A 56,784-nucleotide genomic window follows, 5' to 3' on the forward strand; every position below is an offset into this window, starting at 1 on the left:
CAGGGAAACGGCGACGGCGGCACCGATTCCGGACCGGACGCGATCTTCGCCTTCCAGTACGCGTACTACGTGACGCGTTCCGCCGAACAGGCGCGCGCCGTGGTCGCGCCGAATGCCTCGGTTCCGACGGTGGACGCCATCCAGCACGGCATCGACAGCATTCCCGCGGGCACCACGCACTGCGTCGCGATCTCACCGGGAGCCTTCGCGGGCCAGTACCGCGTGGTGATCACCGAGAACCGGCCGGGCCGCGACCCGATGACCTACAACGCCCAGCTGGTCAGCGTGGCGCGGACGGGCGACCGCACCCTGATCACGGGCATCGCCGCCGCGGGCTGAGCCGAAGTACCCCTCGCCCCTGCCTGAACCGCGACAACTCCCGCCGCACTGCGGCGATCTCACCGCGGGCCGAACCGCGGCACCCTCGCCGCGGGCCGAATTCTGGCGATCTCGCCGCGGCTCTACTCGACCGCGGCGCGTCGAACCTCGCTCAGCCGCGCAGCTTCTCGGCCGCCGCGACCACGTGCCGCATGAGCAGCGCGGTGGTCACCGGGCCGACGCCGCCGGGGACGGGGCTGAGTCCGGCGGCCTTGCCGCGCACCGAGTCCGCGTCCACGTCGCCCACGATGCCGCCGTCGGGCGCCTCGTTGGTGCCCACATCGATGACGATCGCGCCCTCGCGCACGTGCTTGCCGGTGACCAGCCCGGCCCGGCCCGCGGCGGCGACCACCACGTCGGCGGTCGCGGTCACGGCCGCGAGGTCGGCCGTGCGCGAATGGCAGACGGTGACGGTGGCGTCCTCGGCGAGCAGCAGTTGCGCGAGCGGCTTGCCGACGATGTTCGAGCGACCGACCACCGCCACCAGCTTGCCGCGCAGCGGGATCTCGTGGTGCTTCAGCAGTTCCACCACGGCCTCGGAGGTGGCGGGCACGAAACCGTCCAGACCCGCGGCGAGCAGGCCGAGCGAGAGCGGGCTGACACCGTCGACATCCTTGTCGGCGGAGATCGCCGAGCTCACATCGTCCAGTGAGACACCGGCGGGCAGCGGGGTCTGCAACATGATTGCGTCGTAGGAGGTGTCGGCGCTGCGCGCGGTGAGCTCCTCGCGAATCCGCTCCGCGGTGGCGTCGGCGCCCAGATCGATACGCTCACAGGCGATTCCGAGCCGCTCGGCGGCCTTGCGCAGCGAGTTGACATACCAGGCGCTGGCCGGATCGTCGTTGGCAACGACCAGGGCGAGCCGCGGGGCGTGCATGCCAGCGGCGAGCGCGGCGGTGCGCTCCTTGGTGTCGGCGTTGATGGCGGCGGCGAGTTCCTTGCCGGTCAGCGAAAGGGTGTCCACGGGGTGACAGCTTAGTGGGCGCGGCCGCACGCATTCCGTCAGCAACCCGCGCACGGCCGAGTCGAGCTCGGACGGCGGCCGGGTCACGCGAATCGACCGGGCGATTCGGCCACGCAATTACCGGGCTCGGCCGGGGTCCGGTCGTATCGTGGGGACTGCTCTGCCAACGGCCAACTGCCAGCTGACGTACCGAAAACCCGTTTCACGCGCGGAAAGGTGTCGACTGTAGTGAAGATCTCGAGGCATTGGAGAATCCTGGTCGCGACGTCGTTCGCGGCCTTCACCCTCACCGGCCTGGCGGGCGCGCCCGCCCAGGCGTCCCCCGAAACCGACGCTCTTTACAACTCCGCCCAGCGCCACTTCGTCGACGGCAACGAAGGCGCGGGCCTCGCGGATCTGCGGGCGCTGCTCGGCGCCGATCCCGGTGACACCGAAGCACTTTCGCTGAAGGCGATCTGGTCGCACTACGCCAACGATCTGCCCGCCCTGGCCGACGCCATGGCGCGGCTACAGATCGCCGATCCCGAGCTGGCCGCGGGCACCGGCCACGTGCTGCACGCGATCGGCGCCGCGGTCGGCACGCTGCCGAATCCGCTGCCCGCGCTGATCGGCCCGCAGACCGGGATCGTCGTGCTCGGCTACGGTCTGCTGCCCGACGGCGCGCTGCGCCCCGAACTGGTGAACCGGTTGACCGCGGCGTGGATCCAGGCCGTCGCGTCGCCGTTCTCGCCGATCGTAGTGACCGGAGGCAACCCGCAGAACGGGATCACCGAGGCCGAGGCCATGCGCAACTGGCTTGTCGAGCGCGGCATCCCGGCCTCGCGGGTGCACGTGGAGAACCGCGCGTCCTCGACGGTGCAGAACGCGCTGTACGGCACCCAGCTGCTGCGCGCGGTCGGCGCCACCAGCGCGGTCGTGGTGACCTCCCCCAACCACATTCGCCGCGCGGTCGCGGACTTCATCGTCGCGGGCACCCACGTCGTCGGCGCGATGACGTCGCTCGAGCAGCTGGTCTCCCAGCTTCCCCCGCCCGCCCGCCACGCCCAGCGCGGCATCTACCTCGACGCCACCCGCACCTTCCAGCTGGCCACCTCCCGCTAGGCCACGCGCGTCCCCGCGGCCCGATCGAGACGTCCTCGGTCGGGCCGCAGCGCGTCCGTCGCTGCCCCGCGCGGCGCGTTCATCGCTTCCCCACCCGCGCCGGTCTCCGCCCGCAGCGTGGCGACCCGCACCGCTGCGCATCAGCGGGGGGCGCGGTGCGGCGGGTTGCCGGACTGATGGTCGCCGAATATCCGTTGGCCGCGGCGGGGACCGCTGGTGCAGGATGTCCCGGTGTCTGGAGTGGAGGTCGCCGAGGTGGCGGCGCGGTTGCGGGCGGCGGGGTGCGTGTTCGCCGAGGACGAGGCGCGGCTGCTGATCGATGCCGCGGCCGAGGACGGCGGTGATCTGAACGCTCTTGTGGCGGAACGGGTTTCCGGGACGCCGCTGGAGTATCTGCTGGGCTGGGCGGAGTTCCGCGGGTTACGGATCGCGGTCGGGCCGGGGGTGTTCGTGCCGCGGCAGCGCACGGTCTTCCTGGTCGAGGAGGCACTCGGGCTCGTGGGTGCGCTCGAGTCGACGCCCGTGGTGGTCGACCTGTGCTGCGGCTCCGGCGCCCTGGGTGCCGCGTTGGCGACCGCGCTGCGCGCCGAAGGGCGGACCGTCGAACTCTCGGCCGCCGATATCGAACCCGCCGCCGTCGAGTGCGCGCGCCGCAATCTCGGCCCGCTCGGCGCGGCCGTCTACCAGGGCGACCTGTTCGCCCCGCTCCCGGACGACCTGCGCGGCCGGGTCGACGTCCTGCTCGCCAACACCCCGTACGTGCCCTCGGATCACATCGCGGACATGCCCCCGGAAGCGCGCGACCACGAGCCGCGCACGGCCCTCGACGGCGGCGCCGACGGTCTGGACGTCTTCCGCCGCGTCGTGGCCGACGCCCCCGAATGGCTGGCACCCGGCGGGCACCTGCTCGTCGAGTCGAGCCCGGAGCAGGCGGTCGTCGCCGCGAAGATCCTGACCGATCGCGGCCTCCTCGCCCGCGTCGCGGAGTCCGAGGAGCACTACGCCACCGTGGTCATCGGCACTCGTCCCTGAGCGCCAGGCTCGGCGCAAGCGCGCAAGACCGCGCGTCACTCCTGGCACGAGCGCGCAAGACCTCGCGTCACTCCTGGCATGACACGAAGGCCCGCGCGTCACCCCCGGCACGACACGAAGGCCCGCGCGTCACCCCCGGCACGACACGAACGCCGCGCGTCACCCCCGGCACGACACGAACGCCGCGCGTCCCCCTGGAACGCGCGGTCGTTCAATCGTCCTCGCCTACTTCTTACGCCCGGTGAATTCGTCCATCGAGTGGTAGACGCCGACGGTGTCGAGGAACAAGTCGCGCAGTTTGAGCGGCAGGATGCCGGACAGCGCCCGGTTGAGTCGGGAGGTCCACGGCAGCACGACCAGCGCGTTGCCCTGCTTCATCTCCTTCCAGGAGGTGTCGACGACCGCGTCCTGCTCGAGGATCGGGGTGAGCCAGAAACCCTTGGCGCCGTCGAACATTCCGGTGTCGATGTAGGTCGGGCACACGGTGGTGACCTTGACGTGGTCGTGGCCCGCCTGCTCGAGCTCCAGGCGCACCGAGTCGGACCAGCCGAGGGCCGCCCACTTGGACGCGGCGTAGACGGACATGCGCGGATTGGCCACCAGACCGGCGGACGAGGCGATGTTCAGCACCCGCGCCTGGCCGGTTCCGCGCACCATGGCTGGCAGGAATTCGAGGGTGATGTACATCGGCGCCAGCGAGTTGATCGCCATCGTCTTGTCGATGTCGGCGCGGTTCTCGGTCTCCCAGAAGTAGGTGTTGCCGCGCACGATACCCGCGTTGTTCACCAGGATGTCGATGTCGCCGACCGTTTCGCGGACCGCGGTGGCAGTCTCGGCGATGGCGTCCCGGTCCGACACGTCGACCACGTAGTGGTGGATCTCCGAACCACGGCCCGCGAGTTCCGCCGCGGTGCCCTTCAGCGCGACCTCGTTGATGTCCCACAGCACCACCGCGGCGGCGCCTTCGCGCACCGCGCGCTCGGCGAACAACTTGCCGAGCCCCATGGCGGCACCCGTGACCAGGACCTTCTTGCCCGCGACCGTGTCCAGCTTCATCCGTTCCCTATCCCTGCGTTCGTTTCCGGCGACGCCACATGCGACGACGACTGCTTCTCGGTGCCGCTCGCTTCCGACCCGGCGCCTCCTGACCCGCGCTACTTCTGGCGCAGCGTCTTCATGACGTTGAAGTAGAGCGTCATGGTCTTGGCCCACAGCTCCTCCGACATCCCCGGCAGCGGCGCGATCGGCAGCACGCGCTGCACCGCGATGGTCTGGGTGTCGATGTACTTGAGCAGGCCCTCGGGACCGTGCCGCCGTCCGGTGCCGGAGATGCCGAGTCCGCCGGACGGCGCGTCGGCGCTGCCCCAGGCGGCGATGAAGCCCTCGTTGACGTTCACCGATCCGGCGTCGATGCGGGCGGCCACCGCGCGGCCGCGCGCCGCGTCCTTGGTCCACACGCTGGCGTTGAGGCCGTAGGCGGTGTCGTTGGCCGCCTCGATGGCCTCCTCGTCGCTGCCGACGCGGTAGACCGAGACCACCGGGCCGAAGGTCTCCTCGCGGTAGACCGTCATGCCGGGCCGCACGCCGGCGAGCACGGTCGGCTCGTAGAAGAACGGGCCGAGATCGGGTCGCGCGCGACCGCCCGCGAGCACTGTCGCGCCCTTGGCCACCGCGTCGTCGACGTGCGCGCGGACGGTGTCCAGCTGACGCTGGAAGGTCAACGATCCCATGTCGCTGTCGTAGTTCAGCTCCGCGCCAAGCTCGATCGAGCGCACGTTGGCGACGAATTCGGTGACGAACCGGTCGTAGACCGCCTCGTGCACGTAGATGCGTTCCATGGATTCGCACAGCTGTCCCGCCGAGGAGAAGCAGGCGCGGACGGCGACCTTGGCGGCGCGGGAGACGTCGGCGTCGGCCAGCACCAGCAGCGGGTTCTTGCCGCCGAGTTCCAACGAGTAGCCGATCAGCCGCTCGCCCGCCTGCTGCGCGATGGTGCGGCCGGTGGCGCTGGAGCCGGTGTAGTCGACGTAGTCGGCGCGCGCGATGACCTCGCCGCCGATCACCGAGCCGCGGCCCAGCACCGCCTGCCACAGGCCGCGCGGCAGTCCGGCGCGCACGGCGGCGTCGATGGCCCACAGCGCGGTCAGTGCCGTCTGGTTGTCGGGCCGCGCGACAACGGCGTTGCCCGCGACGAGGGCGGGCAGCGCGTCGGAGGCGGCCAGGGCGAGCGGGTAGTTCCACGGCGAGATCACCGCGACGACGCCCTTGGGACGGTTCCGGACGTCGACCTGGGTGAGGACGGGCAGCACGCCGCGCGGCTTGCGGGTCGCCAGCAGCTTCTCGGCGACCGAGGCGTAGTACCTGGCGTTCACCGCGACGTCGCCGACCTCGTCGAAGGCGTGCGCGCGGGACTTGCCGGTCTCGGTCTGCACGATGTCGAGGATCGCGTCCTGCTCGGCGAGCACGATGTCGTGGAAGCGGCGCAGCACGGCGGCCCGCTCGCGCACCGGACGCGCGGCCCATTCGCGCTGCGCGATCCGCGCGGTGGCGAAGGCGCGCTCGATGTCGTCGGTGGAGGACTGCGGCAGCTCGGTGACGAACCGCCCGGTCGCGGGCGCGAAGACCTCGACCGCGGGGGCGCCGCCCGCGACGGCGTGCTCGAGCAGCGGCCGCACCAGGTCGGCGGGCAGTGCGGCCGGGTCGGCCAGCTTCGGGGCGGTCGTCATTGTCGGCCCTCTCGTGGGACGGAGTCGGATGCGCGCGTCAAGAGCATTTACTGAACAGTGGTGTTAGATTAATCCTTGTGACGTGTCCCGTGTCAAGCTCTCCGTTGTGCAGCACAGACATGCCCGACATCCGGTTGTGAGGCCTCACCGTGCCGACTGACGCGCCGACCCGCCGTGGCCGCCCGCCGCAGACCAGGGAGCAAGCCGAGGAGGTCAAGGCCAGGATCGTGCTCGCGACCGCGGAAGTGTTCACCCGCAACGGCTCTCGCGGTCTGAGCGTCGCGCAGATCATCGAGCAGGCCGGATTGGCGCGGCCGACGTTCTACCGGTACTTCGGCAACGCCGCCGAACCGCTGCACGTCTTGCTGACCGCGTCCAACGAGGGCCTGGTCGGCGGGATCCGCGCCGCTCTCACCGGCACCGACGAGCCCGTCGAACTCGGCATCCGGCTCATCGACGCCTACCTGGACTGGGCCCGGGGCCACGGCGCCATGCTGCGCCCGCTGTTCGCCGAACTCCACGATCCGGCCTCGCCGGTCTCCGCCTATCGCGAGCACGCCCTCGACGACATCCGCGCGACCGTCCGCGAGACGTTCACCGAGCTGGGCAGGCCGGTACCCGCACCGCTCGATCTGGACGCCGCGCTGCACGTCTGCGAATACGTCGTCTATCGCATCTCCTCGGGCACCGCGCCGGGCGCCGAACCGGACGCGGAGACGGTCGACGCGGCGCGGCTCACCATGATCCGTGTCCTGCTGACCACCCTCGGCACCCGCGCCGACATCGAGTACGCACTCGACATCCCGAACCTCTTCCCCGAAGCGCCGACGCCTCCCTGAAACCAGAATTCGACCCCGCCGAGGCCGATTCGGGCATGAGAGGATCGAGGGATGGTCGCCGATTCCGACGAATCCTTCGCCCGAATGCGCAACTGGCGTGGCCTGGCCCCCGCCGAGCGAATCGCCACGCGCAGAACACAACTCGTCGAGGCCGCCACCGAGCTGATGGCCACCGTCGGCGCCTCGGAGATCTCGATGCGGGGGGTGTGCAGACAGGCCGGGCTGACCGAGCGCTACTTCTACGAGAGCTTTCCGAACCTGGACGCGCTGCTCACCACCGTGCTGGAGACCGTGGTCGTCGGGGCCCGCGACCACCTGCTCGACGCGCTGACCGAGGCGCCGATCGAGCGCGAGGCGATGTTCCGCCACGTCGTCGCGGCCTTCACCGACTATCTGACCGAAGATCGGCGCCGCGGCCGGATCATGTTCGTGGAATCGCAGGCCACCCCGGTGCTCACCCAGCGCGGCGACGAACTCGTCGAACTGTTCACCGCGCCCATCGCCATGACCATCGGCGCGGGCGACTACCGCGAACCAGGGCCGGACCACCTCGACAGCGTGCTCAACGCGAACGCGATCTTCGGCGCGCTCGCCTACCTGTACCGGCCGTGGCTGGACGGCACGATCGACGTCCCGCGCGAACGGTTCGACGAGCACGCCGCCCGCCTGCTCACCGCCATCGCGCCGGTCAGGTCTTCGGACGCCTGATCGGCACGGTCCGCCGCGGTCCACGCACGGCTGGAGCGAACGCGGCGGTGCGCACGTCGAGCACAGCCGACGCCGTCCCCACGTGACCGAGGGATGCGGACGTAAGCCCTAGTCCGCGAGCACCGGGTCCCGTCGCTCAGCGCGTTCGAATCGCATGGCGCCATCGGTGATCGCGCCGTGGCGCAACGTGATCAGGTCGCGCACGTAGTTCATGCGCAGCGCCCACGGCGCGCGATCGCCCTGCATCGGGAACATGGTCGCGGCGCGCAGGACGTAGCCGGGCATGAAGTTGGTGAACAGCGGCGCCTTGCCGACCGAGGGATCGCGCACCGGCATGCAGCGGGCGTAACCGTGCGCGTCCATGTGGCGCAGCAGCCGAACCACGTACTCGCTGACCAGATCCGCCTTGAGGGTCCACGACGCGTTGGTGTAGCCGATCACGAAGGCGAAGTTCGGCACCTCCGACAGCATCATCGCCTTGTAGGCCAGATGATCGGCCATCGAGACCGGCGTACCGTCCACCACGAGCTCCATGCCACCGAAGGCGAGCAGGTTCAAACCCGTTGCGGTGACGACGATGTCGGCGTCGAGGTGCTTCCCGGAGGTCAACGCGAGCCCGCGCTCGGTGAAGGTCTCGATGCGATCGGTGACGATGTCGAGCCGCCCCTTGCGGATCGCGCGGAAGAAGTCGCCGTTGGGCGCGAGACACAGGCGCTGATCCCACGGGTTGTACTTCGGCGTGAAGTGGGTGTCGATGTCGAAGCCCGGGGGAAGCCAGCGCTGCTGCCACTGCTTGATCCGCGCCCGCATCCGATCCGGGTAGCGCTGGCTCAGCTGGTAGATCGCGGTCGCGATGGCCACGTACTTCGCGCGCGCCACCGCGTAGGCCGCCTTGGCGGGCAACCACTTTCGCGCCTGGTGGGCAAGATCGTCGCGTTCCGGCGCGGAGATGATGTAGCTGGGCGAGCGCTGCAGCATGGTGACGTGCGCGCCCTGCTCGGTCAGCGCGGGGCCGAGCGTCACCGCGGTGGCGCCGCTGCCGATGAGCACGACGTGCTTGCCCGCCACGTCCAGCTCGTCCGGCCAGTGCTGCGGATGAATGATCGGACCGGCGAAGCGCTCGGTGCCCGCGAAGTCCGGCGAGTAGCCCTCGTCGTAGCGGTAGTAACCCGAGCAGCACCACAGGAAATCGGTGGTCAGCGTGACCACTTCGCCGGTGTCGGTGCGTTCGGCGCGCACGGTCCACCGATTGTCGGCCGAGGACCACTCGGCGCGCACGACGCGGTGGTGGTAGCGGATGTGTTCGTCGATGCCGTACTCGCGCGCGGTGTCACGCAGATAGTCCAGAATCGTGTGGCCGTCGGCGATCGCCTTCTCTTCCAACCAGGGACGGAAACGGTAGCCGAGGGTGTACATGTCCGAGTCGGAGCGAATTCCGGGATAGCGGAACAGATCCCAGGTGCCGCCGAGGGCCGCGCGGCTCTCCAGGACGGCGAACCGGCGCCCGGGAAACGCCTGCCGCACGTGATACGCCGCACCGATACCGGACAGCCCGGCCCCGACGATGAGTACATCGACGTGCTCGGTCTCGGTCGTCATCACACAGCTCCTCCGGTCTCCTGCGGACGGGTGCGGCGCCGCATCCGCGATACCTCGAGGGTAGTCGGCGCCACCCGGCGCATCGGTCGCCGGTTCCTCCCGCACAACCGCGGGCACCACCGAGTGAAGTCACTCACACGGGGCCGCGCACCGCCCGCGCACCGACCCGTCCAGCTATTCCGAACCATGGTTAGCGAATTGTTCGCCGTCACAACGGACCCGCGCCGTGCCGCCGCTCGGCCCGCTCGCGCGGCATGCCCGGAAAACTGGTGTCAGAACGGCGCAGCGCCGCCTACCGGCCACCATAGCGAGCTGCCATAGCCGGGCGATGACCAGTTAGTGACACTGCACGAAACAGGTACTTCGAACGGCCAACTGTCCCAGAAGGATTCCCGTTTTCGGGCCTATCCATTTCTAGTTACTCTCCGGTAGTGTTCCGACGCACCGACGATCAGAGAAGATCCGGAACCGTATCTGTCAACGATTCCCAGGAGCTCACGTGTCGAATTCTCGCTTCGAATCCATCGGCGCATATATGCCCTCGAAAGTCGTCACCACCGAGGAGCTGATCGCGCGGCTGAAAGTGCCGCCGTCGTTCGATCTCGAGCGAATCACAGGAATCAAGGAACGCCGGGTGCACGATACGCGTCCGGAAAGTTACGAGGATTCCTTCGCGCTCGCCATCAAGGCCGCCGAGGACTGTCTGTCCAGGTCACGGTATGCCCCCGCCGATCTCGACGTGATCATCTCCAGTTCGATCACCCGCAGCAAGCACGGCACCCGGATGTACATGGAGCCGTCTTTCGCCTCCTCGATCGCCAAGCACGTCGGCGCTCGAAAGGCGATCACTTTCGATATTTCCAACGCGTGCGCCGGAATGCTCTCCGGCACCTACATCCTGGATCGGATGATCCGCGCGGGCATCGTCCGAAACGGCATGGTGGTCAGCGGTGAGGCAATTACGCCGATCTCCGAAACCGCGGTCGAAGAGATTTCCGAAAAATACGATCTCCAGTTCGCCTCGCTGTCGGTCGGCGACTCAGGATGCGCGCTCGTGCTGGACGAGGCGGTCGACGACGCCGACAAGATCCACTACATCGAGATGATGACGGCCTCGGAGCACTCACACCTGTGCCTCGGCATGCCAAGCGGCCGGACCCCGGGCGTCGCGCTCTACACCGACAACCGCAAGATGCACAACGAGGCCCGGTTCATGCTCTGGCCGAACACCCAGGGCAGCTACCTGGAGAAGCAGGGCAGGACCTTCGCCGACGAGCAGTTCGACTACATCATCCACCACCAGTTCGGCGCCGCGGCGGTCCCGTACGCCAACGCCATCGCCGCGCGCGAGCTCGGCACGCCGATGCCGCCAGACCTCAATGTCATCCACAAGTACGGAAATACCTCCACCACTTCGCATTTCATCGTGCTGCACGATCAGCTCAGCGATCAGAACATCCCGGCGGGATCGAAATTGCTGATAATTCCTGCCGCATCGGGCGTCGTGACCGGCTTCCTGTCCACCACCATTTCCTCCCTGAAGGTCTGAGGTATCGACATGGGCGTGCGTATCAAGTCCACCGGAGTCAGCCGGACGGGCGACACCCACAGCATCATCGCGCACAGCGGTCGGGCCGCGCGGCGCGCGATGGAGCGGGCGGGCATCCGGCCCGAGCAGGTCGGCGTGCTGATCAACGCGGGCGTGCACCGCGATTCGAACATCGTGGAGCCGGCGGTGTCCGCGCTGATCCAGAAGTCGGCAGGCATCGGCCTGGAGTACGAGAAGGACGATCCGACCTCGTTCTCCTTCGATCTGATGAACGGCGCGGTCGGCGTGCTCAACGCCGTGCAGGTGGCCACCTCGATCCTGGAGACCGGCAGCGCCGAGCATGTGCTCATCGTCTCCGGCGACACCCACCCGTCGCTGACCCGCGCGGTAGCCGACGACGAATTCCCTTACGCCACAGCGGGTGCCGCGCTGTTGCTGGAGCGCACCGACGAGCCAGAGGGCTTCGGCCGCGTGCACACCGCGACCGCCGAGGGGACCCCGGCCGTCGAGGCCTACGTCGACACCGCCACCATGGGCACCGTCGGCCGCGGCCTGATGACCGTCGAGCGCGAGCCCGGCTTCGAGGATCGCCTGCTCGAGGTCGCGCTGGAGACCGCGCGCGCGGCGCTCGCCGAGGCCGGTGACGCCGACCTGTCGGGCACGGTGCTCATCGCCTCCACGCCGAGCGCGGAATTCCCGCTGCGGCTTGCGGATTCGCTCGGCATCGCCCGTGACTCGGTGCGGGTGCCCGACCTGTCCTACGGCGACCCGCACACCGCCGCGCTTCCGCTGGCCTACGACCGCGCCGTGGCGCAGGAGACGCTCGGCTCGCACACGCGGGTGCTGTTCGTCGCGGCGGGTGCGGGTCCGTCGGCGGCGGCGGTGCTGTACCAGCTGCCCGTCCTCGTCGGGGCCCCCGCGTGACCGAAGGGACCTACTGGCAGGCCATCGATCGGTTCCGTGCGTTCGCGCGCACGGAGCCGGACCGCCAAGCGGTGATCTACCCCGAGGGGAAGAATCCCGATGGCCTGCCGGCCTATCGGCACATCGGCTATCGCGAACTCGACGAATGGTCGGACGCGATCGCCGAGCGACTCATCGCCTCGGGCGTCGGCACCGGCACTCGCACCATCGTGCTCGTGCTGCCGAGCCCCGAGCTCTACGCGATCATGTTCGCGCTGTTGAAGATCGGCGCCGCGCCCGTGGTCATCGACCCGGGCATGGGTGTGCGCAAGATGCTGCGCTGCCTGCGCGCGGTGGACGCCGAGGCGTTCATCGGCATCCCGCAGGCGCACGCGCTGCGCGTCCTGTTCCGCCACAGCTTCCGCAGCGTGCGCACCGCGGTCACCGTCGGCAAGCAGTGGTTCTGGCGCGGCGAGAGGTTGGCGGACTGGGGCCGCCGTCCGCGGGGTCCGCTGCCGCAGCGCACGCCTGCCGACCCGGAGAGCCTGCTGCTCATCGCCTTCACCACCGGAAGTACCGGCCCGGCCAAGGCGGTTCAGCTCACCCACGGCAACCTCGCCGCGATGGTGGAGCAGGTGGACACCGCGCGCGACCACGTCCCGCCGGACACCTCGCTGATCACGCTGCCGCTGGTCGGCGTGCTCGATCTGCTGCTCGGTGCGCGCTGCGTGCTGCCGCCGCTCATTCCAAGCAAGGTCGGTTCGACCGATCCGGCGCACGTGGTCGACGCCATCGCCACCTTCGGGGTGCGGACCATGTTCGCCTCGCCCGCGGTGCTGATTCCGCTGCTGCGCCACCTGGAGCAGCACCCGACGGCGCTGCCCACCCTCGGCAGCATCTACTCCGGCGGCGCTCCGGTGCCGGACTGGTGCATCGCCGGTCTGCGCGAGGTGCTCGCCGAGGACGTGCGGATCTTCGCGGGCTACGGCTCCACCGAGGCGCTGCCGATGTCCACCATCGAATCACGGGAACTGCTCGGCGGTTTGGTGACCAGAGCGCACCAAGGCGACGGCACCTGCATCGGGCGGCCGTCGGACCGGGTCGAGGCACGCGTGGTGGCCATCACCGACGCGCCGATCCCCACGTGGGCGCACGCCGAGAAACTGGCGGGCGAGCTCGAGAACACCGGTGGCGTAGGCGAACTCGTCGTGGCGGGCCCGAACGTCAGCACCAAGTACTACTGGCCCGAGGAGGCGAACCGGCAGGGCAAGATCGTCGACGGCGCACGGATCTGGCACCGCACCGGCGACCTGGCCTGGATCGACGAACACGGCCGGATCTGGTTCTGCGGGCGCAAGAGTCAGCGGGTGGTCACCGCCGACGGACCGATGTTCACCGTGCAGGTCGAGCAGATATTCAACACGGTGCCCGGCGTGGCACGCACGGCGCTGGTCGGCGTCGGTGCACGCGGTGCGCAGCGTCCGGTGCTGTGCGTCGAGCTGAAGCCGGGCGCGGACCGCACCGCCGTCGAGCTGAAATTGCGGACCCACGCCACCGAATTCGAACTCACCAAGCCGATTTCCGATGTGCTGGTGCATCCGAAGTTCCCGGTGGACATTCGGCACAACGCCAAGATCGGCCGCGAACAGCTCGCGGTGTGGGCGGCCAAGCAGCTGAAAGCCGAGGCGCGGCGATGAGAACGACCGCGCTGCGGGCGATTCCGATCCTCGGCTGGCTCTACCTGGCGGCCGGTCTTGTCGCGGCGCGCACCGGACAGGCGCCGCGCAACCGGTGGCTGCGGGCCGCGTGGTGGATCGACGCGTTTCTCAGCGTGGTGGTGCACGCGGCGCAGATTCCGGTCGCGCTGCGCGCCACCCGCGGCACCGGCCATTCCCCGTGGAAGACCGCGGTGCTGACCCAGATCTTCGGCCTGACCTGGTACGGCGCGAGCCTGGGCGCAGGGGCGGGCGACGAACTACCCAGCGATCATCGAGAGGACGAGCGATGAAGATTCTCGTGACCGGGGCCTCGGGCTTCCTCGGCGGCGCACTCGTGCGGCGGCTGGTGGCCGACGGAGCGCACGACGTACGAATCCTGGTGCGGCGCACCAGCAATCTGAACGATCTCGGCGACGCGCGAGACCGTGTGGAGATCGTCTACGGCGATCTCACCGACGCGCCGTCGCTGGTCGAGGCGACCGGCGGCATCGACGCGGTCGTGCACAGCGCGGCGCGCGTCGACGAACGCGGCACCCGCGAGCAGTTCTGGGAGGAGAACGTCCGCGCCACCCAGCGGCTGCTCGACGCCGCCAAGCGCGGCGGGGCGTCGCGGTTCGTGTTCATCTCCAGCCCCAGCGCGATGATGGACTACCACGGCGGCGACCTGCTCGACGTCGACGAGTCGCTCCCCTACCCGCGCCGGTACCTGAATCTCTACTCCGAGACCAAGGCCGCGGCCGAACGCGCCGTACTCGCCGCGAACGCACCGGGTTTCACCACCTGCGCGCTGCGACCCAGGGCGATCTGGGGCGCGGGCGACCGGTCGGGCCCGATCGTGCGGCTGCTCGGCCGCACCGCCGAAGGCAAGCTGCCCGATCTGTCGTTCGGGCGCGAGGTGTACGCCTCGCTGTGCCACGTCGACAACATCGTCGAGGCCGTCGTGCTGGCGCTGGCCACCGAGAACGTCGGCGGCAAGCCGTATTTCATCGCCGACGCCGAGAAGACGAACGTGTGGCAGTTCCTCGGGCAGGTCGCCACCGAGCTCGGCTACCAGCCGCCGACGAGACAGCCGAACCGCCGGGTGCTCGACGCGGTGGTCGCCGTGCTCGAGGCCGTCTGGAGGATTCCCGCGGTGTCCACTCGCTGGTCGCCGCCGCTGTCCCGCTACGCGGTGGCGCTGATGACGCGCTCGGCGACCTACGACACCGGCGCGGCCACCCGCGATTTCGGCTACCGCCCGATCGTGGATCGGGCGACGGGGCTGGCGAGCTTCCTCGCCTGGCTCGACACTCAGGGGGGCGTCCGCGAACTGACAAGACACCTGCGCTGACCCCGCGATCCCGGAGGCAATCATGAGCAGCGACACCACCTTTCGCCGTCCCATCACCCCGACCGAGCGGCTGTACTTCGCCACGAGGGAACTGGCTCCGCCGTTCCTGATGCAGCTGGCGGTGCACGGACAGGGCACGCTGGACCCCGCCGACCTGCAGCGCGCGGTCGACGTGGCCTCGGCGGCCAACCCCGGCTCCCGGCTGGTCCGAGACGGGGCCGACTGGGTGGACACCGGCGTCGCGGCGACGGTGCGGGTCGTCGAGGGCCACTCGCTGACCTACCCCGGGCTGGAGAACGACCCCGTCCTCAACAGCCCGATCGGTCCGACGCCCGACCGCACCTGCGAGGTCCTGCTGCTCACCGCGGATCCGGTCACCATCGTCTTCCGCGTCTTCCACGGCGTGATGGACGGCATGGGCATGCGCATGTGGGTGGACGACGTGTTCCGCGCGCTGCGCGGCGTCGAGCCGTTCGGTGCGCCCGACCCGGTCGCGGACGCGGAGCTGGTCGCGCGCGTCGGCGCCCCCGGCAAGCCCTCGGTCCTGCTGCCGATCTATCCCTCCGCGGCCGGGCGTGGCAAACAGGATCCGGCGGAGTCGCCTTGGTTGCTGCGGCACCGCACGGTCGCGGCGACCGGCCGGGGCATCGTCGCGCGGGTCGCCGCCGTGCTGGCCGACGCCGCACAGGCCAAGTCGCGCTTCATGATTCCGGTCGACCTGCGCAGGCACGACCCCGCGCTGCGGTCCACCGCCAACCTGGCGCTTCCGCTGTTCCTCGACGTCGCCCCCGGTGATACCTGGGAATCGGTGAACGACCAGCTGCGCGCGGGTCTGAAGGAGAACCGCGAACTCAACCAGATGGACAACGGCGGGCTCACCGCGTTCCCGCCCGCGGTGGTGCGGGCCGTACTGCGCGCGGGCAACTGGGTCGGCGCGCGGCTCGGCAGGAACCTGGTGTCCGCCACCGTGTCCCACATGGGCGTCTTCGATCTGCCCGAGATGGCGGTGCCCGGTTTCACCCCGGTGAGCATCCGGGTGCTTCCGCAGCACAGCGGGATGATGCCGCTGCTGTTCGGCATCGTGGAATCGGCGGGGCGGCTGGAGATCACGGTGTCGTGCCGCAACGGCGAGGGGGTCGAGGCGCGGCTCGAGGCGCTGCTGGATCGCATCGCGTCCACGTTGGAACGCGAGCTCGCCGCGTCCCCCACACGCTGACCCCGGCATTCCCGGTACAACCACTGCGGCACAGGAGTTTCCGATGATCGATCCGGCCACCTCGGGGGACGACCGTTCGGCGGGTCCGCGATGATCGCGTGGGCTCGGTTCGTGATGGCGCGGCCGCGCACGGTGCTCGGCGTCGCGGTGCTCGTCATGGGCTTGTGCGGGCTGTTCGGTGCGGGGGCCGCCGAGCAGCTCAGCGCGGGCGGGTTCATCGATCCGAACAGTGAGTCGGCGCTGGTCGACCGGCTCGTCACCGAGCACTTCGGCCCGCAGAATCCCGACGTGGTGGCGATCTACACCGCACCGGAGGGTCAGACGCTTGCCGATATCGGGCCGCGGGTGCGCGCGGCGATCGCCGCCATCGATCCCGCGCTGCTGGCGCGGCCGGTCGAAAGCTATTGGAACAGCGTCCCGCCGCGCACCACTTTCCTGCGCTCGCCCGACGAGCGGCAGGCGCTCGCGGTGGTGTTCACCGCGGGCGACGACACCGAGCGCGTCGCCGCCTATCCGAAACTCGAAGCGGCGCTGCGCGTTCCCGGCATCGACACCGAACTGTCCGGCTACAGCGCGGTGTCCACCGGGATCACCGCACAGTCGCAGCGGGATCTGCTGGTGGCGGAATCGATCTCGCTGCCGGTGACGCTGCTGGTGCTGGTGCTGGTGTTCGGCGGGGTCGCGGCGGCCTCGCTGCCCGTCGTGGTCGGCATGCTCGCGGTCGCCGGTGCGATGGGCGCGATCCGGGTGCTGAGCGAAATGACCGAGGTGAGCACCTTCGCGGTCAACATCGCCTCGCTGCTCGGGCTCGGTATGGCGATCGACTACGGGTTGTTCCTGGTCAACCGATTCCGCGAGGAGATGGCCGACGGGCGTGACGTGCCGAGAGCGATCGAACGCACCTGCGCGACCGCCGGCCGCACCGTCGCGTTCTCCGCGCTGCTGCTGATCTGCGCCTTCGCGGGGACCTTCGTCTTCCCGCAGGCGGTGTTGCGCTCCTTGGGTTTCGGCGCCATCGCGGCCGTCGCGCTGGCCGCCGCGCTCTCGCTGACCGTGCTGCCCGCGATGCTCATGCTGTTCGGCCCCCGCATCGGTCGCGCGCGGACATCCGAACGCACCGAACGGTTCTGGGGTCGTGTCGTCGGGGTCGTGCTGCGCAGACCCGGCGTTGTCACGATCGCGGTGGGCGCGGTATTGCTCGCACTGGCCGCGCCGCTCAGCGGCATCCGGCTCGGCGACATCGATCACCGGGCGCTGCCCGACGGCCACCCGATGCGCGAGACGGTCGAACGACTCACCGCCGACTTCCCCGCCGCGAGCAGCGGTGTCACCGCGGTGCTGCGCGGGGTGGACGGCTCGGTGCCCAACGCGGCCGCGGTCGACGAGACGCTGCGCTCGCTCGGCGAGGTGCCCGGGGTGCGCTCGGTGCTGCAAGTGGGGCGGGCCGAGGATTTCGTCGTGCTGCACGTCTTCCTGACCGCCACCGACCGCAGCGAGGCAGCCACGGCCGCGGTGCTCGACATCCGCGCCATGGAACCACCGCCGGACACCGTGATTCGGGTCGGCGGCGACACCGCGGCCACCCGCGACAGCGTCGACTCCATCGTGGCGCGGATGCCGCTGATGGTGCTCGCCATGGTGTTGGCGACCATGGGCCTGTTGCTCGCCGCCTTCCGCTCGATCATGTTGCCGCTCAAAGCCGTCGGTATGGCGTTCCTCAGTCTCGCGGCGACCTTCGGCGTGCTCACCTGGATCTTTGCCGACGGCCACCTCGCCGGTCCGCTCGGCGTCAGCGTCGGACCGATCGCCGCGGGCATGCTGGTGCTGATCATCGCGGTGGTCTTCGGACTGTCCACCGACTACGAGGTGTTCCTGCTCTCGCGGATGGTCGAGGCGCACAACGCGGGCGCGGACACCGCCGAGGCGGTGCGCGTCGGCACGATCAAGACCGCGCGCGTCATCACGGCGGCCGCCGTGCTGCTCGTCCTCGTCACCGGCGCGTTCACGCTCTCGCCGCTGACGCCGATGCGGTTCCTCGGTCTCGGCATGATCATCGCCCTCGTCATCGACGCGACCTTGGTGCGGATGCTGCTCGTTCCCGCGCTCGTGCAGCTGATGGGCGAGGCCAACTGGTGGGTACCGGGTGCGAAGCGTCCGCGCCGCCACGTCGCCACCGTGCTGGAGAAGACCGAGGCGCCCGCGACCACGTCCATCTGAGCGCGAGCTTTCGACACCTGATCATCGACCGTCCCGCGCGGTATCGTCGCGGGAGGTGGCCCCGGCCCACCGCGGCTTTCTCGAAGTCAGGCGGACGAGAGGAGACGGTCCCATGGCGAGTCCTGCGGTCCTGGTGGGCGTGGACGGTTCCGCGGGGTCGACGGCGGCGGTCATCTGGGCGGCGCAGACGGCCGCGCGGCATCGTGCGCCGGTGCACCTGCTGCACATCGTCGACGTGGTCGCCGACTACGGTCCCGGCGCGGCGGAACCGCTCACCGCGGTCGATTACGCGCGGCTCACCGAGCACGGTCGCGCGCTGCTCGACGCCGCCGCGAGGGAGGCGGAGAAGGCGGCCGCGGAATTCGGTGGTGTCGAGCTGCGGGCCGAGCTGATGCAGGCGGTGACCACGCCGAGCCTGCTCGAGCGCACCGAAGGCGCACGGATGGTCGTCGTCGGCACCAGGTCGCGCGGGACCTTGCGGCGGGCGCTGCTCGGTTCGGTCAGCTCGGCGCTGGCCCGGCGCGCGCACTGCCCGGTCGCGGTCGTGCGCGAGGGCATCGAGTTCTCACCCGAGGTGCGGGCACGGCCGGTGATCGTCGGCGTGGACGGCACCGAGGTGAGCGAGCCCGCGATCGGCATCGCGCTTGCCGAGGCGGCGGCGCGGCAGGTCGACCTCGTCGCGTTGCACGTCTGGACCGGGGTCGAGCTGCCGGAACGCTACGGAGTCGACCCGGACGCGACCGCCGCCGACTTGCACTACGTGCTGGCCGAGAGCCTGGCGGGTTGGCAGGAGCGCTTTCCCGGCGTTCGCATCCACCGGGAGGTGGTCAAGGACCGACCGGAACGGGTGCTGCGCGAACGTTCCGAGGGGGCGCAGTTGCTCGTGGTCGGAACGCGGGGACGCGGCGGGTTCGCCAGTATGGTGTTCGGCTCGACCAGCCAGTCGCTGGTGCTCTCCGCGAACTGCCCGCTGATCATCGCCCACTGACGCGTTGTTTCGGACTCACCGAGGCGAATCCGTGTTTCGATGGAACCGGTTCCGGTGCCCGCGCGTCTGAATCATCGACGGAACCAGTGGAAGGGGCGACCGCTATGGCCGTGGCAAGCCCGTTCGGGGCATTCATCGAGAACGCCGAAGCCGGCGCGCTACAGGTGCGTCTGGAACCGCAGGTCTTCCTCGACCTGGACCGCGCCTGCCGGGAACTGGTCGACGCGCTGACGGCCGCGCGGCACGACGCACGGGCGCTCGGCGAACTCGGCGGCTGGGGGCTCGGCGAGGACGATCCGCGGCTCTGGTCGGCGATCGAGCTGGTGAAGCTGTTCCGGGAGAAAGCTTTCGGCGGACCGGGCAGCGCCTACGACACGCTCGGCGAATACATCGCGGTGGTCGGTGAGATCCAGACGTTGTTCGGCGTCATCCGCGAGACCTTCGAGCGCACCGACGCGGAGTTCGCCGCGCGCATCCGGGAGCTCACCGGATAGGGACGCCAGCCCGGCCAACGGGTGCCCGCCGCCTCCGCTGGGATCCGACGGCAAGCCCCTGCCTCCGCCGCTGGGTCCCGACGGTACGCCGCGGCCGCCGCCGCTCGATGCCGAGGGCAAGCCGTGCCCGCCGCCGGTTGGTCCCGACGGCAAGCCGCTCCCGTCGCACGGACACCACTGATTCCATCGCGCTCAGGCTGAATTCGGTGCCGAGGTCGTTCTCGCCTCGGCACCGCTTCTCACGCCGCGGCGACGGTGAACCTGGCGCCGCCGTGCGCGGGGCGCTCCGCCTCGTCCAGCAGCGCGACGGCGAAATCCTCCATGGAGATTCGGGAGACGCCGTTCGCATCGCTGAGCAGTTCGTCGCCGCCGAGGCGGTATTCGCCGGTCCGCGCGCCGGGGAGCAGCTCCGCGGGCGGGCTCAGATACGTCCAGTTCACGGTCGACGCCGCGCGGCACACGGCGAGCTGCTCCTCGCACGCCTGCGCGATCGGGCGCAATTCCGCTGGGAAATCGGGCATCTCGTGCAAGGTCATCCCGTCGGCGCCGGGAACGATCAATGTCGCCGCGCCGCCGACCACCAACAGTCGCGCCCCGGTCCGCGCCACGCCCGCGAGGATCGCCGCCGTAACCTCCGGCAGCTCGGCTTCCCGGCCGGGCGCGGGGCGGGTGGCGGTGATCACCAGATCCTGTCCCGCGCTGAGGGATTCGACATCGTCCACGTTGGCGGCGTCACCCGTGCGGACCTCGACTTCAGCGGGCAGATTTGTCGCCCGTTCCGGGTTGCGCACCACCGCCGTCACCTCGTGGCCGCGGGCGAGCGCCTCGGCAACGACCCGGCGGCCCACTTCGCCCGCCGCTCCGAACACCGTGATCCGCATCGTCAGAACCTCCTCGTCGCAAGAATCTCTTAGCTCTAAGTAATTTATCTCAACGCTAAACTATTTCGCCACTCGGCCGGGCGATCCTGCTCGAAGAGTCAGCCGCCTCCCGTAAAAACAAGGCGGGCACCGGATTTCGGTGCCCGCCTCGGTTTGTCAGGACTACTGCGCGGTGGTCTGCCGCTTGGGCAGCTTCCAGCCGGGACGCGGGAAGTGGCACGTGTACCCGTCCGGGTAGCGCTCCAGGTAGTCCTGGTGCTCCGGCTCCGCCTCCCAGAACTCGCTCGCCCGCGTCACCTCGGTGACGACCTTGCCCGGCCACAGCCCGGAGTCGTCGACATCGAGGATGGTCTCCAGCGCCGTCCGCTTCTGACCCTCGTCCAGATAGAAGATGGCCGACCGGTAGCTGGTGCCGATGTCGTTGCCCTGCCGATCCTTCGTCGTCGGATCGTGGATCTGGAAGAAGAACTCCAGCAGCGCCCGATAGTCGGTCCGCTCCGGGTCGTAGACGATCTCCACCGCCTCCGCGTGTCCGGGATGATTGCGGTACGTGGGGTGATCATTGCGCCCACCGGTGTAGCCGACCCGCGTCGACAGCACCCCCGGCTGCTTGCGAATCAGATCCTGCATGCCCCAGAAGCATCCGCCGGCCAGAATCGCCTTCCGCGTGTCGGTCACGCAACCTCCTCAGCAGGTCGTACTTCCCGAAAGCCATTATCGGCCCCACGTACAACCTACGTCGCCGCCCGAAAAGTCCCGCCTCGTCGGCCGCAACGCCCGGGCTCTGCGATCAGGCCATTTGCGAACCCACCGCGCCGCCGATGAGCCCACCGACCGCGGCGGCGGGGATACCGAGCGCGGCCGCACCGACCGCGGCGCCGACCGCGCCACCCGCGGCCGTCCCTACGCCGCAGGCCGCGAATCCGACACCGGCGCCGATCAGCCCGCCGCCGACACCGCCGACCACCGCCGCGGGGACGCCGGCGATCGCCGCGCCGACCAGCGCGCCGCCCGCGATGTTGCCCGCCCGGCGCGCGTCGACGCCGAAGCCCTGCGACGCCGCCGCCACCTGGGCCTCGAACTCCGCGACACCGTGGTTCACTCCGGCGAGCACGTCGGCGGGCACCTCGTGCGGAACCGGTGTGCTGAACGAGCCGACCTTCAGCGTGGGCGCGGGCGCGACCTCGGGCGCCTGCGGCGCTTCCGGCTCGACCGCCGCGCTCTGCGGAACCGGCTCGGGCTCCTCGACCGGGTCGGCATACTCGAGTCCGGGATCGGTCTCCGGCTCGGGGGACGGCTGCTCCGGCGCGGGCGGCACGACCGGTTGGACCGGTTCGGTGGTGACACCGGGCTGGATGGGCGTCCCCGGCGCGACCGCGGGTTGCACCGGCTGCTCGGATTCGGTGATTCCCGGCGAGGTCGGCGCACCGGTCGGGTCGGCGGTCGCAGTCCCGGCGCAGACCACGGCTAGCGCGATCGGCACAACGCCGACCATCGGTCGGACCGCATTGCGCGCGCCGGAGTTCTGTACCCGTCGATGCCGACCTGCCACGGCAAATACTCCCACTGCTCGAGATGAACCACTCGGAGAGCGCTGTTCGCTACCGCGATCGAACGCTGTTCCCGGGCAGTAAGTTACAGCACAATCGCCCCGGCCGACATCCCACCGGAAAGACACTTGGTACCCGACCCCAAACGCCTGGTAGAAGCGTCGATGCCATCCCCAGGCAGTCGAACCTCGCCGCCGACGACGTAGGGCTGGTCTAGGGTGGGGTGCGCGGCGAGGCCCGCACAGTCAGTGATGCGTGAACAGCGGTACGTTCCGTGGTTTTTCTCCACCGAATCGAAAGGCGCTGCATGGCAAGGAACTTGACGCAACTCGAACTTCTGATGGAACTCGAACCGGTGGTCGCGGCCAATATCGACCGGCATCTGGCGACGGCCAAGGAATGGTGTCCGCACGACTACGTCCCGTGGGACGAGGGCCGCAACTTCGCGGCCATGGGCGGCGAGGATTGGGATCCCGGGCAGTCACGGCTCTCGGAGGTCGCCAAGGTCGCGATGATCACGAACCTGCTCACCGAAGACAATCTGCCCTCCTACCACCGCGTGATCTCCGAGAACTTCGCGCGCGACGGCGCGTGGGGCACCTGGATCGGCCGCTGGACCGCCGAGGAGAACCGGCACGCCATCGCCATGCGCGACTACCTCGTCTGCACCCGCGCCGTCGATCCCGTCGCCTTGGAGAACGACCGGATGGTGCATCTGACCCGCGGTGTGCACACGCCGCCGGGCTTCGGCGGTGTGTGCGATCAGATCGCGTACGTGACGTTCCAGGAGTTGGCCACCCGGGTGAGCCACCGCACCACCGGACAAGTCTGCGACGACCCCGTTGCCGACCGGATGTTGCAGCGCATCGCGGCCGACGAGAACTTGCACATGATGTTCTACCGCAACGTCGCCGGTGCCGCGTTCGACATCGATCCGGACCAGGCCATCGAATCGGTGACGATGGTCGTGAAGAACTTCGCCATGCCGGGCGCAGGGATGCCGAACTGGCGGCGCAACGGTGTGTTGATGGTCAAGCACGGGATCTACGATCTGCGCCAGCACCTGGACGAGGTCGTGATGCCGGTCCTGCGCGTCTGGAAAGTCTTCAAGCGCGAGGACTTCACCGCACGTGGTGAACGCAGCCGCGAAGAACTCGGCGAGTACCTCGACAAACTCGCCCGCGATGTCGTCCGTTTCGAAGAACAACGCGAGCGCATTCTCGCTCGCGAAGCGGCGCGGGTCGGCTGAACAGCGGAGCGCGCCAACGGGTTTCGCCTCAGCGGGTCGTCCGCGCGATCCGGGCGAGGACCGCGTCGAGCGCGAGATCCATCGCGTAGTCGTACTCCGCCTGGCTGTCGAACCGCGCGAGGTACGGGGCGGCCTCGGCGACGGCGGGAAGTCCCGACTGCTCGAGTGCGGCCCGGCGCGCGGCGATCCCCGCCGCGTCGTCGGTGCCGTAGGTCGGGCCCGCGTTCACTTCACGCAGCAAGGTTCCGATGAGCGCGGCGAGCACGGTCCGCAGCATGTGGACGGCTTCCTCGGGGTGGCAGCCCGCGGCGCGCAGTATCGCCAAGACGGATTGGATCGGCGCCAGGCCCTCGAACGAGGCGAGTTGCCGGGTGAGCACCAGGGCGGCGGCTTCCGGGTGCAGTAGGGCGCGGTCTCGGCACGCGTCGGCGATCGCGCGCAAATCCGCTCGGTGGTCACCGGTGCGGGCGGGCAGCTCGATCGAACCCAGGAGGCGCTCGGCGACCGCGTCGAGCAGTCCGTCCTTGCCGTCGACGACGGCCTCATACACTGCGAGGGTGATGGAGAGCAGCGAACGCCCGTGGGGCGCTTACCGGGTACTTTCCGACGAGACGACGTTCAAGGTCAAGACGATCACCGTCCGGCCGGGCCACCGGCTGAGCTATCAGCGCCACTCCCGGCGCGCCGAGCACTGGTTCGTGGTGGCCGGTGAGGGTGTCGTGACCATCGACGGCCAGGATCGCCCGGTTCGCGCAGGCGACAGCGTCGACATTCCGGTGGAGACGGCACACCGCGTCGCCGCCGAGGGGCGCGAGGATCTCGTCTTCGTCGAGGTCCAGACCGGCACCTACTTCGGCGAGGACGACATCGTCCGGCTGGACGACGACTACGGTCGCGAGAGCTGATCTCCCGAAGCACCCGGAGGGGCGGAGCGAAACTAGTCGCCGGTGGTGTCGAAGGCGTCGAGAATTTCCTCGGCGGCCAGCGCGGCGGTCAGCGTGCCGTCGCGCACCTGCTTTTCCACTTGGGCGCGAATGGCTTTCACATTCGGGTTGTCGGCCAACCTGCGCAGCAACTGGTCGTGCACCATGGTCCAGGTCCAGTCGACCTGCTGGCGGCGGCGCTTCTCGTCGAACTCGCCCGCGTCGGTGAGCACCCGCCGGTGCTTCAGCACGGTGTCCCAGAACTTGTCCAGGCCGAGGCCTTCCAGACCGCTCATGGTGAGCACCGGCGGCCGCCACAGCGCGTCGTGCGGGTGGATGAGGCGCAGCGCCCCGGCCAGCTCGCGCGCGGCCGCCTTGGCCTCCACCTCGTGCTTGCCGTCGGCTTTGTTCACCGCGACGAGGTCGGCGAGCTCGAGCACGCCTTTCTTGATGCCCTGCAACTGATCTCCGGTGCGGGCCAGGGTCAGGAAGCAGAACACGTCGACCATGTTGGCGACCGTCACCTCGGACTGTCCGACGCCGACGGTCTCCACCAGGATCACGTCGTAACCCGCCGCTTCCAGCAGCACGATGGTCTCGCGGGTCGCCTTGGCCACGCCGCCGAGCGTGCCCGCCGTGGGCGAGGGTCGGATATAGGCGTCGCGCTCCACCGAGAGTCGCGCCATCCGCGTCTTGTCGCCGAGGATGGAACCGCCGGTGCGGGTCGAGGACGGGTCGACGGCGAGCACCGCGACCCGATGCCCCTTGCCGATCAGGTACATCCCGAGCGCGTCGATGAACGTCGACTTGCCGACGCCGGGAACGCCGGTGATCCCCACCCGATTCGACAGCACCGCACTCGCCGAACCCTGCGCCTCCGGCGTCAGCTTCAGCAGCAGCTGCTGAGCCAGCGCCCGGTGGTCGGCCCTTGTCGACTCGACGAGGGTGATGGCCCGCGCCAGGGCGGCCCGCTCGTTGTTGCGGACCGCCGTGGCGAGTGCGTCGACATCGATGGTGCGGCGCGCCGCTCCCCCACCCGGAGAACCTGCGTCACTCATTCGGCGGCGGACTCCGTAGCGCCGCTGCCGATTTCGTGACCGAGTTCGGCCGCGAGCTTCTTCAGCAGATCGATCGCCGCGTCGGCGATGACGGTGCCGGGCGGGAAGATCGCGGCGGCGCCTGCCTGGTAGAGCTCGTCGAAGTCACCGGGCGGGATGACACCGCCGACGATGACCATGATGTCGGGTCGTCCGACATCGGCCAGCGCCTGCCGCAGGGCGGGCACCAGCGTGAGGTGGCCTGCCGCCAGCGAGGACACACCGACGACGTGCACGTCGTTGTCGGCCGCCTGCTGCGCCACCTCCTCGGGGGTCTGGAACAGCGGGCCCACGTCGACGTCGAAGCCGAGGTCGGCGAAGGCGGTGGCGATCACCTTCTGTCCTCGGTCGTGCCCGTCCTGACCCATCTTGGCGACGAGGATGCGCGGCCGACGACCTTCGGCCTCGGCGAATTCCTCGACGAGTTCGCTAGCCGTGGTGATGTTGGTGACCTTCCCTGCCTCGTCGCGGTAGACGCCGGAGAGGGTGCGGATCTCGGCCTGGTGGCGGCCGTACACCTTCTCCAGCGCGTCGGAGATCTCGCCGACGGTGGCCTTGGCGCGCGCGGCATCGATGGCGAGCGCCAGCAGGTTGTTCTCCATGCCGCCTTCGGAAGACGCTGCGGCGCGGGTCAATTCGTTCAGCGCCCGCTCGACCGCGTCGGGGTCGCGGTCGGCGCGCAGCTGCCGCAGCTTCTCGATCTGCTCGGCGCGGACCCGCGAGTTCTCGACCTTGAGGACCTCGACCTCGTGGTCCTCCTCCACCTGGTACTTGTTGACGCCGATCACCGGCTGCTGGCCGGTGTCGATGCGCGCCTGGGTGCGGGCCGCGGCCTCCTCGATGCGCAGCTTCGGGATGCCCTCCGAAATCGCCTGCGCCATACCGCCGTGCGCCTCCACCTCGGCGATGTGCGCGCGGGCGCGGTTGGCCAGCTGATGGGTCAGCCACTCGACGTAGTACGAGCCGCCCCACGGGTCGATGGGCCGGGTGGTGTTGGACTCCTGCTGGATCAGCAGCTGGGTGTTGCGGGCGATGCGGGCGGAGAAGTCCGTCGGCAGCGCCAGCGCCTCGTCGAGGGCGTTGGTGTGCAGCGACTGGGTGTGGCCCTGGGTCGCGGCCATCGCCTCGATGCAGGTGCGCGCCACGTTGTTGTAGGCGTCCTGCGCGGTCAGCGACCAGCCCGAGGTCTGCGAATGGGTGCGCAGGGACAGCGATTTCGCGCTCTTGGGCTCGAACTTGGCGACCAGCTCGCTCCAGAGCAGCCGTCCCGCACGGAGTTTGGCGACCTCCATGAAGAAGTTCATGCCGATGGCCCAGAAGAACGACAGCCGCGGCGCGAACTTGTCGACCTCCATGCCCGCGTCGATGCCCGCCCGGATGTACTCCACGCCGTCGGCGAGGGTGTAGGCGAGCTCCAGATCGGCCGTGGCTCCGGCCTCCTGGATGTGGTAGCCGGAGATGGAGATCGAGTTGAACTTCGGCATCTTCGAGCTGGTGTAGGCGAAGATGTCGGAGATGATCCGCATCGAGGGCTTGGGCGGGTAGATGTAGGTGTTGCGGACCATGAACTCCTTCAGAATGTCGTTCTGAATGGTTCCGGCCAGCTGCTCGGGCGCGACGCCTTGCTCCTCCGCCGCGACGACGTAGAGCGCCAGGATCGGCAGCACCGCGCCGTTCATCGTCATCGACACACTCACCTGATCGAGGGGAATGTGGTCGAAGAGCTGGCGCATGTCCAGGATGGAGTCGATGGCGACGCCCGCCATGCCGACATCGCCCTGCACGCGCGGGTGATCGGAGTCGTAGCCGCGGTGCGTCGCCAGGTCGAACGCGACCGACAAGCCCTTCTGGCCCGCCTGCAGGTTGCGGCGGTAGAAGGCGTTCGAGTCGGCGGCGGTGGAGAAGCCCGCGTACTGGCGGATGGTCCACGGCTGGTTGACGTACATGGTCGGGTACGGACCGCGCACGAACGGCGCGACGCCGGGCACGCTGTCGAGCGGATAACCCTCCGCGGCGACGGCGTCCCGATCGGCCTTGGTGAACACCGGCGGCACGTCGATGCCCTCGGGGGTCGACCACACCAGCTGCTCGGGCGTGTAGTTGTTGGCCGCCGCCGCGCCCGCCACATACGCCTCGACCTGGGCGGCGTCGACCGCAGCAGGTTCGGGCGCGTGCTCGTCGAGCGGCACCTCGGCGAAATTGCCGATCACGTGCTTGATCTCACGCGTAGTCATCAGGCTCCCACCTTCTCCAGCAGGCCGGACAGCGCCGCCACCGCGTCGATCTTCGCGGCGAGGAATCCGTCCGGGCGCTGCGTGCCGCTCAGTTCGGCGACGGCCTTCGCCGCACCCGCCAGCAGCACCGTTTCCACACCCGCCGCGCGCAGCGCCTCGACCGCCGCGCCCGCCTCCGCGCCGTAGCGCGCGTCCGAACCACACAGCACCGCGATGCGGACGTCGGCTTCTTGTGCGGCGGAAGCTATTCCGGCCACGTCCAGCGGGCCGGGGTTGATCGACTCGATACCGCCGGAGGCCAGCAGGTTCGCGATGAAGGTGACCCGCACGTTGTGCTCGGCCACCGTGCCGAGCGGCACCAGCAGCGCCTTCGGCCGGGACCCGTTGGCCGCCAGATACACATCGGAGCGGTCGCGCAGCGCCTCGAAGGCCGCGCCGTAGCGGGCGACCCGGCTCGGCGTGCGCGCCGCTGCCGAGAGCGGTCGCTCGGCCAGGTTCGGGAACTCGTTGACACCCGTCACCGCGGTCTTGCGGTGCGCGACATCGGAATCGCGGGCGGCCTTGGTGGCGGCGATGCGTTCGGCGAGCAGACCCGAGTCCAACGCGGCGAGGTAGCCGCCCTCGGCCTCCAGCTCCTGCATGAAAGCCCAAGCCTTGGCGGCCAATTCGGCGGTCAGGTCCTCGACGTACCAGGAGCCGGCGCCCGGATCCTGGACGTGGCCGAGGTGCGACTCCTCCAGCAGCAGCAGCTGGGTGTTGCGGGCCATGCGATCCGCGAACGACTTCGAGACGCCCAGCTCACCGGCGGGCAGCGCCGAGTCGAACGGAAGCACGGTGACGGTGTCCGCACCGCCGACGCCCGCACCGAAGGCGGCGAGCGTGGTGCGCAGCATGTTCACCCAGGGGTCGCGCTGGCTCATCATGGCCGCGGAGGTGACCGCGTGCTGCGGTGCGCCGCCGAAGTCCGGGGCGCCGCAGGCGTGCGCGACGCGAGCCCAGAGCTTGCGCGCGGCACGGAATTTCGCGATCGTCGCGAACTGGTCGTCGGTGGCGGCGAACCGGAATTCCAGCTGGCCGAGCGCGTCCGCGATGTCGTGGCCCTCGGTCAGCGCGCGCAGGTACTCCAGGCCCGCGGCCACCGCCGCGCCGAGCTCCTGCGCGTCCGAGGCGCCCGCGTCGTGGAAGACGGTGCCGTCCACGGTGATCGCGCGCACTGTCTCCGCACGGGCGACGGACTGGGCGGCCAGCGCGACGGTCTCCGACAGCTCCGCGTCCGCGACGCCCGCGAAGCGGCTGGTGAGCGGAGCCGCGCCGAGGGAAAGCCGAATATCGGCGCGCTGCGGCGCCTGGTAGCCGTCGAGCACCGTGAAAAGCGCTGCGGCGGCGGACGACACCTGCGCGCCGGCGTCGAGGGTCAGCGGTGCCAGCTCGAAGAGCAGGCCGTCCAGCGCCGCGGGCAGCTCGGCCAGCGGAACACCCCGCTCGCCGACGCCGAGCCAGACCGCGCTGATGCCGTTCTCCAGTCCGGCCAGGATCTCGCGCTTGGCCGCGGCGCCGTCGCCGGGACCGACGAAGGCGCTGACATACCAGCCGCGGTGCACGTCGCGCGCGGCATCACGGCCCCGCACGAAGGGGAAGGCGCCGGGCAGCGGCAGCTCGGGCCGCTCGTCGCGGCGGGTGTAGAGCGGGGCGACGGTGAGCCCGTCGTAGGTGGTCTGCGCGAGCAGCTGCTCCGGCTCGTCCGGCAACTCGGCGATGTCGACCCTGCGCGCCTTCGAGAGCACACCGGCGACACCCTTACGCCAGGCGCCGTACTGGGGAACCGGATCCGTGTCCTCGGGACGCTCCGCGAGCCCGGCGCCCGGAGGCGGATCTGAAGCAATCGGCATAGCTGCTCTTCCTCTTCCACTCGACCACTGGGCGCACCCGAGGCGTGCGCCCGAACCGTCGCATTCGCCCAGCTCAGCGAGCACTTCGGTTAACGAGCATTCATCCCGTTTCCCTCGATGCTAGCGGCAGCGAAACCGTCGGTTGACCCTGGCCGCCACTACCAACCGGTAACCTGTCGCGGATGACCAGGCTGCTCCGTAACCCGCGTATCCTCGCCCTCCTCGTCGGTGTGGGTGCGCTGTTCTTCGCGGCGCTGCTCGTCCCGCTACCCGGTCCGACGCAGATCCAGCAGTGGGCGGACTCGGTCGGCCCGTGGTTCCCGCTGCTGTTCTTCGGGGTCTACTCGATTCTCGCAGTGGCTCCGCTGCCGCGCACGGTGCTGACCGTCAGCTGCGGTGTGCTTTTCGGAGCATTGCTCGGCACCGCGGTGGCGCTCTCGGCCACCGTCGTCGCCGCGGGGATGGCGCTCGTCCTGGTGCGCACCCTGGACCGCAACAGGGTGGCGTCTCGGCTCACCCATCCCGCCGTGCGCGCCATCGACGATCGGCTGGAGCGGCGGGGCTGGCTGGCCGTCGGTTCGCTGCGGCTGATCTCCTTCGCGCCGTTCTCGGTGGTCAACTACTGCTGCGGGCTGTCCTCGATTCGCTTCTGGCCGTACCTCGCCGCCACCTTCGTCGGTTCCGCGCCGGGCACCATCGCCACCGTCGTCCTCGCCGACGCGCTGACCGGCGGCTCCCATCCCGCCATGCTGGTGGTCTCGGGCGTCTGCCTGGCCATCGGCCTGCTCGGGCTCGTCGTCGACGCCCGCTGGCGGCCCGAGATCCCGGCCGCGCCCTCCGAAGAACCGCTCGTCGAGGCGCTCGCCGCCCGCGACTGACCCGGTCGGCAGCGAGTTCCGCCTTCGGGTCGGGATTGCTTGCCGCGACCGGGCGCGACGACCGTCAGTCGACGGTCAACTCGCTCGGCAGGGCGATCACGTCGACCATCGCACCGTTGCGCAGCACAGTGACCGGAACGGGCTTGCCGATGGCGTCGGCGAACAGCTGACGCTGGATGCCCTGGGCGTCGCGGACTTCGGCGCGCGCGACGCTGAGCACCAAATCGCCCCTGCGCAATCCGGCGGCCTCGGCGGGTGCGCCGCGCACCACCTCGACGATGCGCACACCTGCCCGCTGACCGGTCCGCTCGGCCACGTCGGACGGCAGCGGCGCCGGGACGCCGACCAGCCCGAGGTAGGCGCGGCGGACCCGACCCTCGGCGCGCAGGGTGGCGATGATGCGGCGGGTGGTGGCGTTGATCGGAATGGCCAGTCCCAGGCCGATTCCCGCGACGGCGGTGTTGATGCCCACCACCCGTCCCGCCGAATCGGCCAGCGCCCCACCGGAATTGCCGGGATTCAACGCCGCATCGGTCTGGATGACGTCCTCGATCACCCGGCCCGCGCGGCGCGAGGCGACCGGCACCGCGCGGCCGAGCGCGCTCACCACGCCCGCGGTCACCGAGCCCGCCAAACCGAGCGGGCTGCCCACCGCGACCACGAGCTGCCCGACGACGAGCTTGTCCGCGTCGCCGAGCACCGCCGCGCCAGGGCCGCCGCCGCGGGCGCGCAGCACGGCGAGATCGGAGAGCGGGTCGACGCCGACCACGTCGAACCGGGACTCCACGCCGTCGGCGAACACCACCTCCCCGTGTGACGCCGCGCCGATGACGTGCGCGTTGGTCAGCAGGGATCCGTCGTCGGTGAACACGACCGCCGAACCGGTCCCCCGCCGCGTCCGCACGCTCGCCACGTGCGGCGTGACCGATTCGGCCACCGACACCACCGTTCGCGAGTACGCGTCCATCGCATCGTCCACATCGACCACCCTCTCGCTGTCGGCAACAGCCACTCCCAGGATGCCCCCGCCGAACGCGGCGCGCACCGTCTTCGCGGGCAACGCGCGCCGCGACCGAAGTGCTCAGTCGCCCAAGAGATTTCCCGATCCGCCCGTTCGCCGTGCCACGACCCGATGGAACACACTATGAAATAGCCCGCGAAAGGTGGCGCGCGGTCAGTTTTCGTCCGCGAAACCGAAGTGAATTCCGGGCGTTACCGCGTTCCGATCGACGACCGCCGGGTACCTCCAGCACGGGGCAGCACCGAATCGCGATCATCGATCCGGCGTCGATCGGGTCCGTTAAACTCCCCGTGTGGCGGAATGTGCCCATCCGGCCGAATGCCGCACGCCTCGATCATCTGCTTCACCAACGATTCCGAACAAGGAGTAATGCGAAGTGGACTACGCTGGATCGTCCGAGGATCGGATAATACGCGCGCGTTGCCTCGTCGTACCGCCCGATCGCACGGGCGTACCGCGCCAGGTGATCAGAACACTGGATGCCGTCGACCCACGGGGTCCGCTTGTCCGCACCCTGGAGGTGGGTGTCTGCGGGACCGACATCCAAATCGTGGCGGGAACCGAGGGAATACTTCCGGCGGCCGCAGGCGAAATGATCTTGGGACACGAGGTGCTCGGGCGGGTGGTGCACAGTTCGACGCCCGAGGTGGGAACCGGTCAGTTGGTCACCTGCGTCGTCCGTGATCCGGACCCGGTGCCCTGCGGCCAATGCCGCCGCGGCAGGCCGGACCTGTGTAGCAACGGCTCGTGGAAAGAGCGCGGGATTCGCGAACTCGACGGTTTCATGGCGGAATACTGGCGCGCACCCGTGGACAAGCTGGTTCCCGTTCCGGAAGAACTCATCCACCTCGGCGTTCTGGTGGAACCCGCTTCCATCGTGGTCAAGGCGCTGGACACGCTGCGGCAGATGGACGAGCGATTGGGGACATCGGATCCGTCCGGCAACGCCTTGGTGATCGGCTGCGGCATCATCGGCCTGCTCACCACCGCGTTTCTGCGCTTGGCAGGTCACAAGGTCACCGTCGTGGATCCGGCCCCGCCGGGTTCCCTCGCCGCCCAGGCGGCCGCCTCCTTCGGCGCCGAATACCAATCCCACCAGTTGGTTCCCGGCGACATGGTGACCGAGCAAGCGATCGCGGCGCACCGCGTCGTCATCGACGCGGCGGGCGTGGCGTTCCTGCCGCAACTGCTGGCGACGCACGGCGCGGAGAACGCGTCGTGCTGCGTCGTCGGTCTGCCGAGCGGCCAGCAGGCCACGGTGGACGGCGCCGCGCTGCTGGGCACCATGGTCAAGCGCAACCAGGTGCTCTTCGGCGTCGTCAATTCCTCGCGGGTGCATTTCGAGCACGCGATCGAACTCCTGCGCGAGGTCGACGCCGCGTGGCCCGGAGTCATCGGCGGAACAACGACCCGAATTCCCTTCGACCGTTTTCGCGAGGCATTCGTTCCGCACACGCGGGTCGGCGCGAAAGATATTCTCGTCTTCTGAATACGCGAGAGAGGTATGGCGACGAACGCCGCTATACCTCCTCGTATCCGATGATTCGAATATTGCTGTATTCGAGGCCATTCAATTCGCAGTGCACGACGACCAAGAAGTCCTTCTTGTCGCGGATCGAATTCCAGATGTCGTTTCCCTTCACCACCCGCTCCAGCAGCGCGAGGGTGGCGATCAGCGTGCCGAAAGCCCACACGCCGAACAGCGCCACGCACCGTTTGCCGGTCGGCGTTCGACTGACCGCGATGAATCCGTAGTCCTCGAGCAGTGAGCCGTTCTCGTCCGTGGTCACGTCGTAACTGATCGAGCCGTAGGACGCCACGTGCTCGGGATACTTGATCTGGAATTTCGGGAAGCAACGCCTGAGCAGGTTTCCGGTCAACCGGTTGACGCTCGGCCCGCCGATGAGAATCGTCAGGCCGTGGGTGTCCTGGTAGGCGTCCTGGGTGCTGATACTGATCCGGTTGCGCTTGCCGAGTCCGCGCCAGGCAAGGACCGCCTCGGCGATGGCGCCGCCCTCCGCCATCGGCATCACCCGGACGTTCGGCGGCATCTCCGCCTTCTCCTCGGTGCCGTAGATCGACAGCCAGCCCGCGTGGAAATCGGGGATCACTATCTGAATGTCCTGCCCCTCGGCCAGGACGTTCAGGTGTCCCGATTTGCGCCGTAGCCGCGTCGCATCGTAGAACCTCGTCACCCCGAACGTTGTGATCGCGACGATCAATCCCGACACGATGCTGAGTAGCCACGTAATCATCGAGCGTCGAATCCTGTCTCCAAGGGCCGCCATTCGGATGGTGCCAGTTCCCGTCCCGCGGTGTCCTCGGATTCACGGACTCGCACCGAAGTGGTCCGCGCCGCAGCGGCATCCACTAGGGTGCGCCATGCGGTCGCCGCGGAAGTGCGGACAGCCACGCGTCGAGAAAGCACAGCGCCCAGAGGATTCCGCTCTTGTCCGCTATTCCGCGCTCGTGCGAGTCGACAAGTGTGCGAACGAGTTTCGGGTCCAAGAGGTCGGTCGCCACCGGACTGGAGAGCAAGCTGTCGTGCAGGTGATCGCGCAGCGGGCCGCGGAACCATTCGGCGAACGGGATCCAGAATTTGTGCTTCTTGCGCTTCAATATCCGGTCGGGCAGATGCGGCGCGATACCGGCGCGCAGCATGGCCTTGCCATCGAGGGCCCGATACCGCTGGCCCGCGGGCATTTCCGCGACGAAGCGCATGACGCGCGGATCCGCGAACGGCAGCACACCGGTCGGTCCGGCGGCGCGGAAGACGTGATGGTCCTTGCGGTACACCCCCTCGGTCAACCAGGTCCGCCACTGGCCGAACAGCAATCGGTCCAGCGCGGAATGCGCACGGTGTTCCTCGTACAGTTCCCCCAGGATGTCGACGGCGAGTTCTTCCGGCACGCCAAGCGTCCGGTGCACGAGCGCACGGTCCTCCGCGCTGCCCAGTGCGATTTGGCCAAGGTAGAACCGCGCCAATTCCCGCGAGTCCTGGGGCAGGTCGACGAGGTGGATGTCGTCGTTCGGCGACATCGGGAACCCCATCACTTCGTCGCCGCCTTCGCCGGTGACGATGTGCGTGCACGACAGCTGCGCGGCCCGTTCGGCGATCACCTGCGTGGCGACGATCGCCTGGTCGGCGTTCGGGCTGTCGAAGCCGCGCACCAGATCCGGCAGGCGTTCGACGGTCTCGGGCCCGACCGGCACCACTACGTGCTCGAAGCCGAACCGCTCGGCCACGAGCGCGGCGTATTCGGATTCGTCGTATCCCGCCTCGCGGAACGAGGCCGTGAAAGCTCGCGGCCGACAGCCAAGCCTGGTCGCGAGCACGGTGGCGTTCGTGCTGGTGTCGATACCGCCGCTGAGCATCATGCCCAGCCGCTCGTGCGGCGCGGCGTGGCGGGCCAGCGACTCGGTGAGCAGGTCGAGCACCCTGGCCGCCAACTCCTCGGGCGCGGCAGCGCCCTCGGTCGACGGATCGGCCGGGCTGGGAAACGAGGTCTGTTGCCGCACCTGGCAGCCGGTTGCGCGCCTGGTGACCACCGCGCCCGGTGGCACCCGCCGCACTCCTTCGAAGATCGAGTAGGGAACGGGGACGTATTGGAACGTCAGATAGAGCGCCAAGCCTTCGCTGGACAACGTTGCGGTCCCCAGGTCGTAGGGGCGCGAGCCGTACCCGAAACCCGAGGCGCGGTAGCACGCGTTCCCGAATCCGCCGGGGTCGGCCACCAGGTGTGTCTCGCCGCGCGAACGATCGTGCACGACGGCGACGTACTGTCCGTCCTGCGCGGCCACGGCCGACATGCCGCGCTCGCGATACAGCGCGAGCAGCTCGGTCGCGCCGCCGCCCGAGCAGAGCCACCCGTCGAGAACGCACACCGCGTCGTCGGTCTCGTGCACGGTGTATTCCGCACCGTCGGCCGAGAGAACGATGTCGTCGACCTCGCGTCGCCAGCCGCCGTAGCCGCCGCCCTCGGAACGCGGTCGGACCAGAATCCCCATGGCGATATCCCTTCTACTTCGCGTCGACGCCGTGTTCCCGCGCCCCTTGACCACCGGCCCGGCCGACCCCGCGGTAGCGCAGTCCCGCCGCCGCGACCACGGACGGGTCGAGGGCGTTCTTGGCGTCGACGACAAGACAATCCGGCCGCGCCAGCTGCGCCACCGCGGTCCAGTCGAGGGCGAGAACCTCAGGGAACTCGGTCAGCACGATGACGACGGCGGCGTCCAGCACCGCTTCCTTGAGGCCGATGGTCCGCCGGACTCCGGGGAACAGCTCGGCGAAAGCCGCCGCGCTCAAGATCGGATCCCAGACCCGGACGTCCGCCGCGACGGCCGCAAGCGCGGGTACCACGGTCCGGCTCGGCGCTTCGCGCATATCGTCACTGCCGGGTTCGTAGAGCAGTCCGAGGACGGCGACCTCCGGCGGCGACGCGGCCGCCGCCGTCTCGCGTGCGACGATCTCGACCGGCAACCGCAGCTGTCGGTCGTTGACCTCGGCGACCGATTCGAGCAGCGTCATGGGCCGGCCGGAACGCCGGGCGAAACGGGTCAGCGCGGTGGTGTCCTTGGCGAGGCAGGAATCCCCGTAGCCGACGCCAGGACGCCAAAACCCTTGTCCCATGCGCGGATCCAGCGATACGCCGTCGATCACCGCGTCCACGTCGATGCCGTGGTCGTCGCAGAAGTTGGCGATCTCGTTGGCGAAGCTGATCTTCGTCGCGAGGAAGGCGTTGCTGGCGTACTTCACCGCTTCGGCCTCGGTCGGGCCGACGACCAGCCGCGGCGCCGTCTTGTCGTGGTACAGCGCTCCGAGCAGGGGCAGCAGTTCCCGGTTCCACAGGCCGAGCACGATGCGGTCGGGTGCGTGCCAATCGGCGAGGGCGCGACCCTGGTTCAGGAATTCGGGATTGTGCGCGTAGCGGGGGCGCAGCGCGGGAAACCGCGTCACCCATCGCTCGCTGGTTCCCGGCGGGATCGTGCTCTTCACGACGACGAGGTCAGGAAGCGTCCTGGCCGCCAGCGTTTCCGCGAGCACGGCCTCCACGTGGCGCAGATCGATCGCGCCGCTGTGGTCCAGCGGCGCGGAGACCGCGATGATCACGGCTCGCACCGGAACGTCCAGCACTTGCCGGAATGTCGCCGTCGTGGTGAGCAGGGCTTCGGCGACGTCCGGCTCGTGGAACGGGCAGCGCCGGTCGCGCAACAGGGCGACGCGGCTCTCGTCGTGATCGATGCCGAGGACGTCGTGTCCCGACTCCGCCAGTCCGAGCGCCGCCGTCAGCCCGACGTAGCCCATGCCGACCACTGCCACCTGCATCGATCATCTCCTCGCGCGAGCGACGTTGTGCCGACACCACATTTCGAGCATCAAGGCCTTGAACGAGAACGGGGAGCCCGCGCCGGGTGGGAAGTCGGCGACCGACAGTCGGCGGGCCGCCGCTTCGGTCAGGATGCCGCGGCGCACCAACTCGCCGCCGGGCAGCAGGTCGCCGTAGCTTCGCAGGTACGCGGCGTGCCACTCGCGCAGCGGCGGCGAGAAACCGCGCTTGGGTCGGTCGGCGACATGCGCGGGCAAGTACGCGTGCGCCACCTCCCTGAGCCGGTGCTTCGGCGGGTCCCGATGGTCCGGTCGAGTTCTGCGCAGGCCGACGACCGCCTCCACCAAGCGGTGGTCAACGAAGGGCAGGCGCAACTCGACGGAGTTGGCCATGCTGAGCCGGTCGCACTGGGCGATTCCGTTCTCCCGCAAATAGGTTCCGACGATCAGCCGGGTCAGATCGATGTCGGTGCGGTCGCCGGACAGCGCGAAACCGGTTGGCGCCGCGTCGCGCATCGCTTCGCCGAAGTACCGCGGCGCCACCCGCTCGGCCTCCCGGAAATCCGGATCGAGTTCGTAGAACACCAGATTCCCGTACGCCTCGCTGCGCGCGACGGCTTCGCGCACCCACCCGTAACCCCAGAACAGCTCGTCTGCGCCTTGACCCTGCACCATCACCCGCACGCCCGCCTCGGCCGCCGCGCGCATCACCGCGTGGTAACAGACGCCCGCGAAATCGGCGATCGGATCGTCCAGCGCCGCGACGACGAGCGGCAGATCGGCGGTCGCCCGCGCGGCGCCGATCTCGATCTCGTGGAACGGCATGCCGAGCGCGGCGGCCAACTCCCTGGCGTGGTGTCGCTCGTCGTTCGCCGGTCGTCCCGCGTAACCCACCGAGAACGCCCGCACCGGTGCGGCGCAGAACTTGGCCGCGAGCGCGGCCGCGACGCTCGAATCCAGGCCGCCGCTGAGCGATATGCCCAGCGGCTGATCCGTTCTGGTGACCAGCGGAGCGAGCTCGGCCAGGATCGCGCCGAGGGTATCGGCGCTCGACCCCTCGATCGGCTCCGCGTCCTCGAGCCGCCAGTAGGCGCGCGACCGCACCCGCCAGGGACGGGTGTCCACGGTGACGACGTGTCCGGCCGGGACTTTCCGTACGTCGCGCAGCATGCTCCGCGGCTCCGGCACGTACTCGAGGCGGAAGTAGTCGGCGACGCTTCCGTGATCGAGTTCGACCGGCACGCCCGCGGCCGTCAGCGCCTTCGCCTCGGAGGCGAACAACAGTCCGTCCGGCCGTTCCGTGTAATAGAGCGGCTTCTCCCCCATCCGGTCGCGGGCCAGGGTGAGCCGACCGATCCGTCCATCCCACAGGGCGAAGGCGAACATGCCGCGCAGGTGATCGACGGCGCGGTCGCCGTGCTCCTCGTAGAGGTGCAGGATGACTTCGCAATCACCGTCGGTGGTGAAGACATGACCGCGCCGCCGCAGGCCGTCGCGCAGCTCGGCGAAGTTGTAGATCTCCCCGTTCGCGATCAGGACCAGCTCGCCGTCGGCGCTGCGCAGCGGCTGCGCGGAGCCGCCGGGATCGATGATCGCCAGCCGGGTGCAGCCGAGAGTCACCGGGCCGTCGGCATACATCGCCGTGGCATCGGGTCCGCGATGGCGCAGCGCGCCTGTCGTCGTCTCGACGAGGTCGGCGCGCGACGAGGAGCCCGATCTGGCCAGGTGGCCACTGATTCCACACACGGCCCGCTCCGTTCTTCCCACCCGCGGGTCTGTCGAATACTACCCGGAGGCGCGTCGGCCATGGCCGGATCACGTTTTCGATTCGGCTGCGAGAGTGGGTTTTTCGGGGCGAGTGTCGGCGACCCGGTCAGGCGAGGGCAACGAGGTAGCAGAGCGCGAGCAGGGCGACGGAAAGGAGCGCGGCGGACAGGGCGAGGATCTTGACGGTTCGGGCTTGCCGCAACTCGAGGCGGATGAGCAGCGAGTGCTGGAGGTAGCGGGCCCGGTCGTGTTCGGCGACGGCGCGCTGGCGCACGTCCTCGATGTCGGCGAGCAGGTGGCCGATCGCGCCGCTCAGCTCCTCCGCGCGGTCGCCGTGCTCGGCGAGCAGGCGGCGGGTCGCGCGTGCGAGATCGCGCTGGGTCTCCCTGACCAGGGTGACGGCGTTCTCGGCGGCATCCAGGTCGGCGACCGCGGCGCGCAGGTCGGCGGCCTCGCGGACGCCGCCGTCGACGGCGGTGTCCAGCTCGCGAGCGAGCCCGTCCAGTCCCGACCGCGCGCGGCCGAGCACGCTCTCGGCGGACTCGTTCAGCGAGCGCAGCAGGGCGTAGAGCACGCCGTGCGGGGAACCGGCGAGGACGGGTCGGCGGCCCATCTCGGCGACGGCGCGGTCGAACGGCGCGAACGGTTCGGCGGATTGGGAGGTGACCACGAAATCGCCGCCGAGCGCGAAGACGATCGTCTCGCGCCGCACCGCGTCGCCGCGCAGGTAGGTCGCCGCCACCGGAAGATAGACGAAATCGCCCGCCTCCCAGATCCGTTCGAGACTACGGGCGAAGTCGATGCCGAGGCGTTCACGCAACACGGCCGCGGTGTCCTCGTCGGACGCCGACAGCGGGATCCAGTGCAGACCGAGCACTTCGGTGTCGAAGCGGTCGGTGGGCGTGCCGAGCGAGCTGGTCATCTCGCGCTCTCGATCGGCGTTCCGATAGTGACATCCGGCATCCGCCGCTCACCCCGCTTCGCTCGTCAGGCTGCTGTGTGGCGCGACACGCGCCACCGTCCATTAGTAACCCGCGTCTCGGGCCGCGTCAATCGAGGCGACTGTGCGGTTCCCCACGCTCCGGACGCGTATTCGCCGGGGCCGCACGTATTTTCGTGTGGCGGGCCGTCGCCGTTCGCCTCACACCCGACGAAGACCCGCCGCGCGGTCCTATTCTTGCCCCGTGAAGACGGACGCGCTCGACGCGGTCGACCTCGGACTGCTGCACGCACTCCAAGTGGATGGAAGGGCGCCGTTCAGCAGGATCGCGGAGGTCCTCGCCGTCTCCGATAGGACGGTCGCGCGGCGATTCGCGCGGCTGGCCGCCACCGGTGCGGTCCGGGTGACCGGCGTCGCCGACAGCGGACGCACCGGAACGGCGGAATGGGTTGTGCGCCTGCGGGTTCGGCCGCACCGCGCCGACGAGCTCGCGCACGCGCTTGCCGCGCGACCGGACACCGCGTGGGTGACGGTGCTGTCCAGCGGCGCCGAGATCGTCTGCGTCTTCCGCACCGCGGCCGCCGAACCCGCGCCGCTGCCCGCGCTGGCCAGGCATTCCGATGTCCTCGGCGTCGACGCGCAGCGGCTGATCCGTCATCTCACGCGCAGGCGCTGGCACGGCCGCACGTCCGCGCTGGATGCCGATCAGATCTCCGCACTCCGCGCCGACCTGCCGGTTCGCGGCGGGCCGATCGCGTTGACCGACCTGGATCGACGCATGCTGCCGCGATTGGCCGCCGACGGGCGGGCGAGCTATCCGGGTCTGGCCGGTGCGCTCGGCTGGTCGGAATCCGCGGTGCGGCGCAGGCTGGACGAATTGCGTCGGGCGCGCGTGCTCCGGTTCGACGTCGAGGTGGACGCCGCGCTGCTCGGCTACGCGTTCCAGTGCGTACTGTGGCTGACGGTGACACCACGGCATCTCGCCGCGGTCGGCGCGGCGCTGACCGAGGATCCGGAGATCGCGTTCGCGGGCGCGACCACCGGACCACACAACCTCATCGCCGTGGCGATCTGCCGCGACGCGGACGCGGTGTTCGACTACGTCGTCGAGCGGGTGGGCGCGCTGCCGGGCGTGGAACGGCTGGACACCGCCCCGGTCACCCGATACGCCAAGCGCGCGGCACCCGCCCTCACCGCGCGGTGAAGAACAGACCGGCTCCGTAGGCGTCGCGGCCGGACACGAAGAATCCGCCCGCGGTGGTGCGGGTGGGGATGCCGCCGCGCTCCACAAGCTCGCGCGCCGCGGCTACGTCCTCGACGCGGATCGTCATCGCGGCCAGATAGGAAGGGGCCGGGGCGGATTCGCCGGGCAGCAGGTCGGGGGCGTCGGCTGCGCGCACCAGCTCCAAGCGCACGTCCTTGTGTTCGAGGATCGCGAGCGGGCCCCTCGTCGCTCCAGCCTGCGCCGAGCAGGTCGGCGTATCGCCTTGCGATACCGTCGAATTCGTCGCCGTCGGCCACGATCAGCACCGCTGCGATGCCGCGCGCGCCGTTCGGATGCGACAGGTATCGCGGCTGGTGCACGTACTCGCGGGTGAGGTGTTGGGCGAGGCCGAGGTAGCCCTCGGGCGTGGTGCGCGGGTCGAGGTGGACGGCGCGAGCCCGGACCGTGCGCGCTCCCTCGACGGTGTCGACGCCGCGCTCGAGGTCGAGCACGCCGGAGGTTCGCATGCCGAGCGCCGCGAGGCGCGCGTGCGTGGCGGCCGCGTCGTCGGTGTCGAGATTCAGGATGCGGAAGCCTTCGTACTGATCCGCCATCGCCTTGGTGTGCCAGGGGTCCGGCGCGGATTCGTCGACGATGCCGAGCAATTCGATATAGGACCCGCCGAACAAGGCGCACAGATTCGCCGTGCATCCCGCCCGCGGCGCCTCGCCCGGCTGGGCGCTCAGCAGGTGCCGTGATCGCGGGCTGAGGGTGAAACCCAAGGCTCGGTAGACGCGTTCGAGGCCGTCCAGGTCGCGGGTGAGGATGCCGGTGTGGTGAATGGCGGTGATGTCGTCGCTCATGGGTTCAGCCTGCGGATCCGCACCGCCGAGCGCTCGTGGACCGCGACGGCACGCCGGATTCCGACGCGGATTCGGCGGACGCGGACGGATTCCGGCACTCGGCCTGACCCGCGATGGTCACCGATCCGGGTCGAGCAGCGGTCGCAGCGCCTCGGTGCGCACGGCCGCGCCGTCGAGGAACTGCGCCTGGGTGAGTTCCAGTCTGCCGGTGACCAAATCCATGGCCAGGCGCAGAACCTCGCGCTCGGTCGGCGCGACGACCTGCGACTGTTCGAGCCGCGAGCCCCGCTCGACCCGAACGCGGCAGCGCCATCCGGCACGTCCGGGGAACTGCACCGGACGGCCGATCACCACCGACACCCGCACGCCGTCCCGGTCGAACTCCTTCGTCGCGAGATCGTCGGCACGCAGTGCGGGCAATGACTCGGCTACAGGCCGGTTCTGCATTCCGATCTCCCGGTAAAAGCTCGTATCCATCAGAGGAATCGCGTGAACGACTGGCTGAACCGTAGCCCGGCGGATCCATAACCGCAACTTTTCAGCAAACATTCTGAATCCGCAGGTCAGCCGCGCCCGACGACGCCGCGGGCCGTCACCTTCCGGGCGAGCAGGCGGTTCAGTGGCTCGGCACGTTCTCCTCGAGCGGCAGCGGCCACCGGTCGATGTCCTGGCGCGGCGAAACACCGCACGCCAGGAGCGCTCGCGCCCGATAGTGATTCGCCACCCGCGCGCCCGGATACAGCGCCTTGGCCTCGGCCAGCCAGCCGGTCGCCTGTTCGACCGCGTGGCCGGGTGGGAGGGCGGGGTCGTGGCCGAGCACGTCGTCGGCGCAGTGCGGATCGGCGATCACGGCGGCGGCGAGATGTTGGAGGCAGCGGGCGATTCCGTGATCGTCACGCAGCGCGCGGTACGCGGTGAGCGAGAGCCGCCAGCAGCGCAGCGCGCGGACGGCCTCGCCGCGGGCCCACCAGACGTGGCCGAGGATCTCGTGCATGTGGGCGCGGCCGTCCGGGTCGCGGCCCTGCCTGGTCAGCGCCTCGGCCAGCTCCAAGCGGTCCTGCGCGTCGTCGAGCAGACCTTGACGCAGCAGCACGACGCCGAGATTGATCAGTGCGCAGACCTCGCCGGGGATGTCCTCGCGCGGAAGCAACCACCAGACCCGCTCGAGTCGCCTGCGCGCCTGCTCGAGGTCCTCGGCGGACGTCGCCGACGGATCCGCCAGCGTCTCGAGCGCCTTCGCGTGCTCGTAACGCGCCGTCAGGTCGGCGTAGCGACCGCGGTCGCCGCTGCGGCGCGGTGGTGGGGCCTGCGGATCCGCGCGTACCAGGACCTGTGCTCCGTGGGCGCCGAGCGCGTCCAGATCGGGCAGCGCGGAGAGCTTCTCGGCGAGTTCTCTGTCGTGCCCGCCGGTCCGTGCGTGCCAGACGTCGAGCGCGTCACCGATGCGAATCAGGCTGGGCACCGCGGTTCTCGGCAGCCGAGCGCCGAGCGACGCGCATTCGGTCACCAATCGCCGCAGGAACGGTTCCTCGGCCTCGAACCAGCCGCGCCCCGCTGCGGCGAAACGCGGCGTCCCGAGCCCGATCGACCACCGTTCGGCACGGTCGGCGTGATGCCGTACGAGCGTGGTGATCGCGGCGCTCCACCGAAGCCGGGCCCTGTCGTCGGCCGCGCTGGACGTACCGGGCACCGCGACGACCCAGTACTGCTGCACTCCCGACCGCGGCACTCCGGCCACCTCGACGAAGCGCTTCTCGATCAGCTCGGTGAGCAGCAATGGGGCGGTCGTCCGCGGCGGCGCTCCGTCGGACGGGTCGCGCGCAGGCGCGTCCAGGATCGCCGTGAGCACCGCCAGCACCGCGGCCGCGCTGTATTCGCGCACCGGCAACGCGCCGAGCACCGCCGCCTCCTCGTGGGTGGCGTCGGACACCGCCGTCAGCGGCGGCGCCGGTGCGGTCGGGTTGGCGCCGATCGGCGTCCGCGCGTCGTCGAAGTCGCTGAGCAGTTCCAGTTCCCTTGCGGTGTGCGGGCTTTCGCGGAGCCTGCGCCGTTCGGCCCGCAGCCACCGACCGACCAGGAGCAGCACGGCGAGCAACGCGACCACCAGCAGACCCACGGAGAGCAGCACGCCGACACCGCGCTCCAGAAACAGGCTGGACACGATGTTGATGACCAGTCCGAGCAGCACGGCCGCGGCCAACGCACCACCGCCGAACCGGAAACGCAGCAGGGCAGGTGGCGGCGCGGCGATCCCTGGCGACGGCGGCGGCGCGCCGTCCGGTCCGATCATCGCAACGCTCCCCCGGTCAGCCCCGGCACCAGGAATCGACGCCAGGTCGCGAGCAACAACGCGACCGGGACGATGGCGAAGACCAGCGCCCCGGCGGCCAGCTGCGGCAGGTTCTCCTCGTACTGGCGGGCCTCGCCCCACAGCAGCAGCGACCACGGGCTCGCGCCCGCGCCGCTGATCATCAGGCTGACGAAGAAGTCGTTCCACACCAGAACGAACTCCAGCACCGCCGCGGTGACCACGGCGCGCCCCGCCCCGTCCCACAGTCGTCGCGCCACGGCGCCGGGCCTGGCCAGCCCGTGCAGCGGGGCCGAACCCGGGTTCTCCTCGGCCGCCCGCATCGCACCGCGCAGGATCAGCACACTGACCGGCAGCCCCGCGGCACCGTGGACCAGCATCAGCGGGTACTGCGTCGCCGACAGCTCCAACGCTTCGCTCACCTCGTCGATCGGGCCGAGATACATCTGGGCGGGCAGCACGGCGAGCGCAACCAGCACGGCCATGACCAGACGAACGCGCACCGTGTCCGACGGCGTCGCCGCCAGCCACCGCGCGACCGGCAGCGCGGCCGAGACCGCCAGCACGGTCGCGACCGTCGCCACCAGGGCGGTCACTCCCAAAGTCGAGGGCAGACCGGCCTCCCAGACCCGGCCGATCGCGGGCCAGCCGAAACCATCCGGCCCGCGCATCGAGACCCCGGCCAGCATCAGCAGCGGAGCGACGGAGACGAAACCCATCAGCACCGCGAAACCGACGACGAGCCTGCCCGGCCGCCGCGCGGCCTGCGGTTCGTGCGAGCGCGGGCGCAGCGGCAAGCGAAGCTCGCGCGGACCGCCGGTCTTGCCGAGCGCGAAGGCGCAGACGCCGACCAGGACGGCCAACGGTACCGAGTAGATCGCGACCTCGGCCGCGGTGCTGTCGGTGGTCGCCAGCCGCCACCAGCGCACCGTCGCGCTGTCGGTGTCGTACTGGTAGGCGGCGGGGATGCCGATGAGGATGACATCGAACACCCTGGCCGCCGCGACGACCGCGGCGATCCCGGCGATCAGTACCACCGGGTGCACGAGTCGCACTCCGCGCCAGGCCATCCACACGAAACGGAAGCGACCGGTGGGGCCGTTGAGATAGCCCCACCGCACGGAATCGGTCTCGATCGCCCGAAGGCCAGCGGAGAACATGCCGGTGAGGAAGCCGAACCAAGTCCACCAGAACGCCATCAGCGGCATCCAGCGGTAACCGGTCTGGAACGTGGCGACATCGCCCTCGGGGACCGCCGCGTCGAACATGACCCGGAACGCCAGGCCCGAGACGAAGGCAGCGACGCCGAACGGCAAGACCAGCGGCAGCCACAGCCACCGCACGCCGCGACTCCACCACGCGGTGAACAGCGCGGCCGCCATGAGCGCGAATCCGCCGAGCACGAAGAGCATCGTCCGTCCGTAGACGGCCAGGGTGTCCCCGCTCGCGGCGACCACGAACAGCAGCGGTCCGGACAACAGCAGAACAACGGCGACGACCATCGCGACGACCCGCGGCGTCCCGGACGGGAACAGTCGCGCCGCGATCAGGACCGTGGCGCCGACGAGGACGAGCGACAGCGGCGCACCGACCCGCATCCCGGCGTTCGCGACCGTCCAGCCCGAGGCGAGCAGCAGCAGCGCCGCGAGCAGCCACGCGGGCGCCACCCGCGCCCATCCCCAGCCGCGCCACGGCTGGCGTCCGCCGATCAACGCACCGCGCATGCGCCGGGTGGCGAGCTCGAGATGCAGTCCGTGGCTGAGGAATCCGGGTGGCGTCGTCATCGAGTCCTCGCCCGGTCGGCCAGCGCCGAGACCGCGTCGTTCACCGCGGGACCGATGGCGAACGAGTCACCGTCGACAGCGATCAGGAACTCGGTGAGTATGCGCCACAACCCGTTTCGTCCGCCGAGCGCTCCGATCTGGTCCGACAGGTCGAACACCACTTGGTCGCGCGGGCCGAATATCGCGGTGTCGCCGAGCCGTTCGGCCGACGGCCGCAGAAACGGCGAATACGCGGCGTCGGTCCGCGTGTTCGGCGCGAGGAAACCGTGGAAGCCGTTGATCCACGGCAGCGGAGCCGAGGGCGCGGCCAGCGCGGCGAGTACCCGTTTCGCGCCGTCGTCCGCCGACGGGGTGAGCACGAGGACGTCGCCGCCGAGGATGCGCGGGCGCGGTCCGCCGGGCGCGAGACCGGGAAACGCCGCCACCCCGACCACCTTCGCGGGGTTGCGTCCCGATCGCACGACGGCCTTGCGCACGACCGGCTCGGCGAAATCGGGCGCGACCACCATCACCGCTCGCCTGCGCTCGAACACCTCCCGGACGGCGTCGGAGAACTGCATGGTCAGGGCGGTGCCGAGCCCGCCTGCGAAGGCCGCTGGGTTCGCCGCCCACGAGCCGAGCAGGTGCAGGGCGGCACGCACCGCGTCCTTCTCCCACACCGCCGCCGCGCCGTGCGCGGCAAGCGCCGCATAGGTTTCCGGGTCGTGCGCGTAGAGCAGGTTCTCGAACAGATCGGTCAGCGCCCACCCGTCCGCCGCGGCCAGCGCCAGCAGCCGCCGGTCCGTCCCGGCGAGGAATTCGATGCGGTCGAGCCAGAAATCCAGCGTCCACAGCGCCGGGGTGCCGACCTCGCACTCGAGCGCCGACTCTCGGTCGAACCAGACCATAGACTTGTCGGCCGCCTTGAACGGCACGCCGTACGGACGTCCTTCGTGATAGAGCAGTTCCGCCCAGACCCCCGAATAGCAAGGCTTCTCGACCTCGTCGAGCCACAGCGATTCGGGAACGTCGCGCAGTACGCCGTCCTCGGCAAGCTCGCGCACTCGCCCCGCCTGCGGCAGCATGACCAGCTCCGGTGCCGACCGTCCGCCGGTCAGCGCCGTCTCGATCTCGTCGCCGAGCGGGATCGCGTCGACCGAGCCCGACAGGTGCAGCGCGTCGAGCACCGCGCGGAACGCCGCGAGCTCGGAACCGCTCCAGGACACGGCGATACGCGCCGCGCCCGGTGTGCCGAGCACACCCGTGCCACAGCCCGCCAGCGGCGCGACCAACGCCGCTAGCAGCAACGCCCTCCGTGTCAGCATGGTCCCCCGGATGTCCGTCCGCACACAGGCACGCACCGATTATCCGTGGTGCCGGACGTTTTCGGCCGAACACGCCGAAAACCGCGCTGCCCCCGATTCCTTGGGCCCACGCATCACGCGCACCGCCCCGCCGCTCGATGGTGAGCGACGGGGCGGTGCGCAACGATCTTACTGCCGGTAGTTCTCCGGCGGCTGCCACGGGCGGCCGTGCGGGTCGTCCGGGCGGTAGGCCGGGGGTTGCGGCGGCTGCTGTTGCGCGGGACCGGACTCGGTGGGCGGAACGACCTGCTGGTGCGGCGAGGGCTCGACAGAACGCTGCGGCGGGGTGGGCGTCAGACCCTCGACGGGCTGGCGCGCGGTGGCCTCCGCCGCGCGGACGGCACGTTCGATGGTGGGATCCGAGGCGGTGTCGAACCAGTCGGCGACATCGGAATCGTCCTCGACCTTGGGCGGCGCCGAGTCGTCGGCGGGCGGCTCGTAGCGGAAGACGCCGTCCTCACCTTGCGAGCCGAAGCTCTTGGCGAAGCCTTCCAGCGCCTTGCCGAAATCGCTCGGCACCAGCCACACCTTGTTGGCGTCGCCGCGGGCCACCATCGGCAGCGTCTGCATGTACTGGTAGGCAAGCAGTTCCGGCGTCGGCTTGCCGGATTTGATTGCGGCGAAGACCTTTTCGATCGCCTTCGCCTGGCCCTGGGCTTGCAGGTAGGCGGCGGCGCGCTCACCCTGGGCGCGCAGGATGCGGCTCTGCCGTTCACCTTCGGCGCCGAGGATGGCGGACTGCTTGGCGCCCTCGGCGGCCAGGATCTGCGCCTGCTTGGCGCCCTCGGCCGTCTTGATCTGCGACTCGCGGGTGCCTTCCGCGGTGAGGATCATCGCACGCTTCTCGCGGTCGGCCTTCATCTGCTTCTCCATCGACTCCTGAATCGACGGCGGCGGATCGATGGCCTTGAGCTCGACGCGCGCCACGCGCAGGCCCCAGCGTCCGGTGGCCTCGTCGAGCACACCGCGCAGCTGGTTGTTGATCTGGTCACGGGAGGTCAGCGTCTCCTCCAGCGTCATGCCGCCGACCACGTTGCGCAGCGTGGTGACGGTGAGCTGCTCGACAGCGGCGATGTAGTTGCTGATCTCGTAGACCGCGGCCTGCGGGCTGGTGACCTGGAAATACACCACCGAGTCGATCTGCAACGTCAGGTTGTCCTGGGTGATCACCGGCTGCGGTGGGAAGGACACCACGCGCTCGCGCAGGTCCACCTTGGCGCGGATCCGGTCGGCGAACGGCACCAGGAACGTCAGCTGGCCCGATACCGTCCGCGAGTACCTGCCGAGCCGTTCGATGACCGCCGCCTCGGCCTGTGGCACCAGCGCGATCGATTTGAACACCACCACCACGACCAAAAGGACGAGCACGGCGGCGACGATCAATACAGCCATTACGGCCCCTTCCAGACGACGGCCGTCGCGCCGTCGATCTTCATGACGTACACGGTCGCGCCCGGCTCGTACACCTCGTCCGGGTTCATCGGCCGCGCGGTCCACACCTCGCCGCCCAGCTTCACCCGGCCGGAATGGGCGGCTACTTCCTCCAGCACCAGGGCCGACTTCCCCGGCAGCGCATCGACATTCGTCGGAATCGGCGGCGGCGTGCCGAACCTGCGGCGCAGCACCGGCCGCACCCCGAGCATCAGCACCGCGGTGATCACCGCGAAGACCACCGCGTCCACCACCAGCGAGGTGTCCGCCGCGACGCTCACCCCCGCCGTACCGAGGGCCGCGACGCCGATCATCAGCAGCGTGAGGTCCCCGGTGAGCATCTCTGCGGCCACGAGCAGAATGCCCGCGACCAGCCAAGCTATTGCGGCCACGCAACCCACTCTAACCGCAAGATCGGTTCGAGACCCGGTAGTTTCGGGCGCGTGGGTACGCGCGACAGGTACGGCGACATCTTCGCCGGGCACGAGAGAACCAAGAAGCGGGCGGTGCCGAAGGTGACCGCCGAACGCGACCTCGTGGTGGAGGACGCGGCAAGCGGATTCTGCGGCGCCGTGGTCGGATTCGATCGCAGCTACGACGGCGAGTTCGTCAAGCTGGAGGACGCGCGCGGTGCGGTGCGGCTGTTCGCGATGCGGGAGGCGGCCTTCCTCATCGACGGTGAGCCGGTCACCCTGGTGCGCCCCGCGGTCGCCGCGCCGAAGCAGCCGACCAGGTCAGCCTCCGGCTCCACCCGGGTGGCGGGCTTGCGCGCCCAGGTCGCCAAGGCCAGCCGGATCTGGGTGGAAGGTGTGCACGACGCCGCCCTGGTGGAGCGGGTGTGGGGCCACGATCTGCGGGTCGAGGGCGTGGTGGTCGAGCACCTGGAAGGGTTGGACAATCTGGCCGCGCGGCTGGCCGAGTTCGAGCCCTGTCCCGGCCGCCGGGTCGGCGTGCTGGTCGACCACCTGGTCACCGGCTCCAAGGAAACCCAGCTCACCACCGGTCTCGGCCCGTACGTGCTGGTGACAGGGCACCCGTTCATCGATGTGTGGCAGGCCGTGCGTCCCGCGGCGGTGCGCATCGACGCCTGGCCCGAGGTGCCGCGCGGCGAGGATTGGAAGACCGGTGTCTGCCGTCGCCTCGGCTGGGGCACCCCGCAGGACGGGTGGCGCAGGGTCTACGACGCGGTCGAGTCCTTCCGCGATCTGGAGGCGCCGCTCATCGGCGCGGTCGAACGCCTGATCGACTTCGTCACCGAACCGGAGTAGCCCCGGCACCCGCCGCGCGACCGGTGGATGCGGTGCCGTCCCGCGGCCCCGAATCGGCGGGTGCGCGCAGCTCACGAGGGCTCGTGCGCCGATGCCCGCCGGTAGCCCGAAGCGTTTATGCTCGATAATTATGTGCTCTCCTAGTGCCACGCTGACGGTGTGGGCCGGCTCCTGGCTGGCCGGGTGCAGTGCGCCCGACGACGTCTTGGAGGCGCTGCACGCGTGGGCGCCGCGGCACACCATCGCGGCGGGCGACCCGATGACCGGCGCGCGCACCGACCTGCCGTGGTCATCGCGCACCACGCTGCCCGGATCCGGTGTCATGGCGCTGCTCAAGGTCATTCGCGAGGCCATGGCCCAGCCAGGCGCGCAGCTGCGCCTCGTGCTTCCGGTGCCCGGCGACGTGCGCGGACTACCGCCCGGCACCGTATTCAGCGCCGACGCCATCGAGGCCGAGGAGGGCTTGCTCGTCGGCGTGCCGGGTACCGAGGGCACCGGGCTGATCCCGCGGTGGCCCGACGACGACACGTTGCAATGGACGCTCTACAGCACCCCGATCCCGCCCGCCCCCGGCCCGGACATGTCGCTCGGCGAGGCCGAATACGCCATGCGCGAGGCCGTTCGCGACGCCGCCGACGCGCTCATGCAGTTGCACACCACCGCGGTCGGCGCAGGCGATTCCGATCCGCGCGAACTCATCGAGGCCGAACTCGCCGACTACGCAAGGCACGACTACCCGACCTCGATCCCGCTGCGTGCCAAGCGCATTCTCGACACCGCCGACCACGTGGCCGCGATACTGACGGTGGCGCAACGGGAACCGGCGTCCGCACCGACCTCCGCAAGCGCCATCGGCGCGCAGGAGACGCTGCTGCGCCCGCTGTGGGACGCGATCCGCGCGGCCCGGCTCGTCGCGGTGCACGCGGCCGCGCGCGGGAACTAGTTCGCACCGCCCCCACGAAACACGGTCGATCTCAGCGCCTTTCGCAGCGCCGCACACCCCGCGGTGAACAGGCCTTTTCGGACGCGCGTTACTTCCGTGTGCTAACCAATTTTCGCCACATCGACAGATGACCTCACACCCAACTGCTAACGTGGGCGAGTTGTCGAGTTCTGGACGCTTGGTCAGAGCTTGTCCGGATCGACGGTGGTCGCAGCCCAGATCGCCTGTCCGGCAGGCACTGTGCGGTGGCCCTGGTGAATCACGGTACGCCCCAGCCGAGTTCCGGCCCTCGACGCGGAGCTCATGTCCCTCGTCTGGAGTACCGTCTTTTGACCACGTCACAGTCCGCGGTCACCGCGCCGCACGCCACCGCCCCCGGAGTCTGCCCGGTCCAGCACGGATCCCCGATCGGCGCCGACGGCCCCCGGATCCCGTTGCACGCACCGGAATTCGCCGCCGACCCGCACGGCGCCTACGACGACATGCGCCGCAAGTACGGTTCGGTGGTCCCCATCGAACTGGCGCCGAACGTGCCCGCGACGCTGATCGTCGGGTACAGCACCGCACTGCGCATCCTCAACGACCCGGACCACTTCCCCGCCGACCCGCGGATGTGGCAGAAGGACATTCCGGACGACTGCCCCGTCAAACCGATGATGGAGTGGTACCCGAACGCGCTGCGCAACGCCGGTGCGGTGCACGCGCGCTACCGGCAGGCCTACGTCGCGAGCATCGACGGCATCGACCTACACGCGCTGCACGCCACCGTCGAGCAGATCGCCATCCCGCTGATCAACACCTTCTGCGAGGCGGGCTCGGCCGATCTGGTCACCCAGTACGCCTTCCCGCTCGTCTTCGAGGTGCTGAACCAGATGGTCGGCTGCTCGGCCGAGCTGGGCCAGCGCGTGGCGACCGGCATGGCGATGCTCTTCGACACCGTCGAGGCCGCGCGCGGCATGGAGATGCTCAGCGCCGCGCTGATGGAGCTGATCACGCTGCGGCGCGCGGAGCCGGGCGACGACGTCACCTCGCGACTGGCGCACCATCCCGCCAAGCTCGACGACGAGGAGATGCTCTGTCAGCTGATCAGCTTCTACGGCGCGGGAATCGAACCGCAGCAGAACCTGATCACCAACACGCTGCTGCTGATGCTCACCGACGACCGGTTCGGCGGACACGTGCTCGGCGGCAGCCTGTCCACCCGGGACGCGCTGGACGAGGTGCTGTTCAACGACCCGCCGATGGCGAACTTCTCCATCACCTACCCGCGCCAGCCGATCCTGATCGACAACACCTGGCTGCCCGCGCACCAGCCGGTCCTGATCAGCCTCGCCGGGAGCAACAACGATCCCGCCGTGCGCGGCGGTGACCGCACGGGCAACCGCTCGCACCTGGCGTGGGGCGCCGGACCGCACGCCTGCCCGGCGCGGTCGGTGGCGTACCTCGTGGTGCAGGACGCCATCGATCAGCTGCTCGACGCGCTGCCCGAGCTGGAGCTCGCCGTGCCCGCCACCGAATTGACCTGGCGGCCAGGGCCTTTCCACCGCGCCATGACGGCGCTACCGGTCGTCTTTCCCCCATCCCCTCCGTTGAATCTGGTGTAAGGAGCCACCGATGGAGTACGAACCGATAGTCCTGGATCTGACCGGCGCTGATATCCAGGGCGAGTCCGCACGGATCCGCGAGCGCGGTCCCGCCGCGCTGGTGGAGCTGCCCGGCGGCGTGCCCGCGTGGTCGGTGACCGACGCCGCCGTGCTCAAGAGCCTGCTGGCCGACCCTCGGGTCTCGAAGGACGCGCGGCAGCACTGGTCCGCGTTCATCAACGGCGAGATCACCGAGGCGTGGCCGCTGCACCCGTGGGTGGCCGTCGACAACATGTTCACCGCCTACGGCCCGGACCACCGCCGCCTGCGCAAACTGGTCGCGCCCGCGTTCACCCATCGGCGCACCGCGGCCCTGCGACCGCGGATCGAGGAGATCACCACCCAGCTGCTCGACGCCCTCGCCGCCACCCCGCGCGGCGAATCCGCCGATCTGCGTGAGGGTTTCGCCTACCCGGTGCCGATTCAGGTGATCACCGAGCTGCTCGGGGTTCCGGAGTTCCTCGGCCCCGGGCTGCGCAAGTGCGTCGACGGATTCTTCGACACCTCGCTCGGTCCCGACGAAGGTGTGGCGAACTACATGGAGATGTACGGGCTCGTCAGCCAGCTGGTGGCGCACCGGAGGGACAACCCAGGTGACGACGTCACCAGCGTGCTGATCGCCACCCGCGACGAGGACGGCTCCCAGCTCACCGAGAAGGAACTCGTCGACACCCTGATGCTGGTGATCAACGCCGGGCACGAGACCACGGTCAACCTGCTCGACCAGGCGATCTTCGCGCTGCTCACGCACGAGAGCCAGCGCGCGGACGTCGTCGCGGGCCGGGTGCCGTGGTCGGACGTGGTGGAGGAGACGCTGCGCTACGAGTCGCCCGTCGCGCATCTGCCGTTGCGTTACGCGGTGGAGGACATCGGGATCGGCGACATCCGCATCCCGAAGGGTGAGGCGATCCTGGCGTCCTACGCCGCGGCGAGCCGCGACCCGAAGGTGCACGGCGCGACCACGAACGAGTTCGACGTGCGCCGAGCGAACAAGGAACACCTCGCGTTCGGCCACGGCGCGCACCACTGTCTCGGCGCTCCCCTTGCCCGGCTGGAAGCGGAGATCGCGCTGCCCGCGATCTTCCAGCGCTTCCCGGACATGCGGCTGGCCGTCGACCCGGCGGAGCTGCTGCCGGTGGGCAGCTTCGTCTCCAACGGGCATCGCACGCTGCCGGTGTATCTGGAAGCGGCGCAGTAGGTTTCGACCCGCTCGGGGTGGATTGGATTCACCCACCCCGAGCGCGGACTGCTCCCCCATCGAGAGGCGGGTTCCGAACGGACCCGCGAACCGCGAATCCTCTTGCCGGGCAGTCACATCGGACACCGATGAGCACGGCGTCACCGGCGCAGTCGCGCTGATTCCCTGTCAGTAGCGCGGTGGGTACTGCTGCTGGGCGTACGGCTGCTGCGGGTACGGCTGCTGTTGGTACTGCGGCGGATAGGGCTGCTGCGGATACGGCGGCGGATAGTGCGGCTGCTGCTGCGGGTACGGCGCCTGCTGATGCTGCTGCGCGTAGGGCGCCTGCCCGTAGTGCTGCTGGTGCCCGTACTGCTGCTGCGGGTACTGCGGCAGCTGCTGCGGTGGTGGCGGCGGCGGGGTTTCGGAGCTCTTCTTGCTGAAGTAGCGGATCACCAGCACCAGAACGACGATCACCACGATCGCGAGGATGATCCACATGACGTATTCGGAGACTTCGACATCGACGTCGCCGCCACTGCTGCCGCCCCCGCCGCGACGGGCTTCCAAGGAATCCGCCGCCGACATCCACACGGCGCCGTCCGCCAGGAGATCGGCGTTGGCGAGCAGATCTAGATACACGAAAGGGCCTCCCCGATACGAGTTACGGTCGGCCCTCCTCCCGAAGGCCGGGCTCCGATGCTACCGCAGGGGCTGAACCACACCGAAACCGGTGTGGGCCAGAGCCGTTTGCCGTCGCCGCCGCTCTAGGAAGACGCCTCGCACCCCCATCGCGCACCCGAATGCAGCCGCGGACAACGCGTTGTCGCCAGCGATCGAAACTCAGTTCCGCGCGGGCCGCCCGCCGCGGGCCGGTGCGCAGCAACCGATAGCGCACGGCTCCCCATTGCGGGTGCAGCCGTAACCCGGCACCGCACCGAGCCGGCGCGGTGCGACGCCGCCGATGTGCTCACCGATCAGCTCCGCCACCAGTCGCGCGAATCGCGGGTCGGCGCCGGGTGTGGCGGCGCGGGCGAAGGCCATGCCGAGTTCGGCGGCCTTGTCCTTGGCTTCGTTGTCGAGATCCCAGATGACCTCGAGGTGATCCGACACGAAACCGACGGGACAGACCACCACCGCCGCTACGCCCTTGCCGGACAGCTCCTCGAGATGGTCGACGATGTCGGGCTCCAGCCACGGCACCTGCGGCGGGCCCGAGCGCGACTGCCAGACCAGGTCGTAGTCGCCGAATCCGGTTGCGGCCGCGCACAACCGGGCCGCTTCCGCGACCTGGCGGCTGTACAGTCCACCGCCCTCGGCGGGCGGGCCCGCGGTGGCGTCGGCGGATACCGGGATCGAGTGCGCGGTGAACACCAAGCGGACCTCGTCGCGGCGCTCGGCGGGGATCTCTGCCACCGCGGCGCGGATCGCGTCGGCGAACGCCTCGATCAGCAGCGGGTGGTCGAAGTATTGGCGCAGCTTCACCAGTTCCGGCGCGTCGTCGCCGAATGCCGTTCGCGCCCTGACGATGTCCTCGTGGTACTGGAGGCAGCCGGAGTAGCCGCCCCAGGCGGAGGTCGGGAACACCAGCGCGGTGCGGACACCGTCGGCGGCCATCCGCGCGACGGTGTCCTCGACCATGGGATGCCAGTTGCGGTTGCCGAAGTACACCGGCAGTTCGATTCCGGCGGCGGCGAATTCGCGCTCGACCGCGGCGATGATGTCGCGGTTGAGCGCGTTGATCGGCGACACCCCGCCGAAGTGCAGGTAGTGCTGCGCGACCTCTTCGAGTCGCTCGCGCGGCACCCCGCGGCCCCGAGTGACGTTCTCCAGGAACGGCATCACGTCCTCGGGCCGCTCCGGGCCGCCGAAGGACAGCAGCAGCAGTGCGTCGACGGCCGGTGCCACGGCATCTCCTCCGTTACGAACTCAGTTGACGGGCATGTTCTCCGGGAACCAGGTGTTGTGGCTGGCGCCGCCGTCGACGTAGATGATCGAGCCGGTGGTGCCGGGCAGCCAATCCGAGAGCAGCGCGACGATCGACTTGGCGACCACGGTCGGGTCGTCGACGTCCCAGCCGATCGGCGACGCGCCGTCCCAGTAGGTGTTGAGCTGGTTCAGCTTGGCCGCGTCGTCGGTGGCGGTGCCCGCGATGGCCTTGGCGGCCAGGGTCTTGATCGGGCCCGCGGCGATCAGGTTGGAGCGGACCCGCTTGGCGACGCCGACCTCGCGGGCGACGTAGCGGTTCACCGACTCCAGCGCCGCCTTTGCCACGCCCATCCAGTTGTAGTACGGCATCGCGGTGCGCGGGTCGAAGTCCATGCCGACGATGGAGCCGCCTTCGTTCATGACGGGCAGCACCGCGCGGGCCAGCGAGGCGTAGCTCCACGCGGAGATCTCGAACGCCTTGGCGGCGTCGGGGCCGGGACCGTCCAGGAAAGGACGGGCCTCCGGACCCATCAGGGTGCGCGGCGCGAACGCGATCGAGTGCAGCACGCCGTCGATGCCCTCCGGCGCCAGCTCGCGCAGCTTGTCGGCCAGCCCGGCCAGATCCTCTTCGCTGGTGACGTCGAGCCCGATGGCGGGCGGGACCTCCTTGGGCAGCCGCTTCGCGATCCGGTCGATCAGCCGCAGCCGCTCCGGGATGCCGGTGATGACGACCTTCGCGCCCTGCTCCTGCGCGACCGCGGCCGCGTGGAACGCGATCGACGCGTCGGTGATGATGCCGGTGACCAGGATGGTCTTGCCTTCGAGCAGTCCGCCCATGAGTTCTCGGTTCTCCTGAAGTTGAAAGTCGAGTTGTCGCCCCGCCGCGCGCGGGACATCGTCCCGGCGCGCGGCGCCGCGGTGTTCGGGGCAGCGTGCCCGGGAACGAAAGTACTAGTGGCCCATGCCCATGCCGCCGTCGACCGGGATGACCGCGCCGTTGATGTAGGAGGCGTCGTCGGAGGCGAGGAAGCTGATCGCCGCGGCGACCTCTTCGGGCTGACCAGGACGGCCGGCGGGCACGCCGTACTTCAGGACCACCTCGCGCATCTCCTCGGTGACCTCCTCGCGCGTCATGTCGGTCTCGATGAAGCCGGGGGCGACCACGTTGGAGGTGATGTTGCGGGAACCGATCTCGCGGGTGATCGAACGCGCCATGCCGATCAGGCCGGACTTGGAGGCCGCGTAGTTGACCTGGCCCGGACCACCGCCGAGGCCGACCACCGAACCGAGGAAGATGATCCGGCCGAACTTGGCCCGCAGCATGGCGCGGTTGGCGCGCTTGGCGCAGCGCCACGCGCCGGTCAGGTTGGCGTC

Annotated in this window: 51 protein-coding genes and 1 pseudogene (2 of these 52 running past the window's edge); 23 read left to right on the plus strand and 29 right to left on the minus strand. The window is 69.8% G+C overall.

The features are described from left to right. Positions 1-339 carry the 3' portion of a DUF8176 domain-containing protein gene (locus CRP45_RS07350; RefSeq protein ID WP_143861365.1) on the plus strand. The gene continues 438 nt to the left of window position 1, outside the view, so only the last 339 of its 777 coding nucleotides appear in the window; its start codon lies beyond the left edge, outside the window; its stop codon occupies positions 337-339. 151 nt (positions 340-490) lie between these two features. On the opposite strand, the gene CRP45_RS07355 is transcribed toward CRP45_RS07350, so the two are convergent. Then, positions 491-1,342: a bifunctional 5,10-methylenetetrahydrofolate dehydrogenase/5,10-methenyltetrahydrofolate cyclohydrolase gene (locus CRP45_RS07355; protein ID WP_097244301.1), complete on the minus strand. Its 852-nt coding sequence runs from the start codon at positions 1,340-1,342 to the stop codon at positions 491-493. A 228-nt stretch (positions 1,343-1,570) separates the two neighbouring features. Here CRP45_RS07355 and CRP45_RS07360 point away from each other — a divergent pair, with 228 nt between their 5' ends. Together CRP45_RS07360 and CRP45_RS07365 are read left to right on the plus strand one after the other, a co-directional pair. After that, positions 1,571-2,443 carry a YdcF family protein gene (locus CRP45_RS07360; protein ID WP_097244302.1) on the plus strand — a complete coding sequence of 291 codons (873 nt, stop codon included), beginning with the start codon at positions 1,571-1,573 and terminating at the stop codon, positions 2,441-2,443. A 231-nt stretch (positions 2,444-2,674) separates the two neighbouring features. Further along, a complete protein-coding gene (locus CRP45_RS07365) occupies positions 2,675-3,475 on the plus strand; it encodes a putative protein N(5)-glutamine methyltransferase (RefSeq protein WP_097244646.1) in 801 nt (266 codons plus the stop codon). 225 nt (positions 3,476-3,700) lie between these two features. Here CRP45_RS07365 and CRP45_RS07370 read toward each other — a convergent pair whose 3' ends face one another. Continuing rightward, a complete protein-coding gene (locus CRP45_RS07370) occupies positions 3,701-4,531 on the minus strand; it encodes an SDR family oxidoreductase (protein ID WP_097244303.1) in 831 nt (276 codons plus the stop codon). Between the two features lie 98 nt (positions 4,532-4,629). After that, complete coding sequence (locus CRP45_RS07375) at positions 4,630-6,201, minus strand: succinic semialdehyde dehydrogenase (RefSeq protein ID WP_097244304.1); 1,572 nt, start codon at positions 6,199-6,201, stop codon at positions 4,630-4,632. Positions 6,202-6,350: 149 nt separating this feature from the next. Between CRP45_RS07375 and CRP45_RS07380 the strand changes: the two genes are divergently transcribed. Both CRP45_RS07380 and CRP45_RS07385 read left to right on the plus strand, forming a co-directional pair. Then, positions 6,351-7,040: a TetR/AcrR family transcriptional regulator gene (locus CRP45_RS07380; RefSeq protein WP_097244305.1), complete on the plus strand. Its 690-nt coding sequence runs from the start codon at positions 6,351-6,353 to the stop codon at positions 7,038-7,040. Between the two features lie 51 nt (positions 7,041-7,091). Continuing rightward, positions 7,092-7,748 (plus strand): TetR/AcrR family transcriptional regulator, encoded by a 657-nt coding sequence (locus tag CRP45_RS07385; protein WP_097244306.1) that lies wholly within the window; start codon positions 7,092-7,094, stop codon positions 7,746-7,748. A gap of 108 nt (positions 7,749-7,856) precedes the next feature. Here CRP45_RS07385 and CRP45_RS07390 read toward each other — a convergent pair whose 3' ends face one another. Further along, the gene (locus CRP45_RS07390) at positions 7,857-9,347 is read right to left on the minus strand and encodes a flavin-containing monooxygenase (RefSeq protein WP_097244307.1); all 1,491 of its coding nucleotides are present in this window, start codon (positions 9,345-9,347) and stop codon (positions 7,857-7,859) included. A 499-nt stretch (positions 9,348-9,846) separates the two neighbouring features. Between CRP45_RS07390 and CRP45_RS07395 the strand changes: the two genes are divergently transcribed. The 9 genes from CRP45_RS07395 (at position 9,847) to CRP45_RS07435 (ending at position 19,762) form a co-directional block, all read left to right on the plus strand. Then, a complete protein-coding gene (locus tag CRP45_RS07395; protein WP_097244308.1) occupies positions 9,847-10,896 on the plus strand; it encodes a 3-oxoacyl-ACP synthase III family protein in 1,050 nt (349 codons plus the stop codon). Between the two features lie 9 nt (positions 10,897-10,905). Beyond that, positions 10,906-11,820, plus strand: a complete 915-nt coding sequence (locus tag CRP45_RS07400; protein ID WP_067780982.1) for a 3-oxoacyl-[acyl-carrier-protein] synthase III C-terminal domain-containing protein — start codon at positions 10,906-10,908, stop codon at positions 11,818-11,820. Next, complete coding sequence (locus CRP45_RS07405; protein ID WP_097244309.1) at positions 11,817-13,496, plus strand: fatty acid CoA ligase family protein; 1,680 nt, start codon at positions 11,817-11,819, stop codon at positions 13,494-13,496. The genes CRP45_RS07400 and CRP45_RS07405 overlap by 4 nt, the downstream gene beginning before the upstream one ends. After that, a complete protein-coding gene (locus CRP45_RS07410; RefSeq protein ID WP_245909959.1) occupies positions 13,493-13,807 on the plus strand; it encodes a hypothetical protein in 315 nt (104 codons plus the stop codon). The genes CRP45_RS07405 and CRP45_RS07410 overlap by 4 nt, the downstream gene beginning before the upstream one ends. Next, positions 13,804-14,847 (plus strand): NAD-dependent epimerase/dehydratase family protein, encoded by a 1,044-nt coding sequence (locus CRP45_RS07415; RefSeq protein ID WP_097244310.1) that lies wholly within the window; start codon positions 13,804-13,806, stop codon positions 14,845-14,847. Before CRP45_RS07410 ends, CRP45_RS07415 begins: the two co-directional genes overlap by 4 nt. 22 nt (positions 14,848-14,869) lie before the next feature. Further along, positions 14,870-16,063 (plus strand): peptide synthetase, encoded by a 1,194-nt coding sequence (locus tag CRP45_RS07420; RefSeq protein ID WP_097244311.1) that lies wholly within the window; start codon positions 14,870-14,872, stop codon positions 16,061-16,063. 90 nt (positions 16,064-16,153) lie between these two features. Beyond that, positions 16,154-18,280 (plus strand): MMPL family transporter, encoded by a 2,127-nt coding sequence (locus CRP45_RS07425; protein WP_097244312.1) that lies wholly within the window; start codon positions 16,154-16,156, stop codon positions 18,278-18,280. A 112-nt stretch (positions 18,281-18,392) separates the two neighbouring features. Next, positions 18,393-19,268: a universal stress protein gene (locus CRP45_RS07430; RefSeq protein WP_097244313.1), complete on the plus strand. Its 876-nt coding sequence runs from the start codon at positions 18,393-18,395 to the stop codon at positions 19,266-19,268. A gap of 104 nt (positions 19,269-19,372) precedes the next feature. Beyond that, positions 19,373-19,762, plus strand: a complete 390-nt coding sequence (locus CRP45_RS07435) for a hypothetical protein (protein WP_067780966.1) — start codon at positions 19,373-19,375, stop codon at positions 19,760-19,762. Positions 19,763-20,001: 239 nt separating this feature from the next. Here the strand turns inward: CRP45_RS07435 and CRP45_RS07445 are convergent, their stop codons facing one another. The 3 genes from CRP45_RS07445 to CRP45_RS07455 form a co-directional block, all read right to left on the minus strand. Beyond that, a complete protein-coding gene (locus CRP45_RS07445) occupies positions 20,002-20,643 on the minus strand; it encodes an NAD(P)-dependent oxidoreductase (RefSeq protein WP_097244315.1) in 642 nt (213 codons plus the stop codon). Between the two features lie 162 nt (positions 20,644-20,805). After that, entirely contained in the window at positions 20,806-21,273 is a 468-nt protein-coding gene (msrA, locus tag CRP45_RS07450; protein WP_425436923.1) for a peptide-methionine (S)-S-oxide reductase MsrA, read from the minus strand. A 160-nt stretch (positions 21,274-21,433) separates the two neighbouring features. Next, positions 21,434-22,126, minus strand: coding sequence for a hypothetical protein (locus CRP45_RS07455; protein WP_245909960.1), 693 nt, complete (start codon positions 22,124-22,126; stop codon positions 21,434-21,436). 374 nt (positions 22,127-22,500) lie between these two features. Between CRP45_RS07455 and CRP45_RS07460 the strand changes: the two genes are divergently transcribed. Then, the gene (locus CRP45_RS07460; RefSeq protein ID WP_097244318.1) at positions 22,501-23,442 is read left to right on the plus strand and encodes an acyl-ACP desaturase; all 942 of its coding nucleotides are present in this window, start codon (positions 22,501-22,503) and stop codon (positions 23,440-23,442) included. A 28-nt stretch (positions 23,443-23,470) separates the two neighbouring features. Here the strand turns inward: CRP45_RS07460 and CRP45_RS07465 are convergent, their stop codons facing one another. Continuing rightward, positions 23,471-23,992 carry a TetR/AcrR family transcriptional regulator C-terminal domain-containing protein gene (locus tag CRP45_RS07465; RefSeq protein ID WP_245909961.1) on the minus strand — a complete coding sequence of 174 codons (522 nt, stop codon included), beginning with the start codon at positions 23,990-23,992 and terminating at the stop codon, positions 23,471-23,473. A 10-nt stretch (positions 23,993-24,002) separates the two neighbouring features. Between CRP45_RS07465 and CRP45_RS07470 the strand changes: the two genes are divergently transcribed. After that, entirely contained in the window at positions 24,003-24,347 is a 345-nt protein-coding gene (locus CRP45_RS07470; RefSeq protein WP_174554781.1) for a phosphomannose isomerase type II C-terminal cupin domain, read from the plus strand. A 32-nt stretch (positions 24,348-24,379) separates the two neighbouring features. On the opposite strand, the gene meaB is transcribed toward CRP45_RS07470, so the two are convergent. The 3 genes from meaB to CRP45_RS07485 are packed head-to-tail and all read right to left on the minus strand — an operon-like array spanning position 24,380 to position 29,585. Next, positions 24,380-25,423 (minus strand): methylmalonyl Co-A mutase-associated GTPase MeaB, encoded by a 1,044-nt coding sequence (gene meaB / locus CRP45_RS07475; RefSeq protein WP_097244320.1) that lies wholly within the window; start codon positions 25,421-25,423, stop codon positions 24,380-24,382. Continuing rightward, positions 25,420-27,696, minus strand: a complete 2,277-nt coding sequence (gene scpA / locus CRP45_RS07480; RefSeq protein ID WP_097244321.1) for a methylmalonyl-CoA mutase — start codon at positions 27,694-27,696, stop codon at positions 25,420-25,422. Before scpA ends, meaB begins: the two co-directional genes overlap by 4 nt. Next, positions 27,696-29,585, minus strand: a complete 1,890-nt coding sequence (locus CRP45_RS07485; protein WP_097244322.1) for a methylmalonyl-CoA mutase family protein — start codon at positions 29,583-29,585, stop codon at positions 27,696-27,698. The genes scpA and CRP45_RS07485 overlap by 1 nt, the downstream gene beginning before the upstream one ends. A 182-nt stretch (positions 29,586-29,767) precedes the next feature. On the opposite strand from CRP45_RS07485, the gene CRP45_RS07490 reads away from it, so the two are divergent. After that, the gene (locus CRP45_RS07490; RefSeq protein WP_179830783.1) at positions 29,768-30,463 is read left to right on the plus strand and encodes a TVP38/TMEM64 family protein; all 696 of its coding nucleotides are present in this window, start codon (positions 29,768-29,770) and stop codon (positions 30,461-30,463) included. A 64-nt stretch (positions 30,464-30,527) separates the two neighbouring features. Here the strand turns inward: CRP45_RS07490 and CRP45_RS07495 are convergent, their stop codons facing one another. Then, entirely contained in the window at positions 30,528-31,430 is a 903-nt protein-coding gene (locus CRP45_RS07495; RefSeq protein WP_174554780.1) for a S1C family serine protease, read from the minus strand. Between the two features lie 430 nt (positions 31,431-31,860). Between CRP45_RS07495 and CRP45_RS07500 the strand changes: the two genes are divergently transcribed. Beyond that, positions 31,861-32,973, plus strand: a complete 1,113-nt coding sequence (locus CRP45_RS07500) for an alcohol dehydrogenase catalytic domain-containing protein (protein WP_097244323.1) — start codon at positions 31,861-31,863, stop codon at positions 32,971-32,973. Positions 32,974-33,004: 31 nt separating this feature from the next. Here CRP45_RS07500 and CRP45_RS07505 read toward each other — a convergent pair whose 3' ends face one another. The 5 genes from CRP45_RS07505 to CRP45_RS07525 form a co-directional block, all read right to left on the minus strand. Further along, the gene (locus CRP45_RS07505) at positions 33,005-33,739 is read right to left on the minus strand and encodes a hypothetical protein (protein ID WP_143861366.1); all 735 of its coding nucleotides are present in this window, start codon (positions 33,737-33,739) and stop codon (positions 33,005-33,007) included. Between the two features lie 115 nt (positions 33,740-33,854). After that, entirely contained in the window at positions 33,855-35,492 is a 1,638-nt protein-coding gene (locus CRP45_RS07510; protein ID WP_097244325.1) for an asparagine synthetase B family protein, read from the minus strand. A 13-nt stretch (positions 35,493-35,505) separates the two neighbouring features. Beyond that, positions 35,506-36,810: a nucleotide sugar dehydrogenase gene (locus CRP45_RS07515; RefSeq protein WP_097244326.1), complete on the minus strand. Its 1,305-nt coding sequence runs from the start codon at positions 36,808-36,810 to the stop codon at positions 35,506-35,508. 3 nt (positions 36,811-36,813) lie between these two features. After that, on the minus strand, positions 36,814-38,556 hold the full coding sequence (asnB, locus tag CRP45_RS07520; RefSeq protein ID WP_218841094.1) for an asparagine synthase (glutamine-hydrolyzing): 1,743 nt from the start codon (positions 38,554-38,556) through the stop codon (positions 36,814-36,816). Between the two features lie 127 nt (positions 38,557-38,683). Further along, complete coding sequence (locus CRP45_RS07525; RefSeq protein WP_097244327.1) at positions 38,684-39,499, minus strand: CorA family divalent cation transporter; 816 nt, start codon at positions 39,497-39,499, stop codon at positions 38,684-38,686. Between the two features lie 262 nt (positions 39,500-39,761). Between CRP45_RS07525 and CRP45_RS07530 the strand changes: the two genes are divergently transcribed. Further along, complete coding sequence (locus CRP45_RS07530) at positions 39,762-40,721, plus strand: Lrp/AsnC family transcriptional regulator (protein ID WP_097244328.1); 960 nt, start codon at positions 39,762-39,764, stop codon at positions 40,719-40,721. Here CRP45_RS07530 and CRP45_RS34490 read toward each other — a convergent pair. From CRP45_RS34490 to CRP45_RS07565, 8 genes and pseudogenes are all read right to left on the minus strand, one after another. Beyond that, a complete protein-coding gene (locus tag CRP45_RS34490) occupies positions 40,708-40,926 on the minus strand; it encodes a hypothetical protein (protein WP_245909962.1) in 219 nt (72 codons plus the stop codon). The two genes, CRP45_RS07530 and CRP45_RS34490, sit on opposite strands and share 14 nt — an antisense overlap. Positions 40,927-41,047: 121 nt before the next feature. Then, positions 41,048-41,584, minus strand: a pseudogene (locus tag CRP45_RS35260) (VOC family protein); the annotation flags it as partial. Positions 41,585-41,701: 117 nt separating this feature from the next. Next, positions 41,702-42,061 (minus strand): hypothetical protein, encoded by a 360-nt coding sequence (locus tag CRP45_RS07540; protein ID WP_245909964.1) that lies wholly within the window; start codon positions 42,059-42,061, stop codon positions 41,702-41,704. A gap of 139 nt (positions 42,062-42,200) precedes the next feature. Then, a complete protein-coding gene (locus CRP45_RS07545) occupies positions 42,201-43,874 on the minus strand; it encodes a tetratricopeptide repeat protein (protein ID WP_097244329.1) in 1,674 nt (557 codons plus the stop codon). Beyond that, on the minus strand, positions 43,871-45,676 hold the full coding sequence (locus CRP45_RS07550) for an ABC transporter permease family protein (RefSeq protein ID WP_097244330.1): 1,806 nt from the start codon (positions 45,674-45,676) through the stop codon (positions 43,871-43,873). The genes CRP45_RS07545 and CRP45_RS07550 overlap by 4 nt, the downstream gene beginning before the upstream one ends. Continuing rightward, entirely contained in the window at positions 45,673-46,980 is a 1,308-nt protein-coding gene (locus tag CRP45_RS07555) for a type 2 periplasmic-binding domain-containing protein (RefSeq protein WP_097244331.1), read from the minus strand. Before CRP45_RS07555 ends, CRP45_RS07550 begins: the two co-directional genes overlap by 4 nt. Before the next feature lie 168 nt (positions 46,981-47,148). After that, positions 47,149-48,411, minus strand: a complete 1,263-nt coding sequence (locus tag CRP45_RS07560; RefSeq protein ID WP_097244332.1) for an SPFH domain-containing protein — start codon at positions 48,409-48,411, stop codon at positions 47,149-47,151. Continuing rightward, positions 48,411-48,842: an NfeD family protein gene (locus CRP45_RS07565; RefSeq protein ID WP_067780904.1), complete on the minus strand. Its 432-nt coding sequence runs from the start codon at positions 48,840-48,842 to the stop codon at positions 48,411-48,413. Before CRP45_RS07565 ends, CRP45_RS07560 begins: the two co-directional genes overlap by 1 nt. Before the next feature lie 51 nt (positions 48,843-48,893). On the opposite strand from CRP45_RS07565, the gene CRP45_RS07570 reads away from it, so the two are divergent. The 4 genes from CRP45_RS07570 to CRP45_RS07585 all read left to right on the plus strand — a co-directional run bounded on the left by CRP45_RS07570 (position 48,894) and on the right by CRP45_RS07585 (position 53,502). After that, positions 48,894-49,718, plus strand: coding sequence for a DUF3097 domain-containing protein (locus tag CRP45_RS07570; protein WP_097244333.1), 825 nt, complete (start codon positions 48,894-48,896; stop codon positions 49,716-49,718). A gap of 130 nt (positions 49,719-49,848) precedes the next feature. After that, on the plus strand, positions 49,849-50,661 hold the full coding sequence (locus CRP45_RS07575; protein ID WP_097244334.1) for a hypothetical protein: 813 nt from the start codon (positions 49,849-49,851) through the stop codon (positions 50,659-50,661). Positions 50,662-50,990: 329 nt separating this feature from the next. Beyond that, positions 50,991-52,265, plus strand: a complete 1,275-nt coding sequence (locus CRP45_RS07580; protein ID WP_097244335.1) for a cytochrome P450 family protein — start codon at positions 50,991-50,993, stop codon at positions 52,263-52,265. A 10-nt stretch (positions 52,266-52,275) separates the two neighbouring features. Beyond that, on the plus strand, positions 52,276-53,502 hold the full coding sequence (locus tag CRP45_RS07585; protein ID WP_097244336.1) for a cytochrome P450 family protein: 1,227 nt from the start codon (positions 52,276-52,278) through the stop codon (positions 53,500-53,502). Between the two features lie 168 nt (positions 53,503-53,670). Here CRP45_RS07585 and CRP45_RS07590 read toward each other — a convergent pair whose 3' ends face one another. The 4 genes from CRP45_RS07590 to fabG1 all read right to left on the minus strand — a co-directional run. Further along, complete coding sequence (locus CRP45_RS07590) at positions 53,671-54,123, minus strand: hypothetical protein (RefSeq protein ID WP_097244337.1); 453 nt, start codon at positions 54,121-54,123, stop codon at positions 53,671-53,673. A 201-nt stretch (positions 54,124-54,324) separates the two neighbouring features. Beyond that, positions 54,325-55,389: a ferrochelatase gene (locus CRP45_RS07595; RefSeq protein ID WP_097244338.1), complete on the minus strand. Its 1,065-nt coding sequence runs from the start codon at positions 55,387-55,389 to the stop codon at positions 54,325-54,327. 21 nt (positions 55,390-55,410) lie between these two features. Further along, positions 55,411-56,247 (minus strand): NADH-dependent enoyl-ACP reductase InhA, encoded by an 837-nt coding sequence (gene inhA, locus CRP45_RS07600; protein ID WP_067780885.1) that lies wholly within the window; start codon positions 56,245-56,247, stop codon positions 55,411-55,413. Positions 56,248-56,361: 114 nt separating this feature from the next. Beyond that, on the minus strand, positions 56,362-56,784 hold the 3' portion of the coding sequence (fabG1, locus tag CRP45_RS07605; protein ID WP_084482554.1) for a 3-oxoacyl-ACP reductase FabG1. Its footprint extends 300 nt past the window's final position; only the last 423 of its 723 coding nucleotides appear in the window; the start codon falls outside the window, past its right edge; its stop codon occupies positions 56,362-56,364.

The sequence above is a fragment of the Nocardia amikacinitolerans genome (assembly GCF_900215415.1).
GTDB lineage: Bacteria > Actinomycetota > Actinomycetes > Mycobacteriales > Mycobacteriaceae > Nocardia > Nocardia amikacinitolerans.

Excerpts from the sequence above, each read along its gene's own strand:
- CRP45_RS07545 (WP_097244329.1), bottom strand. The coding sequence starts at position 43,874 with ATGATCGGACCGGACGGCGCGCCGCCGCCGTCGCCAGGGATCGCCGCG.
- CRP45_RS07460 (WP_097244318.1), top strand. The coding sequence starts at position 22,501 with ATGGCAAGGAACTTGACGCAACTCGAACTTCTGATGGAACTCGAACCG.
- CRP45_RS07515 (WP_097244326.1), bottom strand. The coding sequence starts at position 36,810 with ATGCAGGTGGCAGTGGTCGGCATGGGCTACGTCGGGCTGACGGCGGCG.
- CRP45_RS07550 (WP_097244330.1), bottom strand. The coding sequence starts at position 45,676 with ATGACGACGCCACCCGGATTCCTCAGCCACGGACTGCATCTCGAGCTC.
- CRP45_RS07375 (WP_097244304.1), bottom strand. The coding sequence starts at position 6,201 with ATGACGACCGCCCCGAAGCTGGCCGACCCGGCCGCACTGCCCGCCGAC.
- CRP45_RS07400 (WP_067780982.1), top strand. The coding sequence starts at position 10,906 with ATGGGCGTGCGTATCAAGTCCACCGGAGTCAGCCGGACGGGCGACACC.
- CRP45_RS07540 (WP_245909964.1), bottom strand. The coding sequence starts at position 42,061 with ATGGATACGAGCTTTTACCGGGAGATCGGAATGCAGAACCGGCCTGTA.
- CRP45_RS07370 (WP_097244303.1), bottom strand. The coding sequence starts at position 4,531 with ATGAAGCTGGACACGGTCGCGGGCAAGAAGGTCCTGGTCACGGGTGCC.
- CRP45_RS07510 (WP_097244325.1), bottom strand. The coding sequence starts at position 35,492 with ATGGGGATTCTGGTCCGACCGCGTTCCGAGGGCGGCGGCTACGGCGGC.
- meaB (WP_097244320.1), bottom strand. The coding sequence starts at position 25,423 with ATGAGTGACGCAGGTTCTCCGGGTGGGGGAGCGGCGCGCCGCACCATC.
- CRP45_RS07505 (WP_143861366.1), bottom strand. The coding sequence starts at position 33,739 with ATGATTACGTGGCTACTCAGCATCGTGTCGGGATTGATCGTCGCGATC.
- CRP45_RS07415 (WP_097244310.1), top strand. The coding sequence starts at position 13,804 with ATGAAGATTCTCGTGACCGGGGCCTCGGGCTTCCTCGGCGGCGCACTC.
- CRP45_RS07445 (WP_097244315.1), bottom strand. The coding sequence starts at position 20,643 with ATGCGGATCACGGTGTTCGGAGCGGCGGGCGAAGTGGGCCGCCGGGTC.
- CRP45_RS07525 (WP_097244327.1), bottom strand. The coding sequence starts at position 39,499 with ATGACCAGCTCGCTCGGCACGCCCACCGACCGCTTCGACACCGAAGTG.
- CRP45_RS07575 (WP_097244334.1), top strand. The coding sequence starts at position 49,849 with ATGTGCTCTCCTAGTGCCACGCTGACGGTGTGGGCCGGCTCCTGGCTG.
- CRP45_RS07385 (WP_097244306.1), top strand. The coding sequence starts at position 7,092 with ATGGTCGCCGATTCCGACGAATCCTTCGCCCGAATGCGCAACTGGCGT.
- CRP45_RS07410 (WP_245909959.1), top strand. The coding sequence starts at position 13,493 with ATGAGAACGACCGCGCTGCGGGCGATTCCGATCCTCGGCTGGCTCTAC.
- CRP45_RS07470 (WP_174554781.1), top strand. The coding sequence starts at position 24,003 with ATGGAGAGCAGCGAACGCCCGTGGGGCGCTTACCGGGTACTTTCCGAC.
- CRP45_RS07555 (WP_097244331.1), bottom strand. The coding sequence starts at position 46,980 with ATGCTGACACGGAGGGCGTTGCTGCTAGCGGCGTTGGTCGCGCCGCTG.
- CRP45_RS07495 (WP_174554780.1), bottom strand. The coding sequence starts at position 31,430 with ATGGACGCGTACTCGCGAACGGTGGTGTCGGTGGCCGAATCGGTCACG.
- CRP45_RS07390 (WP_097244307.1), bottom strand. The coding sequence starts at position 9,347 with ATGACGACCGAGACCGAGCACGTCGATGTACTCATCGTCGGGGCCGGG.
- inhA (WP_067780885.1), bottom strand. The coding sequence starts at position 56,247 with ATGGGCGGACTGCTCGAAGGCAAGACCATCCTGGTCACCGGCATCATC.
- scpA (WP_097244321.1), bottom strand. The coding sequence starts at position 27,696 with ATGACTACGCGTGAGATCAAGCACGTGATCGGCAATTTCGCCGAGGTG.
- CRP45_RS07490 (WP_179830783.1), top strand. The coding sequence starts at position 29,768 with ATGACCAGGCTGCTCCGTAACCCGCGTATCCTCGCCCTCCTCGTCGGT.
- CRP45_RS07435 (WP_067780966.1), top strand. The coding sequence starts at position 19,373 with ATGGCCGTGGCAAGCCCGTTCGGGGCATTCATCGAGAACGCCGAAGCC.
- CRP45_RS07425 (WP_097244312.1), top strand. The coding sequence starts at position 16,154 with ATGATCGCGTGGGCTCGGTTCGTGATGGCGCGGCCGCGCACGGTGCTC.
- CRP45_RS07420 (WP_097244311.1), top strand. The coding sequence starts at position 14,870 with ATGAGCAGCGACACCACCTTTCGCCGTCCCATCACCCCGACCGAGCGG.
- CRP45_RS07430 (WP_097244313.1), top strand. The coding sequence starts at position 18,393 with ATGGCGAGTCCTGCGGTCCTGGTGGGCGTGGACGGTTCCGCGGGGTCG.
- CRP45_RS07485 (WP_097244322.1), bottom strand. The coding sequence starts at position 29,585 with ATGCCGATTGCTTCAGATCCGCCTCCGGGCGCCGGGCTCGCGGAGCGT.
- msrA (WP_425436923.1), bottom strand. The coding sequence starts at position 21,273 with ATGCAGGATCTGATTCGCAAGCAGCCGGGGGTGCTGTCGACGCGGGTC.
- CRP45_RS07585 (WP_097244336.1), top strand. The coding sequence starts at position 52,276 with ATGGAGTACGAACCGATAGTCCTGGATCTGACCGGCGCTGATATCCAG.
- CRP45_RS07560 (WP_097244332.1), bottom strand. The coding sequence starts at position 48,411 with ATGGCTGTATTGATCGTCGCCGCCGTGCTCGTCCTTTTGGTCGTGGTG.